This window comes from Peribacillus sp. 05N428 (genome assembly GCF_056397085.1).
Map to the genome: position 1 here is coordinate 1 of NZ_JBFTMS010000019.1, position 57,029 is coordinate 57,029.

Genomic DNA, 57,029 nt, shown 5'->3' on the forward strand with positions numbered 1-57,029 from the left:
GCGCGGTTCCATCAATTTTCCGGCAAAAGGAGTTCCAAATTGCTCTCGCCCCGAACCAAAATTTTAAAAGTAAACTAGATTAATCTTCATAGTTTTTTACAGTATTCCTTAAAGGATGGAAGAAATTTGCGACACTCCTGCCGAATAACTGACTAGCCGAGACCCCACAGGCGCTTGCGTCGAGGAGGCTTGGCAGGCAGTCGGCGGAAAGGGAGCGGATTTCTGAAATCAAATGAAATGATAATACAAAGAAAAAATTGAAGGTGAAAGGCTATTTCTTCGAATTCATCTGCAGTCTAAAGCTGACATCAAAAATGATGTCAGCTTTTTTTATGGAAAATATCAAGTATTTGAAGAAGGGCGGTAAATGTAGTGAAAAAAAGCAAAGGCAATAAAAAGTTAAGCCATAGAGAAGACAGTAGCGGATGCAGCAGTATGCCAAAGAAAATGGAGAACAGAAAAAGGTCGAGAATGATAAACACTTTTAAACTGTAAATATCAAGGACTTCTTCAGCAAGTTCATGTTGCTCATTCAAGATGGCTTTTTTATTATTGGTTTCCATGCGATCACCTTAAACCTTTTACGATTATATATTGTTGATATATGAAAACCGCGGATCAATGGTTCTTCTCAGGATGAATACGCAACCAAAATTACCAAAAAAACATAGAACTTTTACATCCAGGCAATATGTTATACTAATATAATAGTATGAAAGATTTAGAGATTTTAAATAACATATATTTTCTTAACGATACATGAAGAATGAAGAAAGGGGAGAAGAGTGTGAAGAGGAAGAAATGGTGGTTATCCATATTTGCATTGTTTGTCTTTTTACTCTCAATGCTCTCCTATTCATTAGCGAAAGATGATGGGGTAAAATGGCGGAATTTACCCAAAAATAATCTTTTAAGACAGGCTGAACTTTTTAAGGGAAATAAAGAATTGCAAAGAATATTTTTATTTCCAGAAGAGGAGTACGATGAAGGGGAAGCACTGAAAATTGCTGGAACCATTAATAAACTGCCTCATTCACTTTTGGTGAAAACAGCGGAAAGTGGTGTGAGGATCAAACTATTCGATGGCGATATAACAGAAAATCAATCCGCGGCCAAATTAAAGGGGAAAACTCCGCGTGGTTATTTGAATAAAGAAACAACTTGGGATGATGTGCCTGGTATGGGCGGATCACATACGGTATTGGTTAAAATCGGGGCGAGTGACAAAGGCAACGGGCATGGCTCGGTTAATTTGGAACTGCATGAGCTGGGGCACTCCATTGATAATATAGTGTTTAATGGAATCCGTGAAGACATGGATTATTTGAAGATTTGGGGTAAGGAAGTGGATGGGCTGTTTCCTGGGATTACGTATTTTTCCAACTACCCTGAGGAATACTTTGCAGAAACGTTTGCCATGTTTTATGTGAACAATGAACAAAATCAATTGCTTAGACAAAAAGCACCCGAGACTTATAATTTTATTAAACAATTAGATTAAACATTAGGCAATAATACGTTAAAATAAGGAGAATGAAAGTAGAAAAGGTGGTTTATCATGAAGCAATATTTAGATTTATGTAAGCATGTACTCGAAAATGGAACGCAAAAAGGTGATCGTACGGGAACAGGAACGATCAGTACCTTTGGATATCAAATGAGATTCAATTTAAAAGATGGATTCCCTGTACTTACAACGAAAAAGGTTAGTTTAAAAGCGATTATCCATGAACTATTATGGTTTTTGAAGGGTGATACAAACGTTGGGTACCTTCAGGAAAACAGTGTGCGCATCTGGAATGAATGGGCGGATGAAAAGGGGGAATTAGGCCCGATTTATGGTCATCAATGGCGTTCCTGGGGAACGGCTGATGGAAGGCAAATCGATCAAATCAGTGAATTGATCGAACAAATCAAGACCAACCCAAATTCAAGAAGATTGATAGTCAGTGCTTGGAATGTTGGGGAACTGGATGAAATGGCCTTGCCGCCTTGCCATGCTTTCTTTCAATTCTATGTTGCTGATGGCAAGCTTTCATGTCAGCTATACCAACGTTCAGCGGACGTCTTCTTAGGTGTTCCTTTTAATATAGCTTCGTATGCGCTTTTAACGATGATGATCGCCCAGGTGTGTGATTTGGAAGTTGGCGAATTTGTACATACTTTCGGGGATGTCCACATCTACTCTAACCACCTTGAACAAGTGGAACTGCAGTTGACTCGTGACCCGAAACCATTGCCAATCATGAAAATCAATCCAGATGTGAAAAATATCTTTGATTTTAGCTTCGAGGACTTCGTTTTGGAAAATTACGAAGCCCATCCCCATATAAAAGGTGAGGTTAGCATATGATATCGTTGATAGTGGCTATGGATCAAAATCGTGTGATAGGTAAAAACAATAAACTGCCATGGCATTTACCAGCAGATCTGCAGTACTTTAAAAAAGTGACGATGGGCCATCCAATCGTCATGGGGCGAAAAACATTTGAATCGATCGGCAGGGTCCTGCCTGGCCGCGAAAATGTCATCGTCACCCGCAATCAGGAATTTAAAGCGGAAGGCTGCGTAGTATTACATGATATTGCACAAATCAAAATGTTCGCAGATAACCATGAAGAGGAAGTATTCGTAATTGGCGGAGCCGAAATCTTCAAGGAAATCCTACCTTTTACCGACCGCCTGTATATTACGGAAATTCATGAAACTTTCGAAGGGGATACTTTCTTTCCCGAGATTGATGAAAATGAATGGGATGAAATCTCCTCAAAACCAGGTAACATTGATGAAAAAAATCGATTTGCACATGATTTTATTATTCTACAAAAAAAATAAAGTGCTAATCCGATTATGGGAAATGACCATAATCGGATTTTTTTGGTATGGAACAAACAAAAGAAAGAATTTTTAGAAAAATCAATTACATTAATAACAGTAAAGTGCTATAATGATTGAATTCATCAGAAAGGAAATGAGGGATTGTTATGAATCAGACTGCATCTAAGAATAGGGGGATTCAATTGGAAGATATTCTAATTGCCTATAGAGAACTGAAAGAAATCGTTTTACATACTCCTTTACAAAAAAATCAGAGGCTCTCTGAAAAATATGATTGTAATGTTTATTTAAAACGCGAGGACTTACAACACGTACGTTCCTTTAAATTAAGAGGGGCTTACTATAAAATGAAAAGCCTGACCGAGGAAGAGACGAAGAACGGAGTCGTTTGTGCCAGTGCAGGAAACCATGCACAGGGTGTTGCTTTTTCCTGCAGCCAATTGGGCATTCACGGGAAAATTTATATGCCTGCTACAACTCCAAGGCAAAAAGTCGATCAAGTTCAGCTATTCGGCAGGGATAATGTGGAGATCATCCTAATCGGGGATACATTCGACGATGCATTTGCCATGGCGATGGAATGCTGTGAAAAAGAAGAGCGTTCCTTTATCCATCCATTTGACGATGAAAAGGTAATCGCCGGGCAGGGTACAACGGCTGTAGAAATCCTGAACGATTGTGAAGATGGAATTGATTATGTATTTGCCGCTATGGGCGGCGGCGGTTTAATGGCCGGAGTATCGAGTTATTTCAAATCGGTTTCCCCAAATACGAAATGCATTGGAGTTGAGCCGCAAGGTGCTGCTTCGATGGAATACTCCTTCAAGGAAGGAAAAGTTTCTGAACTTGAAAAAATAGATACATTCGTTGACGGAGCAGCTGTCAAGTGTGTGGGACAGTTGACATATCAGCTTTGTAAGGAAAACCTGGAAGATATCGTTGTCGTACCTTCAGGCCAAATCTGTACGACGATTCTCGATTTGTATAATCAGCATGCGATTGTCGCTGAACCTGCAGGGGCTATATCTGTAGCCGCGTTGGATTCATATAAAGAACAAATCAAAGGGAAAACGGTTGTTTGCATGGTCAGCGGAGGGAATAACGACATTGGGCGCATGCAGGAAATTAAAGAGAAATCCTTATTATATGAAGGGCTGCTTTATTATTTTATCGTGAATTTTCCACAACGTGCTGGCGCTTTAAGGGAATTCCTTGATGAGGTGTTGGGACCGAATGATGATATAAGCCGTTTTGAATATACGAAGAAAAATAATAAAGAAAGCGGGCCGGCCCTGGTTGGTATTGAGCTAAAAGATAAAAATGATTATGAAGGGCTCATTCAAAGGATGAACAAGAAAGGATTCTCTTTCGTAGAGGTCAATAAAGACAGTAATTTATTTCACTTGTTGATTTAAACATGGACAAAATGTTAAATTAGGATAGAATAATACCTATGTTTTTACATTTTATTTTGCCGGCCCAGTCGTATATGGGCATACTGTCGATAATTGTTACCATTCTATGACGAATTGCCAGTTCCCTTTCAATTGGTTGGAAATGGTATTATAATCGGAGTAGGTCTAATTACAACACCAAAGGGGATGTATCCATGTCGAACATTGGAGTACCTGGTCTAATTCTCATCTTAATTTTGGCATTAATTATCTTTGGTCCGAAGAAACTTCCAGAAATTGGCCGTGCATTTGGACAAACGCTTCGTGAGTTTAAAAAATCCACAAGTGATTTAACAAAAGGTGATTATGAAGAAGATAAGAAGCTACAACAAAAAAATCATGAATGATTGAATGCTGGGCGTAAGATGGAATCGTCTTGCGCCTTTACGCTGTAACAAAGATACGGATTTTCAGATGAAGGCGTGATCAACTTTGGAAGATAAGGAATTAAATATCATCGATCATCTCGATGAATTGAGAAAACGGCTCATCATTACAGCTGTTGCTTTTGTCATCTTTTTTATCGCCAGCTTTATTTATGTTGAGGAGATTTATAATTGGTTCGTGAAAGATCTCGATTTTGACCTGATGGTATTGGGACCAAGTGATATTATCTGGATTTACTTCATGCTTGCAGGTGTCGTAGCCATTGCGGCAACGATACCGGTAATTGCCCTGCAAATCTGGTTATTCGTTAAACCCGCTTTGATGCCAAATGAAGTGAGGGCGACCCTTGCCTATATTCCAGCACTTTTCCTGCTTTTTATCGGAGGGCTTGCTTTCGGTTATTTTGTCATCTTCCCGACCATTCTTCAATTTTTGATTGAACTGGGTGATGGGATGTTCATAACCAGTTTTACAGCTGATAAGTACTTTTCATTCGTATTTAATATGACGATACCTTTTGCTGTTTTATTCGAGCTTCCTGTCGTTACCATGTTTTTGACCTCCCTTGGCATAATAAATCCTTATGTGCTTCAAAAATTAAGGAAGTATGCATACTTTGTACTGGTTGTCATAGCGATATCGATTACGCCGCCTGACTTTATGTCGGACTTTATGGTGATGGTTCCATTGCTGTTATTATACGAAATCAGTATATCTTTATCTAAAGTCGTCTATAAACGAAGGGTGAGACGTGAAAGCTTGCGGGAAGACACCTACGAGGAAGGTTTATAAGAAGAAGCCCATAATGGCATTTTGCCCTTATGGGTCTTTTTTTTTATGATTATTAATCTGATTTCTCTGTTTTTTTACACATTTGAATATTTATACTTTTGGATTTATTGTGTATAATGTAAGCAATCGGTTAAAAATGAGGATTGATATTTTGATGTTCAAATGCTTGGAATTCAAAGATTGTTTTGGACATAAGGTCACCATTTCAGAAATACCTGTCTTACTGCCTAGTGATCCGAATTTTTTTATGTTGACCGTGCGTTTGGAAGTATTTGTTAAGAAGGTTTTTGCCAATAAAGATCATAAAGAAAATTACTCATTTAAGCATTATTTAGCATCCGTACTCAAATGGCCCGTTTATAACAAGCTTTTTTTTGGAAGTTTACTCAATAATGCTTAATGCGGATTGTTCCATAGCTAACTTCTCCGTTAAAAGAGATGACACGAATGCCAGGCAATATCGAATGTATCGGCATGTGTTTTGGTTGGCTCATGGAACGGTCTTTTTTTGTGTAATCAATTCAAAAGATAAGTATCACTTCAGTCGAAAAAAGAAACCTTTGGTTTGAATGCTTACCTTGAATAGGTATAATACAATAGATATGTTAATTTAGGGATGTGTAATGATGAATAAAGTAAAGATAGTAACAGACTCGACAGTAGATATGACACCAGAAGAACTGGATTTTTATGATGTTACAATGGTCCCTTTATCGATCTTTATAGATGGGGAGACTTTTTTGGATAAGGTTGAAATCGAACAAGAAGAATTCCTGAAAAGGATGAACCAGTCAAAAGAACTGCCAAAAAGCTCACAACCGGCTATAGGTACCTTTGTGGAGGTATATGATGAACTCGGAAAAGACGGCAGCGAGATTATTTCCATACATATGACAGGTGGCATGAGCGGTACAGTTCGCTCAGCGGAAAGCGCAGCTAGCATGTCTGAAACGAAGGTTACCGTTCTTGACTCGAAATTCATTTCAAAAGCGATGTCATTTCAGGTGATCGAGGCAGCGAAGATGGCGAAGGAAGGGAAATCCGTAGCTGAGATAATTGAACGATTGGAACATATTAAAAGGCAGTCAAGTTTAATCATTGTCATAGAAACACTTGATAACCTCGTTAAGGGTGGAAGGATTGGCAAAGTTTCTGCATTTATCGGTTCATTGCTGCACATAAAGCCGATTGCACTTCTTGATGATGGTGTACTGAACCCTGTATCCAAAGCCAGGAGCCAGTCACAGGTCGTGAAGTTCATCATCAAGAAATTCAAAGAAGATACTCAAGGGAAAAAGATTAGAGGCATCGGTTTTGTACATGCGAATGGCCTTGAAATAGCGGATAAGGTCCGCCAGGCCATTGCAGACTTAACAGGATATCAAGACATAAAGATAGAAGCAACGACTGCCGTTGTCAGTACCCATACAGGTGAAGGCGCCATGGCGATCATGTATTATTGGGACTGATAATGATATAGCATATGAAACAGCGTTTGGCGGCGGTTTTGTCACTTTTACAATTGTCTTTAATTCGTAGAAATAGTTGCTGTCCTCATTCCGGATGGTCTGTTAGAATAAATGAAGTAACAGAATATTTTATACATAAAGGACGGGGTAGGGATGAGAAAGCTGCAATTGCTTATGGCAGCTATGGGAGCATCAATTTTATTGCTATTGACAGCATGCGGTTCCAATGGTGTACCTGATGCCAAAAATTGGGACCTTGAAGATTTCAGTTATATCGATCAGGAGGGGAAGCCTTTCTCAAAAAGCGATCTTAAAGGAAAGGTTTGGGTAGCGGATTTTATATTCACGAGCTGTGAGACGGTCTGTCTCCCCATGACTTCGAATATGACGAAGCTGCAGCAGCAATTGAAGGATGAAGGGATTAAGGATGTAGAGTTCGTTTCATTTTCCGTGGATCCGGAAATTGACAAACCTGATGTTTTAAAAAAGTTTGGTGACCAATTTAATGTGGATTACGGCAACTGGCACTTTCTGACCGGTTATGGACAGGAAGAAATCGAGCAGTTCGCATTGGATAACTTTAAAACGATCGTCAAAAAACCAGAAGCAGAAGATCAGGTGATTCATGGGACCAGTTTTTTTCTGATTGATCAAGAAGGAAAGATCATCATGGATTATACAGGTCTGCAGGATATTCCGATTGATGAAATCATTAAGCATATAAAAATATTACAGAATTATTGAACAGGTTAAATGACCTGTTCTTTCTGTTTTCATCCATCTTTATTATCGAGCTTTATCGATGGTGAAAATGAGCAATACGTTTTTTGAAGAAACAGCGGTAGTGAAGAATGATTTTACATGCTAAGTAACATGCTAATTTTTATAGGACTAGCTTTAATTCACAGCATTTTTCATATTGTATAGTAAGGAATGCTCATTTTTGGAAGTACAATGAAGGTATATTGTTTGCAATCTTTCGTTTTCTGCATGATATAATATATGGGTAGGAAGGTGAGGGTCATGAGGAACAAAATCACCTGTCTTTTCATATGCCTAGTTTGGATTTCAGGCTGCAGTCAAAATGAAACAGCCTCAAATCAGCCATCTGTTCAGCAGAAAAGCATAGTTGAGCTGAGTAAAAAGGAAACCATTCCTGCCAGCTTTTTTCCGGACCCTGTGAAAATCGTGTCAATTGGCGACTCCTTGACTCAAGGTGTCGGTGATAGTAAAGATAATGGCGGGTATCTGCCTTATTTACAAAATAAGCTGGAAAAAGAACCATCGATTACTTCCGTTGAGATGATTAATCATGGCATACGTGGAAATAGGACCGACCAACTATTGAAAAGACTGGATAAGACTAGGATTAAAGAAGACATAAAGCAAGCTGACTCGATTGTCGTCACAATCGGTGGAAATGATATCATGAAGGTCTTTAAACAGAATTTCTCCAACCTGGAACTGAATCAGTTTGATTCGGCAAAAATAGGGTATGAAAAAAGATTAAGGCAGATACTTGATAAGGTTCGTTCTGAAAATGATTCTGCGCAAATATATCTTGTAGGCGTCTATAATCCATTTTCCAAATGGTTCGGAGATTTTTATGAACTTGATATGATCATGAATGATTGGAATGAAAGTGGAAAAGAGATCATTGAAGAATATGATTCAGCCTATTTTATTGAAATAGCAGACATTTTCGAGAATTCCGAAGAAGATTTGCTTTATGCCGAGGATTATTTTCACCCAAATGACCGCGGATATGAATTAATCGCGACAAGAATCTATAATGATATGGATATTACTACTATCGGAAAGGACACATTGGAAGCGAGTGCCAAAGGAGATGATGACCAAGAATGACAAATGTCAAATGGAAGACTTTGTTTATTTCCCTATTAGCCTTAAACATCCTGGTCATCCTGTTTGTAACGATTTTAGTTAATCTGCCGACTAAAGATAAAGAGCTGATACCCAAAGTAAGCCACGAAGAAGATATCCAATTTCAAATTCACACGAATCGGGAAGATTTGACAAGGTTAATCAATCAGTATCTGGATAAAGAGGGCTTGACGGGATCCATTCACTATGAAGTGTATTTAACGGATGAGGTGGAGCTATACGGAACAATGCCATTTTTCAACCGTGAAGTGGAAATGAAATTGACTTTTGAACCAATTGCCCAAAAGAATGGGGATTTGATTCTTAAGCAAAAATCAATTGCAGTCGGTAAAATGAACCTTCCTGTTTCATATGTAATGAATTTAATTAATGAGCGATATAATATGCCTGAATGGGTTAGCATAAGTCCCAATGACGAAAGTATTTATGTGTCATTACAGGATATGGAACTGAAAAGCGATATAAGGGTGAAGGCGAATGAATTCGATCTGAAAAATGATGATATTTCATTTTTATTGACCATCCCATCATCATTACAGTGATCGTGAATAAATGGATAAAAAACCAGGATCGATGCATCCTGGTTTTTTATCCATTTATGGGGAGAGCGTTAGGGTTTCTAGTGAGGATGATTCCCGATTCGATCCGATTATATAAATGGTTGAGGAAGTATTTTCTTGAAATGCCTTGTTTGGCAAAGGGAGTGCGATTTCTTTTGTTCCAGCTTTCCTCACTTCGAAGTCAACTATCATGGGATGAATAGTGAGATATTCGCTTGCTTTCCTGAAATGGATTTGATCAAAGACGACATCTCCGCCTTTGACCGCAATGTCCACCGAGAGTAAATCATGTGAAAGCTGGATGAATCGGACCTTTGCTTCATTTGGAGGAACAGATGGGTTATCCTCGAAAGGTAACATTTTCAACGATTCGTTAGCCACGGTAGGTGTTAGAGCAATGGTATAGGAAGCTCCGATTTCGAGAGCCACTTTACAGCTTAATAGAGGTGAGGTGTTTTGCCCGCTGCGGTATATATCCAATTTGTACTTGCCAGGGGGCAGTGATAAATAACCATTGCTCTCTTTATATGAGAAATTTTTGAGGATACGCATTTCATTTACATGAACATCAAATGGGTGAGCTGTTGGGACAGCATGTAAGAAGCGGACTTGTGCAGGCAGTAGGACTGTTATTTGTCCATTTCTGTATGTTGAATTTTCGAGACTTTTCAAATGTTTATGGTAATAATAATCATGCAATTGCGGATCGCTGTTTTTATAAGACGATAGTAAATCATATGTTTTTGATTTTTGTGGATATGATTGTTTATCGCTCATTTCCAACACCTCTCATTTTTCCATCATGTTTTTAACATATGTAATCATGCTTGGGCGTGTGTCTCCTTTCTAAAAAGAAAGGTAACATTTTCGTGAAATGCTCTCGGCATATTATTTTACAGGGGTATATAAAAACGTTAAAATGCATTCAATGGATGGTTTGTAAAAAAGGAGGATTTTCATTTGACAAAGCAATTAGAGAAAGCAACATTCGCAGGTGGATGTTTCTGGTGCATGGTGAAACCGTTCGATGAACAGCCTGGCATCGAATCCGTGATCTCCGGCTATACAGGCGGGACTACGGAAAATCCCACATACAAAGAGGTTTGTTCTGAAACCACGGGACATTATGAAGCTGTTCAGATCACCTTTGATCCAAACGTATATCCATATGAGAAGATAATTGAGTTATTTTGGCAGCAAATTGATCCGACAGATCCTGGCGGGCAATTTTATGACCGGGGAAGTTCTTATCAAACGGCCATTTTTTATCATGACGAAAACCAACGTGAAATTGCAGAAGCATCCAAAGCTAAGCTGCAGGCGAGCGGGAAATTTTCCGGACCGATCGTAACCCCGATTATACCGGCCAAAACGTTTTATCCAGCCGAGACGTACCACCAGCATTACTATAAAAAGCAACCTGAACATTATGAAAGATATTCGATTGGCTCAGGACGCAAAGCATTTATACAACATCACTGGGGGGAAAAAAATGAAAAGTAAAGAAGAATTAAAAAAGAAACTCACTCCGATTCAATATGAAGTCACGCAAAATAATGGAACGGAACCAGCCTTTAATAATGAATATTGGAATTTGAAGGAGGAAGGATTATATGTGGATATCATTTCAGGTAATCCTCTTTTCACTTCAAAGGAAAAGTTCGATTCAGGCTGCGGTTGGCCAAGCTTCACTAAACCGCTTAAAGAAGAGGAAGTGGTGGAAAACCTCGATACGAGTTATGGTATGAGAAGGATTGAGGTCCGCTCAAAAAATGCCGATTCTCATCTGGGACATGTTTTCAATGACGGACCGGGACCGTCAGGATTACGCTATTGCATCAATTCTGCATCATTAAGGTTCATCCCGCTCCAAGATCTTGAAAAAGAGGGTTACGGGGAGTATAAAAAGCTTTTTGATTGATTGGAAAACCCCCTATCAGATTATGATAGGGGGTTTTTTTATTGAGTAATATTCAATCTGTGATGATTGACGCAATCCGGACATATGGAATGTCGGTCAGGTCCATTGCTTTAGTCCTGCCAGTCACCTCAAAACGGACAGTATGTGAACCGGGGCGAAGCCCATTAGTGACAAATAAATATCTTTCACGGGCAAATGGCCACCATGTATTCAAAGTCGTGATTTCATTTCCGTCGATCCAAACATTCACTTCCCCGCCATCAGGACTTCTAAGTAGTTTCACACCAAGCATACTCCCTTTGAAGGTATATTGAATCACACTGCCCTTTTCACTACTAGTGAAATAGCCGCCCATTGGCCGGAAACCGCTCATTTTTTCATAGTGGTCATTTTCCGATAATTCAAAACCGGAACGGGCATGCAGCTTAGTTGGAAGACCAGCTACAGCCTTCTCTTGTTTGATGTTATCCAGGAACCGTTCATAAATGGCATCGGCATATAATTTATACCCCAGCCCATTTGGATGTACCAAATCTTTGGTCAGCTGTTTTTCCGTATATCCTGAATTTTTGAATATTGGTCGCATATCCACATTTGTAGCACCATAATGTTTGGATAAAAGTCCGATGGCTGACGCAAAATCCTCATATTTCAAGGAACTCTCTGTTATTGTGAATAACTCAGCATTAGGGTGGAGCCGTTTTGCCTTTCTCATTAACGCTTCATATGTCATGGTAAAATCATCGACATTCATATATTTACGGTCATTTTCACCAAAAACGAAGAAAATCAGATCTTTATGATCATGCTTCCTTCTTTGGGAAAGCTTGAATAGACCCTCAAAAGCTGTTGATCCGCTTTGGACCACGTAGTCACCATGTAAAGGAATATCATTGGCATCATTCATCTTATTTTCTAGCTGTTTGAACCATGTTAGATTAGGTTTTTCAGCTCCCGATCCTCTTCCGATACTGTCACCAATGACGAGATACTGAATGGGCTGGCCTGATTGGAATTTTTGATAAACATTTATCGAATCATCTGATCCATATGTTTTAGGAACTTTTTGAAGGATATAGCTGATTAGAAGGATCGTGGCGATTGCAGCGAAAGGGATGAAGGATTTTGCGTTCGTTTTCAATTATGTTCCCCCGTATTGCCTTTTATGTATCCATGTAGGTATGAGATAGCTTAAAGAGGCTAAGAATTGTTTTTTCCTTATTATATCCCAATTTTAAAGTAACACAATAAATTTGTGACAATTTTCATGGTTACTCGTGGGATTTCAGCCATTGAATGAATAACGTTTAAGATGGTGTTGATTGAAGTTTTTTCTTAAATCCAGAAAAATAGGCAAATGCACAGACCAAGGCGGGCGTATCGACATATGGTAAGGTGTAAAGAGAAAACAGAATTCTAAAAGGAGTGAAACTTAATGTACGGATATGGTGGAAATGTTGCAGGACCAGGGTACGGATATGGTGGCGGTGGATACGGCGGCGGTAGCTGCGGATTTGGATCAGGCTTCGCTTTAATCGTTGTCTTGTTCATTCTATTGATTATCATCGGTGCTTCATTCTGCTGCTAATTCAATAACCCAAAGACCAGTTGATAAAGCTGGTCTTTTCTTTATGTAAGGAAATTGGTGGTTTGACGGTGAACCTTTCTGATTCCATGGTTGTTGACTGAATCGTCATGGGTAAATCCAGGTGATCATGGGACAGGCGATACACAGCCATTCCTTTTTTAAATCCTGATTTCTGCGCATCGGGAATGACGTAAGAATTCAAATAAACTAGCTCGGTGAATGACATACGATAAGGGACTTAGTTTTCTTTGTAAACCATTTCTGCTAAAATAACGACAGAATGTAATTAATTTAGGGGGATAAAGATATGAAACCTTCCCGTTTACAAGCAGGGGATGAAATTCGCGTAATTGCTCCTTCAAGAAGCTTGGCGATTGTTAAAGGGGAACAACGCAGATTGGCAGAAGAAAGATTGACTGAGCTTGGTTTTAAAGTGACATATGGTAAAACGGTTTTGTTCCATGATGACTTTTTCTCGAATTCGATCGAAGACCGGATCGAAGATTTGCATGATGCGTTCAGGGATCCGAATGTTAAGGGGATTTTTACAAGTATCGGGGGGTATAACGCTAACCAATTGTTACGGTATATCGACTATGATTTGATTAAGGAAAATCCAAAAGTGTTGATGGGGTATAGTGATATAACCGCAATTTTATTGGCCATTTATAATAAAACAGGCTTAACTACATATTCAGGTCCTCATTTCTCGACGTTCGGGATGAAGGCTGGTCTGGAATATACGATGGAATATTTTAAAAAGGCTGTAATTGAAAATGAAGGCTTTTATCTTGAACCAAGTGAAACGTGGAGTGATGATTCTTGGCATTTGGAACAGGATGACCGAACTTTTCACCCGAATGCTGGATACATGGTCATTCAGGAAGGTGAAGCTTCCGGGCCAATCATTGGGGGAAATCTTTGTACACTCAACCTATTACAAGGTACAGAGTACATGCCATCTTTAAAGGACAGTATCCTTTTCATAGAAGATGACGAAGAAAGCCATCCATTCAGTTTTGACCGGGATTTACAATCCTTGCTCCATCAGCCAGGTGCAAGTGGGATTAAAGGAATCGTCATCGGCCGTTTCCAAAAGGATTCAGGAATGACTGAATATGCTTTGCAGGAAATCATCGCCGCCAAAAAGGAGATAAATGGCATACCCGTGATCGCTAATGCCAACTTTGGTCATGTTCATCCTTTTGTAACTGTGCCGGTTGGTTCAAAAGCAGAAATGAAGGTAAAGAACGGAAAAGCGACGATCCAGATCCATCCATGAACAGTTTGAAAACGCCGTTCAAAAAATGGACGGTGTTTTAATCTGTTGGGGGTATGTATGAATATGGTTTGCATTATGGTGTATATTAGGAATCTTTCCTCTTGTCAGCCCTGGAAATTGTCCTATTTTACAAGCATTATTAGGGAATATGAGTCTAATAGTTCAAATTCTTTATTTTTCTGATATAATACTAAGAGATTTAAAATAGAAAAGGTGATTATGTGTTATTAACAATTCCAGCATCCATTCGTTTAGAAGGGGCTTTGGCCGAGTATAATAAAAAAGGCCGTGTGAGCCATACATGTTCCGTTTGTAACGAAGACACTTCTAACGGGGATGCAAGTAACTTGAACTACTATAAGTTAGGAACTAAAAAAGTTTGTCATTCCTGCATGAAAAATGTTTTGCGTCATCCGTCTTTAAAAGAGTATGAATATGTACATACTTCAAATATCGATAAAACGGCTTTTTATAAAAATGTGTTGGCTGTTTTAAAGGATGAAAGTTTTTTGGAATCCATTCGTGAAGAAAAACTAAATAGCGTATTGTAAGAAAAAAGTGTATCTCTCGCGGATACACTTTTTTTGTCGCCATTTTTGGACAATCACCCATGAAACCAACAAATTATCCGTATACATGCTTAGGACAATTTCCTTAGCAAGATTGCCTTCATCTGGACATACACTTTACTATATGGCATTTGTTTTTAAAGAGAAGGAGTGTGTGGGCTTATGGAGCAGTCTTCATTGATCAAACCGGTCCTGGGAGGAGCCTACCCGACTATCAGTCATGGTCAGGGAGTGTTTTTATACGATAAAAATGGAAAGGATTACCTCGATGCTTCTTCCGGTGCTGTTACAGCCAATATTGGCCATGGAGTCCAGGAAATCATTGAGGCTATGGTAAAACAGGCTAAACAGGTTTCATTTGTGTATCGTTCCCAATTTACCAGCGATGCTGCAGAGAAACTCGCCGGAAAAATTGCAGAATTGACCAAAGGGGAACTGACATACAGCTTTTTTGTAAACAGCGGCTCCGAGGCGACTGAAACGGCATTGAAAATTGCCATTCAGCATTGGCAGGAAAAAGGGAAGCCAAAGAAACAGAAAATCATATCGAGATGGATGAGCTACCATGGCATCACGATGGGAGCTCTTTCAATGTCTGGACATCCGATTCGCCGGGAACGCTTTACTCCTTTGCTTGAATCATATCCTTCAGTATCTCCTCCATATTGTTACCGATGTCCACTTCAACTTGACCAACATACTTGCGGAATGGCCTGTGCTTCGGAATTGGAAGCATCAATCCGGCGCATTGGCAGTGAAAATATAGCGGCTTTCATTGCAGAACCTGTTATCGGCGCAGCCGGAGGGGCCATTGTTCCTCCTGACGGTTATTTTCAAAAACTCAAGAAAATCTGCGAAGAGAATGATATTTTATTCATTGCGGATGAAGTAATGACCGGTTTTGGACGTACTGGTAAGATGCTTGCTTCCGAATATTGGGATGTGGAACCTGATATCGTGACATTAGGTAAAGGTATGAGTGGGGGGTATACCCCAATAGCGGCAGCAGTAATGACCAAAAACGTGATGGAACCCATAATGAAAGGCTCGAAGTCAATTATAGGAGGTCATACTTTAAGTGCAAATCCGTTATCGTGCGCGGTATCTTTGGCGGTTTTAGAATATGTCGAAAGGAATGAACTTGTCGAAAAATCAGCCGACAGGGGGAATTACCTGATTAGGGGCCTGAAAAAGTTGGCAGGGAAGTATTCCTTTATCGGTGATATACGCGGGAGAGGTTTATTGATTGGCATTGAATTTGTCCAGGATAAAGCAACGAAGGCCCCATTTCCGAAGGATGCAGATGTGACCAATCAAATCATTGAATTGGGGATGAGGAACGGAATCCTTCTTTATCCCGCAGCTGCAGGCCTTGACGGTGTAACCGGGGCAGCGCTCATCATCTCCCCGCCGCTAACGATATCGGAAGAGGAGTGTGCTGAGTTGTTAATGAGGGTCGATATAACCTTTGGACAATTTAATGATTCGATAGGTAAACGATCATCACAACAAGGAAGTGAGTCATAGTGGTGGAAAATACATTCCAGAAGATTTGTCGTTTGGAAGATGTCCGCCATCACTTTAAAGATAAACAGTCCATCCTATTTGGGGGATTCGGTGGCATAGGGACGCCTCCGGGATTGATCAATATGATTTTGGAATCAGGTATTAAGGATTTAACCTTGATTGGGAACGATACAGGTTTCCCAGATATCGGAATCGGAAAACTGGTCACCCAGCGCCGAGCGAAAAAAGTCATCGTTTCCCATATCGGTTCCAATCCCAATGCAGGCCTATTAATGAACAATGGTGAACTTGAAGTGGAGTTCTGTCCTCAAGGGACACTTGTCGAACGCATCCGGGCCGGAGGGATGGGACTCGGCGGAATATTGACCGATATTGGAATGGAAGCCGATATCGTCCGGGAAGGCAAGCAAACCGTAAAGCTAGGTAAGAAAAATTATCTGGTGGAAACGGCATTAACTGCAGATATCGCCATTGTTTACGCAGAAATGGCAGATCCTTATGGAAATCTTCTATTCGATAAAAGTGCCAGGAATACGAATCCAATCGTTGCTGCGGCCGGACAGATCACTATAGTCGAAGTCAGGCAAATCGTTCCGCTGGGCACTTTGGATCCAGAGAACATCATTGTACCGGGTGCCTTTGTGGATTATATCATTCCATCAAAAGGAGTCGATTGGAAATGGGTTTGGGAACAGGGGAAAGAAACAGAATAGCGAAACGGGCAGCAGCAGAAATAAGCGATGGGATGCTGGTCAATTTGGGAATTGGCATTCCATCACTTGTACCGAATCATCTTTGGGATGATCATAAAGTTATGTTTCATGCAGAAAATGGCCTTGTGGGAATGGGCAGTACTCCTGAAACGGGGAAGGAAGATGCGCATCTTTGCAATGCTGGGGGATTGCCGATCACCATTAGAGCCGGGGCTTCTTACTGCGACAGTACTGTTGCATTTGGAATGATACGCCGCGGCAGGGTGGATATCACGATTCTTGGAGCCCTTCAAGTAAGTCAAGCGGGGGATCTCGCTAATTGGATTGTTCCGGGAAAGCGGGTGCCAGGCATGGGCGGTGCAATGGAACTGGCTGCAAAGGCAAAAAAGGTCATTGTCTTGATGGAACATAACGATAAAGCGGGCATGTCTAAATTAGTCAAAACATGTACGTTGCCGTTAACAGCCCAGAAATGCGTACATATGATCATCACCGAATTAGGCGTGTTTTCCGTTACTTCGGAGAGCCTCCTATTAACTGATGTATTTGATGCGTCCAGCATTGAGGAAATCAGGAATCGGACCGAAGCCTCGTTTACCGTCTCTGAAAACATCCAAAAATTAAAAGAATGAGAGAGGAGAATGGATATGTATGAGGAAAAAATAAGAACATGGCTGAATGAACATCGGATGAATGGGGTTCAGCTTTTGCAAAAACTGGTTCAGGAACCGAGCAAAAGGGGCCAAGAAGGAAGTGCACAAGCAATAGTGGTCGAAAAGTGCAGACAACTTGGTCTGGAAATAGACCTTTGGGAAATCGGGGATGAACAATTAAGAAAACATCCCCATTTTTATTGCGACCGCAGGGATTTTAAAGGAAATCCGAACCTTGTGGCCATTAAAAGAGGAACAGGCAAGGGGAAATCCCTTATTTTAAACGGACATATTGATGTAGTTCCTGAAGGAGATCATGCAGCATGGCACGATGAACCCTATAGCGGCAAGTTAATGGACGGGAAAGTTTTCGGGCGGGGAACGACGGATATGAAAGGCGGCAATGTATCTTTATTGCTGGCCATTGAAGCGATCGTCGAATCTGGAATCCAATTGAAGGGGGATTTGATATTTCAGAGTGTGATTGAAGAGGAAAGCGGTGGTGCCGGCACACTTGCGGCAGTCATACGCGGGTATAAAGCTGATGGTGCAATCATTCCGGAACCTACAAATATGAAACTATTCCCATTACAGCAAGGTTCGATGTGGTTTCGACTGAGAATAAAAGGCAAGTCTGCACATGGAGGCACTAGGTATGAAGGAGTCAGTGCAATTGATAAAGCGGTTGTTGTAATGAAAGAAATCAAGATGCTTGAACAAGAACGGAATGAGTCACTCCGTCATTCACTCTATAAAAATGTCCCTATCCCCATTCCAATCAATATTGGTAGCATTCAAAGCGGGAATTGGCCTTCTTCCGTGCCGGATACAGCCGTCCTGGAAGGAAGATTCGGCATCGCCCCTACAGAAACCATGGAAGAGGCACAAAAATCGCTGAAGGAGCGAATAGATGCTTTAAACGAGAGTGATGGATGGTTCAAAGAAAGACCTATTGAATTAGAATGGTTTGGGGCCAGATGGCTGCCTGGCAATCTCGAAATCAATCACCAGCTCATGAAGACAATTGGCACATACTATGAAAAAGTGGTCGGGGAAGAACCGCTTGTCGAAGCTTCCCCATGGGCGACGGATGGAGGGTATCTTTCATCGGTTGGTTCTACCCCCGTCGTTGTGTTTGGACCAGGAGAAACGAAGATGGCCCATGATTCGAACGAATATATAGAGGTGGATAAAATGATGGAAGTTGCGGAAATCATCGCATTGACCATTATTGAATGGTGTGGGGTGGACCAGGAATAATCATTTTTCCCAAGGTCTGATCCCAGGAAGGGTCAGGCCTTTCGCAACAATTTTCGAAGATGTGAAAGGAGCGGGACAAATGGAGGCTGGAATCATCGAAAAAAGAATTCAAAAGCCAATGTGCACCATACATATTACGATCGATCATTTTAATAAGCGAATCAGGGTTGATGATTATCTAGGGCACTTTCAAGAATGCGTGGAGGAATCTTTGAAGGTGGCTAAAAGCATATCAGCAGAAAAAATCATCTTCAAGTCCCGCAAGGAAAACGTTATGGCATTGCTTGCTCAGGGCTTTCTATATGAAGGAAGCATCGATAAATTCTTTTTGGGAAGCGATTGTTTCTTCCTTGTTAAATATAACAGGAATGAAAGGCGCAACAGTGCTGAATGGGAAAGGGAAGATCATATCCTTACCGATGTTCAGAGGCTGCCGATTAAATCCGGGCTGGATGAACCGCCGTCAGCCTATCAAGGACGTAAAGCTGAAGTGGCAGATGCACTTCAGCTGGCCCAACTGTATGGGAAGGTTTTCGAAGTGTATCCCACACCGATGAATGATCCGTTATATGTGAAAAAGTGCATGGAAATGGGAACGGTTTTTTATATTTATGTCCATGAAGAGAGGATCGTCAGTGCTGCTTCCGCAGAAATTAATTCCTTTTACCATAATGCAGAAATCACTGATTGTGCGACATTGCCGGAACATCGGCAGTACGGCTTGATGAAACACTTGATTTCCGCGCTTGAAGACTATCTTATTTCACACGGCATTTATTGTATCTATTCGATTGCCCGGTCGCTCTCGTTCGGCATGAATGCTGCATTGCATCAGCATGGATACTCGTACCGCGGACGTTTGGCCAATAATTGTTATATCTTTGATAAACTGGAAGATATGAATCTTTGGGTGAAAAACTTTAGTTAGATGCTCATTTTTAGGCGGTTCATGACAAGTTTTTGGCATTTCCTCATATACATCTAGCAAGAAGGTATTGAGGAGGGATAGCTTGCCTAGTGAATTTTTTAATACAAGTGAAGTGTTGGAAGCGATATTAGAAACCATTGATGAAGGCATTCATGTGATAGATCCAAAAGGACAGACCATCTTTTATAACGGAGTGGCCGCCAATCTTGATGGGATGAAAAGAAGTGAAGTGCTCGGGAAACCGTTGCTTGAAGCGTTCCCTTCTTTGAATCACAAATCATCTACGTTACTCCGGGTCATTAAATCTGAAAAACCAATCTATAACTATAGTCAATCGTATGTTAATGCTCATGGGCGTATCATTGAGACGCTAAATACTACCCTACCCATATATGTAGATGGGTTTATGATAGGTGCAATAGAAATCGCAAAGGATTATTCAAGCTTGAAGCAATTATCGGAAAGGTTAGCTGATCTGGAAAGCTCGCTCAAGACAATCAAAAGTCCTCAAAGTAAAACGACTGGGAACGGAGGATTGTATTCTTTCACTGAAATCCTGACAAGTGATAAGGGGTTTAAAGGTTTGATATCCCAAGGTAAAAAGGCTGCCCGCTCCACCTCATCGGTATTGGTTTATGGGGAAAGCGGTGTAGGAAAAGAGCTTTTTGTTCAAAGCATCCACCAGGAATCGAGCCGCAGTAAAGAACCTTTCATCGCGCAAAATTGTGCGGCCCTACCAGAAAGTTTATTGGAATCGCTTCTATTCGGTACGGCAAAAGGAAGCTACACTGGTGCTGTGGAGCGACAGGGATTGTTTGAATTGGCCAACGGCGGTACCTTGTTTTTGGATGAATTGCAATCAATGCCGATTGACTTGCAGGCAAAGCTTCTGCGCGTGCTTGAAGATGGGTTCATCAGGAGGATAGGTGGCACAAAAAGTGTACAGGTGAATGTGAGGATCATGGCAGCGATGAATATTGATCCGAAAAAGGCCGTATCGGAAAACAGGCTAAGGCCGGATTTATTTTACCGATTGAACGTATTGAGCTACGAGCTGCCTCCGCTAAGGGAGCGGATTGATGATATAGAGCTTCTTTCTGAACATTTCATATCAATATTTAACAGTAAATTAGGACTGTCCATAAAAGGCATGGATGAGAAGACAAAGGGTTTTTTTCGGAAATATCACTGGCCTGGAAATGTAAGGGAACTTAAACATACGATAGAATTCATGATGAACCATACGGAAAATGATGTTATGAATCTTGAAGATTTGCCCCAGTTTTTAAAGAAGCGCAACCCATCCGAAAAAATACTTCCGCTTCGTGAGGCCATGATTGAGATGGAAACAAAATTGATTACCGAGGCCCTTCTTCAAACGAACGGTAACGTTTTCCAAGCATCGAAGCTATTGCAAATTCCAAGACAGACCTTGCAATATAAAATAAAAAAACATATTTGATGGAAAAAATCCGGATGCAGCCTGCAGTCCGGTTTTTTTGGGGGGCATTCGAATTTTTGGGTCATTTTGGCACCCTTCTTGCATTTAATACTACTATCATAACTCAGGAGGTATAACCATGTTATTTGACTTATATAAGCCAGATCGCAATTGGAAAGATATAGAGCTATGGAAAGATGTAACCGAAGAACAATGGAACAACTGGCTGTGGCAGCTTACAAATACGATCCGAACAGTTGATGATTTGAAAAAAGTGATAAACCTGACTCCGGATGAAGAGGAAGGTGTGAGAATTTCCACAAAAACCATTCCATTGAATATCACCCCATACTATGCTTCGTTAATGAATAAAGATGACCCAAGGTGTCCAATCAGGATGCAATCGGTCCCAATCTCGGAAGAAATGCATAAAACCAAATATGACATGGAAGACCCCCTGCATGAGGATGAGGACTCCCCTGTACCGGGATTGACCCATAGATATCCGGATCGCGTTCTTTTTTTGGTGACGAATCAATGTTCCATGTACTGCCGTTATTGTACGCGAAGACGTTTTTCAGGCCAAATTGGCATGGGCGTGCCCAAAAAACAATTGGACGCTGCAATCGGTTATATCCGTGACACACCGGCAGTTCGGGATGTCCTTATTTCCGGCGGGGACGGATTATTGATCAATGACACGATCCTTGAATATATCCTCAAAAACTTAAGGGAAATTCCTCATGTTGAAATAATCAGGATAGGTACACGGGCACCGGTTGTTTTTCCTCAAAGAATCACTGAAAATTTATGTGCCATTTTAAAAAAATATCACCCGGTTTGGCTCAATACTCATTTCAATACCTCGATAGAAATTACCGAAGAGTCAAAGAAAGCATGTGAGATGCTTGCCGATGCGGGTGTACCTGTAGGCAACCAGGCAGTTATTTTAGCAGGGATAAATGACAGTGTCGCAATCATGAAAAAGCTGATGCATGATCTTGTTAAGATCCGTGTCCGCCCTTACTACATCTATCAGTGCGACCTCTCGGAAGGGATCGGTCATTTCAGGGCACCCATTTCAAAAGGAATTGAAATCATCGAAGGGCTCCGGGGCCATACATCCGGGTATGCTGTACCTGCCTTCGTCGTCGATGCTCCAGGAGGGGGAGGGAAAATCACCCTGCAGCCGAATTATATCCTTTCACAATCTCCAACAAAAACGGTGCTACGCAATTTTGAAGGTGTGATAACCACATATCCTGAACCTGAGCAATATACACCAGGACTTGCAGATGATTATTTCAAAGGGGTATATCCTGATATGGAAGAAAAACAGTCAGATATAGGTGTATCCGGTTTAATGAACGACCAGCAATTCAATTTAGTGCCTGAAGGGCTGAAGCGAATGAACCGACGGGAAAATTACGTGACCAACCCAGAGCATGCTTCATTGAAAAACAAACGTGAAAAGCGAGATTTGTTAAAAGAAAAGAAATTCCAGGCACAGCAAAAAAAAGAGCACTCCTAAGGGGGATGAATAGCATGGAGATGTGTCCATGGTGTGAGAAAGGGAAGCTTGCATCAGTAAAGGGGACTGTGTATTGGGAACTGCCGGATGGTACGAGGGCGGTTGAAATTACGGAAACCCCTTCATCTCATTGTGAAAGTTGCGATGCCTTTTTTCAAAGTGATGAAATAGTAAAGGAAATTGAAGATCAATTATTTTTAATTGATTCGAAAAAGCTTGAAAAACAAACGAAGTACAGTGAGCTAATGAACATGAAAAGGCTGTTGAAACGTAATTACTTTGACTTTTAGCGGCAGGTGTATTACTTTTCCATAAATGAATTAATCCCCTCATTTTAGACAGAACAGTGTAAACCACTATTTCTATCCTAGGTGAAGGGGATTTTCCATTTCAGAAAATGATGGCCAGCGTTTAAATTGGCTAATGAAGAAATTCCGCCAGCCTTCAAGCAGCATGTCAGGACATGCGCCACGTGTTTTATTATGGGAATGGGGTTTATTGGTTGAAGAGTAGGATAAATAATATTGAAGCACTTCGCTTTCCTCGGATCATATAAAAAAATCTTAAAAGGATGTAATCAATATGGAATGAGTACGATATGTTAGTATAGCTTCGTAATTTAACGTATGCATTTTGTGTTGAAAAATCGCGGTTTTCATAAAATGAGGAAGAAAAAACCAAATTGTTTTTTAAAAAAGTGGACGGAAGCGAAAGTTTCCGATATATTAAAGCAGAAATCATAGTTATTTTAGGGGGGGGCTCGACATCATGAGACCATTTTATTTATATTTAATGAAATTTCGACAACCAAAGGAAATTGATGCAATCACTAAATTTGCCAATTATGCCTATGAGGATCATGGCTTCCCAAAACAATCGACTGATTATAATGAACTGAGCAGTTATTTAGAATTGAATGCAGACTATCTCGAAAGTATGTCAGTATTCGATCAAGCGTGGGAACAGTATGTCCAAATAGAAGAAGGGCTCATATTGGGAGATCAGGAATAGGGAGGATCGGAAGGATGTTAAAAAGCCTTCAAACCCGAATTTTGCTTTATTCTTTACTTATTGCAAGTGTTCCTCTTCTGATTTTGGGAATCATATCCTATGGATCACAACGCTCCCTTCTGGAGAAGGAAGCAAAAAATGCCCTGAATGCAGGTTCACTGAATATTGTAAATGAAACATACAGCTATTTGAACGAACGGATCAGTGATGTGAAGTTAATGAGTGCAAATTCTGCAATCATCAATCCTGGCCACTCAAAAGAAGAGAAGTCAGATGAACTAAAAAAGTTTATTGATGCAAAAGGAAATTATTACGGAGTTTTGCATTTGGATATGGAAGGAAATGTCATTGCAGATACATCCAATAAAATGATCGGGGATAACCTCGCGAAGAGAATATGGTTCAAAGAGGCAATAGAAGGTCATGAATTCCTTTCAGACGTATATAAAACCCGGGCTTTCTCGGAACCGATTATAGCTCTGAGTGCTCCGGTATATGATAATTCAGGGGAAATGATCGGAGTCGTATCCACAGCTTTCCGATTGGAAGGGCTTTGGGAGATGATGGAGAAAAAGGCTAATGAAATTAGCGATAAATACCCAGTCAACTTTTACATGATCAACCAAGAAGGCATCATGATTTCGAAAAAAGACCCACATGGCATGATGCAGGATTCTGCCTTGAGAGAAATGGGATTAACGAAAGATAAGCTTATGGGAGCATCGTTAACGGATGAATTATACAGTGAAGAGAATGGGGAAAAAATATATTCCATCCAGCCTGTCCATACGGTAGCACAAACAGAGAATAAATGGTTTGTTGTTGTGGGTGCTGATAAGAAGCAGGTGTTTCAGCCTTTGAATGACCTATTGACACGGTACCTGACCATCTACAGCATTGTATTTGTTTCTATCATTCTGGCTGTCTATTTACTAACAAAGACCCTCGTTCGGCCAGTTCAAGAACTTGTCGAAGCGACAGAGGATTTCATAGGAGGAAAGGAATTCATCATTTCCGATAAAAGAAGCTTCGAGGAAATGGAAAAATTGAACCTTGCCTTTCTAAGAATGATGGAAACGATAGAAGATCGTGAGAAGGAAATCGTCCGTACGGAAAAATTGAAATATGTAGGCCAGCTAGCTGCCGGTGTCGCCCATGAAATCAGGAACCCATTGACGACAATAAAGGGTTTTTTTCAACTATTGAAGAGCCAGGATCATGATCAATCATTGATAGAAAAATATAGCGATGTCATGCTTCATGAAGTGGATCGGGTCAATGTATTTGTGACACAACTTCTTGATTTGGCAAAACCGCATCAACTGGAATGGGAGAAAATCGATTTAAAGGATTTCCTTGCTGAAATTATAGATACCTATACTTCCTCAATTCCGAGTTCTCATGTAAGAATAATTAATGGTATGACACAATCCGTCATTGTTTATTCAGACAGGAACCGGTTAAGGCAGGTTCTCTTGAATGTCTTGAATAATGCATGTGAAGCCATCGAAGCAAGGGGGCAGATTGAACTGCATCACGATTCCATCTCCCAATATATAAGATTAGTGATCAGCGATGATGGAAAAGGCATCAGTCCCGAGAATTTAAAAAATATCGGTATGCCCTTTTATACCACCAAACCGGATGGAAACGGATTAGGTGTGGCGACATGCATCCAGATAATGGAGGAATTAAAAGGGAAATTCCAAATTGAGAGCGTCCGCGACGAAGGAACGAAAGTGACGCTCACAATCCCCACTACGAACCGTCTCATTAAATGAGGCGGTTTTTTTTGTTGTAGTGCCCTTAAATAAATGGGCCGGTTAATTAGCTAAATGAGCAAAATGCCCGCTTATTTCCATTAACCTCCATGTTTGTTTGTGCATATAATTTACTAATCAAACGATAAGGACCATATTGGGGGATGTCTCTTATGGGCAAAAAAAAACAGCCGAAATTTAAATTAGGCGATACAGTCGTAATAACAATGTATGGGACAGTCGGGAATATAACCGATGTGAAATTTCTCGATGGTGCTTATGTGTATGAAGTGAACTATAGTGAAGGTCTTTATATCGAAAAAACATTGCAATCGATAAATGAATATGAAGGAGAAATCCTTTATCCGAAAGAACAAATCGATATTGAATATAAATTTTTATTAGGTGACTTGGTCCAAGTGGATGGATATGAACAGGATTATTTCAAGATTATCGGCTATCGAACGGAAATTTGGCGCTATAAGGAAAATGCCTGGGAGGATGTAATCTATGAGTTATCAAGAATCTCTGATGGTGAATGGCTTGAAGCGCATGAAGAAGAACTGACTTTGATTGCCGATGCTAAACGTGCAGATGGAATCATTAAAAAGTTGGGTCTGCTCCTTCCTCAAAAGAAAAATGAGCTTGCTATCATTGCTAAACAAAACAACCCTGGTAAAGGTGAGCGAGAAATGACAATGACAAAAGATGAAAAAAAGGAAATGATTGATGGCCTGTTGGATTTATATAATGATTATTGTAAGCTCTACGAACATTTTGGCGATGATGAATATCGTCACATCATGAAGATCGCCCTCGCTAAAATAGAAAAGGCGGCAGAGGAAATTTATCCAGATCATAAAAAGAAGCAAACGAAGTGAAAGGCATCTATAAAGGGCAAATTCCAGATTCCCTATAGAAGTATCCATTCAAATTGAACACGAATGGAACTTGATAACGATAGACCCTTCATATGTTTTTCCATTAAGGGATGCCTTACTGGTATATTTGTCTCTACACATTCATAGACCTTTAAATAAGGGGGCGATGATTTGCGAGAAATTGAGGTTTTTATTGATACAGAAGAGATAGCGGAATTCTTTTTTCAAGAATTGATAAGACGGGGCTATCTTCCAACAGAAGCTGAAGTTGAAGATCTTGCTGACATCACATTCGAATATCTTCTTGAAAAATGCATAATTGATGAAGAAGTCGATGAGTAGCTGTCATAAGACGGTTAGCAGCTTCCTTTCCCTTAATTTTATTAACCATTAAAAAAAAGACGGCGGACCTCCGCCGTTTTGTTTGCGATTTAGGAAGGGTGCCAAAAGTCGTTTCGTGATTTCCATTTTTCAAGTTCCAGATAAGGTTCGATTTTCCTAACTTGTGGTTGATATGGTATAGTAGTTTTTGAATATGATTTCAACCACAAGTTAAGGAGGACATAGTCGTATGAGCGTACATATTGGTGCAAAAGAGAATGAAATTGCGGAAACGGTCTTACTTCCTGGGGACCCGTTGCGTGCAAAATATATTGCTGAAACATTTTTAGAGGATGCTAAACTTTATAATGAAGTTCGTAACATGTTTGGATATACAGGGACATATAAAGGAAAACGAATTTCTGTACAAGGTACAGGCATGGGTGTCCCATCCATTTCGATTTACGTGAATGAATTGATGAATAGCTATAATGTCCAGAAGTTGATTCGTGTGGGAACTGCAGGAGCGATTCAAAAAGATGTAAAAGTCAGGGATGTGATCCTTGCAATGAGTGCTTCCACCGATTCCCAAATGAACCGTATGACTTTCGGCGGGGTGGACTTTGCCCCGACCGCAGATTTCGAATTACTAAGAAAAGCTTATGACGCCGGCACGGCAAAGGGCTTGCAATTGAAGGTCGGTAATGTATTTACGGCCGATCAGTTTTATAATGATAATAGTGAATTGGAAAAATGGGCAAAATACCAAATACTTGCGATAGAAATGGAATCAGCAGCCCTATACACGCTTGCTGCTAAATTTGGCCGCCAAGCTTTATCTGTATTAACCATTTCCGATCACATTTTAACTGGTGAGGAAACGTCGGCGGATGAGCGCCAGTCAACTTTTAACGAAATGGTTGAAGTGGCATTGGAAGCAGCTATCCAGGACTGATAATTGGATGTAAATGACAGGCGGGTGACCAGGAATAAGTGATGCTGTATAATGGCAGGTTGGATACAGGCATTTGTTCCAGGTATCCGCATTTTTGTAATATCAGGAGATGCCTGTTGTCCTTGGAGCATTCTCCATGATTTGAAGTTTATTAAAAAATACATATGGCTATAAGTTGTTATTTTTGATAACTATTATTTTTCGATTGGCATGAAAGCTGATAAAATAGGAATGAAATCGTTTATATCGTCATGAAGAATGAAAGTGGTGAGGCTTCAGTGGAAGAAGAAAATCAAAAACAGCCAAAAGAGGCAGGGAAATTCATTAAAATAAAGAAGTTTACGTTCATTATGGGGATTTTTTTAGTCATATTTCTAACTGCAGGGATTACTACAATAGCCTTGACCTTTGGAGATGAAAAAGTAGAGTCATTAGCACCGGATAAGCATGCGGAATTTGAAAAGCTGTATTCTACATACGATAAGATAAAAGATAACTATTATGAAGAGGTTGATGAAGAAAAGCTGGTTGACGGCGCAATTAATGGAATGATCAAATCATTGGATGATCCATACTCTGCTTATATGGATAAAAAGGAAGCGTCGAGTTTCCGTGAAAGCATCTCTTCATCTTTTGAAGGAATCGGTGCTGAGATTCAGGAGCAGGATGGAAAAATCATGGTCGTCTCACCGATAAAAGGGTCCCCGGCAGAAAAAGCAGGGGTAAAACCAAATGATATCATTTTAAGTGTGGATGGTAAAAGTGTTGAAGGGCTAACCTCGTCTGAAGCTGTCCTGAAAATCAGGGGCGAGAAGGGTACCAAAGTGGATCTTTCCATCTCAAGAGCTGGTGAGTCGGAACCGATCGAGCTCACCATTAAACGGGACACAATTCCGATTGAAACGGTATATGCGGAAATGCTTGATGATGGAGTTGCAAAAATTCAAGTGACCAGTTTTTCCGAACATACAGTCCAAGAGCTGAAAACGGCGCTTGAAGAAATGTCCAAGAAGGATATGAAGGGTCTCGTATTGGATTTACGGGGAAACCCAGGAGGACTTCTTGACCAAGCTGTAGAAATGGCAAGCCTGTTCGTACCTAATGGGAAAGTGGTCCTTCAAGTTGAGGATCGCAGCGGGAAAAAAGAAGTCTTTAAATCGGAGAATGATGGAGAACTGAAAATCCCGGTAGTCGTGTTGATTGATGACGGAAGTGCCAGTGCTTCTGAAATCGTTGCAGCGGCTGTCAGTGAGTCTGCGGACATTCCATTGATTGGTGTCAAGTCATTTGGGAAAGGGACAGTGCAGACTGCCGCAAAACCCTTTAAAGATGGATCTAACTTCAAATATACGGCAGCTAAATGGTTGACTCCTGAAGGCAATTGGATTCATAAAAAAGGGATCAAGCCGGATATTAATGTGAAGCTTCCTGATTATGCCAGCCTTCCGTACATTTCCCCTGAAAAGGAATTGAAAGCATCCGATTCTTCGAGTGAAGTGAAAGCAGCTGAAGAGATGCTGAAGGAAGCAGGCCATGATCCGGGTAAGATAGATGGATTCTTTGATGAAGCAACAACGAATGCGGTCACAGCATTCCAAAGGGAACAAAAAATTAAAGAAACTGGCACCATTAAAGATGATACTACCGTGAAATTGATGCAGGTCATCCAGGAGAAAATCCTTAAGAATGACACACAAGTGAAAAAGGCGGTAGAAGTATTAAAGAAAGAAATCAATAAATGATTTTGACCGAAAAGCCTGTCAGCGAATATCGTTGGCAGGCTTTTTTGTCGTTTCATGCATAGGATTCCAAAATTAGGCAGAGAATAGGGGTAATTTTCCGATGAGGTGAGGTAATGAAAGAAAAGGTATTGTTCATATATCTATTGGTCTTGATTCTGGCAGGCTGCACCTATGTGCCTTTACCCAAACAAAATGGAAATGAAGGTACGGAAAAAAAACTAACAAAAGAAGAGACTAAGGAAAGCGATAAAATATTTCTGTTAATTGGTGTTGACACAAGGGGAGAGCAAAAATCTCGATCAGATGCGATTATCCTGGCAAAATACTTTCCTGAGCAGGAGAAACTGAAGCTGGCTTCCATTATGCGTGATAGTTATGTGAAAATCCCCGGGAATAAATCAGGATATAACAAAATAAATGCTGCTTATTATTATGGTGGGAGGGAATTGCTGAAGAAAACCATACAGGAAAACTTCGATGTCAAGGTCGACCATGTTGCGGTAATCGACTTCCAAGGATTTGTGAAGATGGTGGATTTACTTGCCCCTGAGGGGGTGGCGGTGAATGTGGATCAGGAAATCATAGATGATATGAGTATCCAAGCAAGCGTCGGTAAAAATGTTTTACATGGTGAGGAAATATTGAAATATGTCCGTTTTAGACATGACGATGAAAGTGATTTTGGCAGGGTTGAGCGTCAACAAGAAGTAATGGTTCAATTAAAAACAGCGTTTATAAATCAAATCTCATCCTTCGAAGGGATGGCTGCCCTTCCTAGTATCATAGAACAAGGACTATCGTACTTGGATACAGATATTGGTCTGAAAACAATAATGGAAATGGGACCAAAAGCCGTTTTCCATACACCGGACAAAGTCGAAACCCTAAGGGTTCCAGTGGAAGGAAGCTTTAAAGATGAAATATATCCCCAGTCCGGAGCCGTTTTGGAAATGGACTGCACTGAAAATAAAAAGGCACTTAAGGAGTTCTTTTCAAAATAATAAGAATGTCCAATTATCTTTTATTATCGAAGACATCCTTATATTAACTGAAGATGTTCGAAATTTAATATTGTAGTATAGACCTCGCAAGAATAATCTTAATTCGATCACCTTTAAAAAACGAGAGGGATAAGAAATCCTTCTCGTTTTTTATCACCAATAAAGGAACCTGGATCAATTAACAAAATGCGGAATGTTTTTGAAGAAATCCGGTGTTATGATGCCGTTTTCGGTAATGATGCTTGTAATTAGATGATTCGGTGTAACGTCAAAGGCTGGATTGAAAGTCTTCACGTTTTCCGGAGCGATCCTTACACCTTGAATGAAGGTGATTTCCGCTTCATTCCGTTCTTCGATCGGGATGGATGTGCCGGATTCGATAGACAGGTCGAATGTGCTTGATGGTGCGGCCACATAAAAGGGGATACCAAAGTGCTTGGCTAGTATGGCCAATCCCAATGTCCCGATTTTATTGGCTGTATCTCCATTGGCCGCAATCCTGTCGGCCCCGACGATAATTCCATTTATCCGTTTCTGGTGAATCGTATGAGCAGCCATATTATCAGAAATTAAGGTGACGTCAACTCCCGCTTGCATCAACTCCCAAGCCGTCAAACGAGCCCCTTGCAGGACAGGCCTGGTTTCACATGCGTACACTTTTAGCGGAAAGTCCCTTTCTTTAGCCAGGTGGAAGGGAGCCAAGGCAGTACCATACCGAGCTGTGGCGATTCCCCCAGCGTTGCAATGCGTAAGAATGGAATCACCTCTAGTGAATAGGGATAAACCATGTTCCCCGATTTTCCTGCACATTTCTTCATCTTCAGCAAAGATGGCTTTAGCCTCCGCTACAAGTGCTTCCTTGGCAGTTGAAATGCTTTGCGCAGCCTGCAAGGTGTTCTCCATCCTCTTTAAAGCCCAAAAAAGGTTGACTGCAGTTGGCCGTGAAGAGGCGAGTTTTTCAATATGCCTCGTTACATTTTTCTTGAATTCCCCTATTTCAGCGGTTGTTTCCTGTTTGGCACCAAGTGCAACACCAAATGCTGCCGTCAGTCCAATTGCAGGGGCACCGCGAACCTTTAAAGTCAAAATGCTGTCATATACATCATCAACAGAATGAAGTTCTATAAATTCAGTTATGGAAGGAAGGGCTTGTTGATTTAATAATGTAATATGGGTATCATCCCAATGTACAGAATATGGTAAGGGTGCTATTGTAGTCATGTTCAGGTCTCCTTTTAAATGGTTGAGTAAGATGGCAGTGTCCGTTGCTTCAACGCTTCAATGACGGCTGGAACATCCAATTCCTCCCGTTTTTTAATTAATAAAGTACCGATTTCCAATGTTGCCGTTTTGGCAGCGATCCTTGATACTTTATCTTCAATGACGTTTAAATCGGCAACATGGGAAAGGCCAATGGTTCGCCGAATCAGTTCACAGCCTGCAAAACCGAATGCATCTTTTTTGAATTTTGTCAGCAAATAAGGCAGATACCCTTTCACATGGCGGAATGGGCTTTTATTTTGGGCTTCCCATAATTCGGTATAAGTTTCTTCAAAGGCATTCCAAAATTCATGAAGGTGTGAGAAAATCTCTTCCTTTCCAGCGCCATTTCGTGTAATTGCCTGAAAAAGAAGGTTGGCGGTGTATTGGCCAAGGTCAAAACCAACGGGCCCATAAAAAGCGAATTCAGGATCAATAACCTTTGTTTCAGTTTCACTTGCAAATATACTTCCAGTATGTAAATCTCCATGAAGTAAGGCTTCCTGCTCGGTTTCAAAGCTTTGTTTCAGCTTAGCGACCTCAAGTATCACTTCTTGATCATTCCATATTTTTTGGGCGGCATCTTTCAATTCCACCTCGAAATCTCCCGGGAGTTCCTCAAAAAATGGATCCGTGAAAATAAAGACCTCAGTTATTTTGCAGAGTTCCGGATTCGTGAAATGTCGGGCCACTTCCTTTTTCGCGGATGGTTCTAAATGATAATCGGATGTATAAAATGCCGTCTTCGCAACATACTCACCAATATGCTGTGAAAGCAATGGATATGAATCGCCATCAATCAATCCTGTTCTAACGATTTTCAAGTGCGATAAATCCTCCATGACTGTGATGGCAAGCTGTTCATCCGAATAGTAAACTTGCGGTACGAATTCGGGGCAATAACTTCTGAAATGAATCAGCGCATTCGCTTCAATGGCTGCCCTTTTCAATGTCAGCGGCCAGCTTTCACCAAGTACCTTGGCATAAGGGACCGCTTGTTTGATTATTATACCTTTGTTTGTGACCGTGTCTGTAATATGAAAAACATAATTTAAGTTTCCATCGCCGATTTCATTACATGTCAAACTTGCATCCGCATTGACCAACCCAAGTTTTTTTGCAAGAGTTATAGCTGTTTCGTTTGTCAATCTCTTAAAATTTGAATGGTTTTGAGTCATTCTTTTCCCCTCCAGATTCAAAATAAGAATAAAAAAGCCTCTTTCATATAGAAAGAGGCAGAAGTTTTGGCTTCGGACCTCTTATCTTCCAGAAAATGAATTCTGGTGGAATTAGCACCGTGCTCTGTGGATTTAATAATCCGGCGGAGAATCCGCCCCATTTCACAATGGTATTACAGTCGGTTGCTGGGCTTCATAGGGCCTTTATCCCTCAGCCTGCTCTTGATAAGAGTAAATGTTTTCTGAAATTTTAATCTTCGGGAAAATAATATCAACTTTTTAAATAGTTTGTCAATGGGTAAATTAATAAAAATCAGGACGGCGATCTTCGAATACAGGTATTTTGTTACGTGCTTCCGTAACTTTGTTGAAGTCCAAGGTGCCTGTCAATAGTTCGTTTCCTTCTCCGGCTTCACTTATGATATTCCCCCATGGATCAATAATCAAGGAATGGCCCGCAAATATATTATTGACATCCGAACCTGTACGATTAACGGCTACAACATAGGCTTGGTTCTCGATGGCACGGCTTATCAATAAGGCTCTCCAGTGATCGAGTCTCGGCTTTGGCCATTCAGCCGTAACGAATAGAACTTCCGCGCCTTGAACGGTATGGACTCGCTGCCATTCGGGGAAACGAATGTCATAACAAACGAACCCGGCACATATTTTTTCATCAAGAGTAAATAAACCATCTTTTTCACCTGGCTGCAGGAAATGATGTTCATCCATTAATTGAAATAAGTGAAGCTTATCATATTCTTTAATGAGCTTTCCGTGTTTATCGATGATGATCATGGTGTTATAGATTCCCTTGCTTGTTTTTTTCGCAATGGAACCGCCGATGATGTGAATCTGGTGTTTCTGTGCCTGTGTTTTAAGAAATTCAATCGTTTTTTCTGCCTCTTGATCAGCAATCTCATTCAGCCTGGTCAAGTCGTATCCGGTTGTCCAAAGCTCTGGTAATATGACGATATCGGGTTCGGACCGAGCTGCTTTTTCCATCCATTGTTCTGCAACCTGAAAATTGATATCCGGTTGCCCGAAGGCTATATCCATTTGAATACAAGCTATTTTCCACTTCATCGTTTAAAACCCCCACACGTAAAAAATGCTTTACAAGACTACGATAAACATATATCATTTGTGACTAGAATTTCAAGAAATTTCAGAGAAGGTGTATAAATGGTGCAATTCGAAAAATCCGGACTGCTTCAGGACCTGCCCAAGCAGTTTTTTGCTTCACTGGTCGCAAAAGTCAATGCAATCACGGAGCAAGGACATGATGTCATTAATTTAGGCCAGGGAAACCCTGATCAGCCGACGCCGGAACATATCGTCAAAAGTTTGCAGTCTGCTGCTGAAAAAACGATTAATCATAAATATTCGCCATTCCGGGGACATCAATATTTAAAAGATGCTGCTGCCGTCTTTTATGAACGAGAATACGGTGTCAAGCTGGATCCGAAAAGTGAAGTGGCGATTCTCTTCGGGGGCAAGGCAGGTCTTGTCGAACTTCCGCAGTGTTTATTGAATCCAGGTGATACGATCCTTGTTCCAGATCCCGGCTATCCGGATTATCTTTCCGGTGTTGTTTTAGCCCAGGCAAAGACCGAACTGATGCCCTTGACAGAAGAAAATGATTTTCTTCCGAAATACGATGACATACATAAAGAAGTTCTTGATAAAGCCAAAATGATGTTCTTGAATTATCCGAATAATCCCACAGGCGCTTCTGCAACTGAAAGTTTCTTTGATGAAACCGTCTCCTTTGCAAAAGAACATTCAATATGTGTGGTCCATGATTTCGCCTATGGGGCGATAGGATTCGACGGAAAAAAACCGATAAGTTTTCTCCAGGCGGAGGGAGCGAAGGATGTAGGAGTTGAAATATACACTCTATCGAAAACATACAATATGGCAGGGTGGAGAGTCGGCTTCGCAGTGGGCAATAAGAGTGTAATAGAAGCTCTTGAACTATTACAAGACCATCTTTATGTGAGTCTTTTCCCGGCGATACAAGAAGCTGCGGCAAGCGCTTTGCTTGACTCACAGACCTGTGTAGAGAAGTTAGTGCAGATGTACGAGGGGCGAAGGAATGTTTTCATTGAGGGATTGAGGGCCATCGGCTGGGATGTCAAAGCTCCAGCGGCATCGTTTTTTGCCTGGCTCAAAGTACCTGAAGGTTTTACGTCCGAGAGTTTTGCGGACTATTTATTAACGCATGCCCATGTAGCTGTTGCCGCAGGGAATGGGTTCGGTGAATTTGGCGAAGGTTATGTCAGGGTAGGGCTACTGACTTCGGAAGAACGGCTGCAAGAGGCTGTGGAACGAATACGTACATTAAACTTATTTTAATGCAATATGATTCACCTTTAAATAGTTAAAACTTATTGACAAAGTAGGAATTACCTGTCAGAATACAAAATAAATTCTTAATCTTTCGATACTTGGATGCAACTTATATATCAGCGTTTTCTTATTTTGAGCAGGTGGAGGGACTAGCCCGATGAAGCCCAGCAACCGACCGTAATTCCATTGTAAAATGGGGCGGAATCCTTCCGCCGGATTTTTTTGAAATCCACAAGGCACGGTGCTAATTCTTGCAGCCGATGGCTGGGAGATAAGAAGATGGCTTTTTAAAGCCTCTTCTTTATGAAGGGGCTTTTGCCATTTTGAGACCATCTCAGGCCAATAATGACATCGAGAGTTTACTAACGTGTTATAGGAGTGATCAGATGAGCGAGATAGTCGCTACTTATTTAATTCATGACTTTAATGGAAATCATGAGAAAAAAGCAGAGAGCATTGCCTTGGGTCTGACTGTCGGGACATGGACGGACTTGCCACATTTGGTACAGAAACAACTGGAAAAACATAAGGGACGCGTCGTATCGGTGACACCCCTCTCTGAAGAAGAGAGGGCAAACAGCTACTTTAATCGGAAAGTATACCGTTCGCTGATTAAAATTGCCTATCCGGCAAGGAATTTCTCCAATGATTTACCTGCAATCCTTACGACGGTCTTCGGCAAACTCTCATTGGACGGTGAAATAAAACTTATCGACTTGGATTTTGTCGGTGATATTCAAAAAGCCTTTCCCGGGCCGCAATTTGGCATTGAAGGCATAAGGGAAAAGCTTGGCGTATTTAACCGGCCCTTGGTGATGAGCATTTTTAAAGGTGTATTGGGAAGAGACCTAACATTTCATAATGAGCAACTGAGGCAACAAGCATTGGGAGGTGTCGACCTGGTTAAGGATGATGAGATCCTCTTCGACCAGGAACTGACTCCATTTTTCGATAGAATAAAAACGGGAAAAAGAATATTGAATGAAGTCTATGAAACCACTGGCCACCGTACTTTATATGCTGTCAATCTATCAGGGAAAACTTTTGAATTATTGGATAAGGCAGAGCAAGCGGCTGAAGCAGGGGCAGATGCTTTATTGTTCAACGTTCATACATATGGTTTGGATGTATTGCAGGCCTTGAGTGAACATGATCGTATCAAGCTGCCGATCATGGCGCACCCCGCATATAGCGGGGCATTGGCATCTTCATCATTTTATGGTATCGGCTATCCATTATTGCTTGGTAAATTAGTAAGGTTATCAGGCGCGGATTTATCTTTATTCCCTTCTCCTTATGGAAATGTCGCACTTGAAAAAACGGAGACCTTAGCGATTGCTGAAGCTCTGACAAAAGATGAACTTTCATGGAAAAAAGCCTTCCCTGTTCCTTCTGCAGGCATTCATCCGGGCATGGTTCCGGACCTGATCAAGGATTTCGGGCTTGATAGTGTGATTAATGCCGGAGGCGGAATTCACGGGCACCCTGACGGAGCAGAGGGCGGTGCCAAGGCTTTCCGTTCTGCTGTGGAAGCCGTTCTGGCAGGAAAGGAACTTTCTGAAGCGGCGGCTGAGGAAGAAACCCTAAAAAAAGCTCTTGTGTTGTGGGGAGGCCTATAAGAAATAATGAAACCGATCATCTTTTGTGATTTTGACGGAACGATCACCAACACAGATAATATCATTTCAATTATGAAGAAATTTGCGCCTCCGGAATGGGAAGCGTTGAAAGACGGTGTCCTTCAGCAAAAAATCAGTATATCTTCAGGAGTTGGGGATATGTTTTCCCTGCTTGATAGTGGCTTGAAGGATGACATCATCCAATATGTAAGAAAAACGGCCGGCATTCGTCCGGGGTTTTATGAATTCGTTGAGTATACGAAACAAGCCAATATCCCTTTATATATTGTAAGCGGGGGCATGGATTTTTTCATTGCACCCCTTTTGAATGATATCTTGCCAACAGAGTCCGTGTATTGCAACCATGCATTTTTTGATAAGGAAAAGATTTATATTGAGTGGCCACATGCTTGTGATGATCAATGTAATAATGATTGCGGTTGCTGCAAGCCATCCATTATGAGGAAAATTACGGGCCCGGAAGATTTTAAACTCGTTATTGGAGATTCAGTGACGGATTTTGAAGCGGCAAAACAGGCCGATTTTGTCATAGCCCGTGACATACTGCTTGAAAAATGCGATAGGGAAGGAATTCCACATCAAGGATTCGAAACATTTTTTGATGTAATTGACATTATAAAGCAGCAGGAGGTGGTTAAAGCGTGAACACTCATTCTAAAGAATGGCAGGAGTTGGCAGATATTAAAGCTGAACTGGCCGAAAGGGATTGGTTTATGGGAACTAGCGGGAATTTGTCCATCCGCGAACCCAAAAGCCCTTTCTTTTATATTACCGCAAGCGGTAAGGATAAAAGGAAGCAATCGGATTCGGACTTTTTACTGGTGGATTTAAAAGGAAAACCAGTTGAAGAAACGAACCTAAGACCATCGGCCGAAACTTTACTTCATACAGACATTTACCGAAAAACCAATGCGAACTGTGTACTTCATGTCCATACAGTTGAAAATAATGTGATATCGGAATTGTATGGAGATGAAGGCCAAGTTTCCTTTCGTAATCATGAAATCATTAAAGCGACCGGTCGGTGGGATGAAGATTCGGAGCTTCGGATTCCAATCATATATAATCACGCTGACATTCCGCTGCTATCCGATAAGTTCAAGCCGCATGTCGAAGGAGACTCTGGCGCTGTGCTGATACGCAATCATGGCATTACGGTTTGGGGCAAAAGCGGATTCGAAGCAAAAAGAATACTTGAAGCTTGCGAATTTTTATTTCAATATCAACTGTTGCTTAATCAACAAAAGGCGTTTGCAGGTTCTATAAGATAAATACTCATAGAGGAGGAATGAATGATGGCAACGATCAGATTCCATGAAACAAACGAGGTTATTGAAAACGGTGAACAGGTAAAAGGTTTTTTAGAAACACAAGGGGTTATTTATGAGCAATGGGACATTTCTAAATTACCTGCCCATCTTGTGGAAAAATACGATTTAACAGATGCTGACAAGGAGGAAATCCTTGTAACATTCCAGTCAGAGATAGCGGAAATCTCTGAAAGAAGAGGCTATAAAGCCCATGATATCATCACATTATCCGATGCAAACCCGAACTTGGATCAAATGCTTGAAAACTTTAAGCAGGAACACCATCACGAAGATGATGAAGTGCGTTTCATAGCAGGCGGAACGAGTATCTTTGCCATTGAAGGCAATGATAAACAGTGGTTTGATGTACGGCTTAATCCAGGAGATCTTATTAGTGTACCAGAATCAACAAGACATTATTTCACGCTCGCGGAAGATAGGAAAACTGTTGCTGTCCGGATTTTCGTAACAGCTGCGGGATGGGTGCCGATTTACGAAAAAGACGAAGTTCAAGCATGAATCAATGTTGAAAAACCAGCTTACGGGCTGGTTTTTTTATGTGAATCCGGCAAGTGCTTTAGTAAGCTAATTATGATAAAATTTAACGGAATCGAATTTAACCGGATTTAGGAGCAGATAAGAATGAAAACGACCGAAGTGTACATATTGGGCGGCTTTCTCGGCAGCGGGAAAACGACGCTTCTTCGAAATATTTTAAAACAGGAAAGTGAAGCGGGCAGAAAAGTGGCAGTGCTTTTAAATGAGCTCGGCAGTGTATCGGTTGACAGCGGACTCATTGGTGATGGAGTGCCTCTGAAGGAGTTGTTTGACGGGTGCATTTGCTGCACAATTCAAGATAAACTGGAGGTTCAGCTTCATGAGTTACTAACCGAAAATGAACTGGATGCGGTTTATATTGAAACGACGGGTGCAGCTCATCCAGTTGAAGTATTGGATGGCATCATGTCGCCGATTTTCGCCAAAAAGCTGGAATATAAAGGGATCATCACGGTCGTCGATTTATTAAGGTGGCGCGATCGGGAGGAACTGTCTCCGCAGCTTCGACAGCTGCTTGCAGAGCAAATCCATCATGCCGATTTCATTTTATTGAATAAAGCGGATATGGTAAGTGAGATGAAGGCCGCACAGCTAATATATACGATACAGGCGCTGAATACGGATGCTGTATGTTTATTGACGGAGTATGCAGCCGTTTCCTTGGCATCATTGCAGCAAATGCAAAGAAAAAGGCATAATGGACATCAAAAGCTTGATGTACATGACCATTTGCACTTAACTGCAATCGTTCATACATTTGAAGGTGCTGTGGCACAAACCGACTTTGAAGAGTGGCTTAGGGCTCTGCCGGAAACGGTCTATCGAATGAAAGGATATATTTCCTTTACACATTCACAATACCCGCATTTATTCCAATACTCTTACGGAATGCCGATGTATATGAATGAAATGATGAAAATGCCATTGAATATCGTCATGATCGGGGAAAAGTTGGAAAAGGAAATGTTGATCGGTCAGTTGAAAGCTTTGGAAGCGAAAGCGGCCCGATAAACGTTTACCGCCCATTAAAGAAGGGAAACATGAAAAGAAGACTTTCTTATTAAGGAGGCGGTATTAGTGCCATGGAATAAGAACGATTACCCAAACTCGATGAAGAATCTAGATAAAGATGTTAGGGAAAAGGCTATAGAAATCGCAAATGCATTATTGGATGAAGGATATGAGGATGGAAAAGCCATTCCAATTGCCATAGACCGGGCTAAGATGTCAGTAGGAAATGATTGAGAAAATGGTCAGACCCACATAGGGGTCTGACCATTTTTATTGTTGCATTCCAAAGGCGGCAAATGTCTTTTCGTCTTCTATCAATCCGCAGGCAGCACACTGAACCCGAACTTCAGGACCATTATATGCTAGATGGAATGGCAGAAGGGAGTCGTTCGAATATTGTTCAACAATCTCACCGGATTGGGGATCCTTTTTAATGGGTGTTGCTACTTGCTGAATGAGATTGAAGCGAGATTTATTTGTCCGGCAATTCGGACAGCGGTATACTTGAGACATTGTACTCACTCCTTTTTTGGATTTTAAAAAGCATGATATCTTATTATGAAGATAGTCTTTACAAACTTGAACATTAATATGTATAAATTAGTAATGGATGGAAGGGATACTATGAAAGAAACTGTCAGGCAAGAAGAATTACTGGTGGCTTATTTAAGCATATGGAACAATCGTAAGGTGAACGATGGAGGGGGAAGGGAAGTGTTGCCGGAACTCATCCGACGAGAGCTTTTGGATGAAAATGCCCATCCCCGCGCCCGAAAACCAGTATTGGAGAAATTTTACCTTTCTATTAAACGCGTGATGGAATCTTCGCTTTCGGAAGAAATGAAAAATGCGATTGTAATGGCCTATATCACTGAATTGGAAAGATTATGATTTTTCGAGTGTGATACGGATGCTTGTTAGCAAATATTCTTTTATGCTTCATACTTTTTTCACAAATCATTGTTAAAATTTTTTAAAAATAGATATTTAATGAATAAGGAGCTTAAAATTATGAAGTGGGGCATTGTGCTTTTTCTTGCCATCGTACTGCTTACGGGGTGTAATAGCGGTAATGCATTTACTAAAATCAATAAAAGTCAATCTTTCCTGGCAACTGTCAATATCAAGGATACATCACTGACTTTCATAGACGAAAACTATCATGCTTTTGCAAAATGGGATATTTCAGAACCATTTACCGGAGCCCTGCTCCTGGCAGACAAAGATACTATCCTGCTTTATGGAAAAGAGATGGAGAAAGTCCAAGTGTACTCTTTATCTGCAGGAAAACTGATAAACAGTTGGGAAATTGGGAAAGGGATCGTCAATATGCAGTTGTTACGTGATGGTAAAAGCATCGTGGCGGTCAATCAATCGAATCACTCCATTTATTTTTTAAATGCTGATGGGGAGGAACAGGATATTGTCAAGGTTGGTAAAAGCCCCTTGACCGTTCTTCAAGGAGAGCAAGCGAATCGATTGTATGTTATTAATTTTGGTGATACCAAATGTTCAGTGATAAATCTTGAAACGAAAAAGGTCGATTTCGAATTTCCCGTACATAGTTCCAGCACAGGCACATTATTAAGGGAAGAAAAGGATGAAATATGGATCGGAGGACACGGTGATGGGGATCAAGTGGAAGAAGATCTATATATTTATTCGGCAAAAACTGGAGAGTTGAAGAAAAAGCTTAAGGCGCCAACCATGCCGATAAAGTTCCTGGAAAATGATGAAGGAATATTTGTCCTTAGTCATGGGACTAGCTCCTTATATAAATTGAATGATCAATATGAGGAAGTCAAAAGCAAAGTGGTCGGCGTCAACCCCTTTGAAATGGCGAACTTTAATGAAGATGTGGTCGTGGCGGGATATGATAGTGATGAAGTGTATGTAATGGATGCTGAAACAGTCGATGTTAAAAAAACGATCAAAGTCGGCGAAGGTCCATTCCAATTGATGTTGAGGGAGTAGATGACATGCATGTTTACACCATTTTAGTCGTGGATGATGAAGAAGATATGCGTAATCTAGTTGAAATGTATTTGCTGAACTCAGGTTATCGATGCCTTCAAGCTGCAAATGGAAAAGAAGCTATAAGTATGGTTGAAACAGAGGAAGTGGATTTAATCCTATTGGATATCATGATGCCAGGTATGGATGGTTTCTCCGTTTGTGAAGAAATTCGTGAAATTGGGGAGATCCCTGTGATATTTGTCAGTGCGAAAGGTGAAGAATGGGATAAGGTGAAAGGGCTGAAGCTTGGCGGCGACGATTATATCGTCAAACCGTTCAATCCAGGAGAATTGGTCGCAAGGGTCGAAGCGGTATTGCGAAGGACAGGGAAATTATCATTGAATGAAGAGAATCAAAACCATGTCCGATTCGGTAAAATTAGCTTGAACTTACAATCCAGAACGGTTTTAGTGGAAGGGAAGCCAATCAATTTAACCTTGAAAGAATTCGATTTGCTGTTATTCCTCATGCGTCATAAAAGCCAGGCACTCAGCCGTGAACAACTGCTTGAAAATGTATGGAGCGGTGAGTATGGAGGATCTTTACGTACTGTGGATACCCATATTAAAACGTTACGAATGAAATTAAGAGCGGCCGATTACATTCAAACCGTCTGGGGAATCGGTTATAAGATAGAGGAAAAGAAATGATCTATAAATGGCGAACCCTTTCTTTTAAATTATGGCTCACCATTATCTCCGCCATCATCCTATCCGTGCTGTTCGCTTACTCCCTTTCTCAATATTATTATAAAAATCTATATGTGGAGAAGCTTAAAACGGATTTAGTCAATGAAGCATCATTGCTAGGGGCGGATTATTCCGGCGGTGAAATCAGCGAAGACTTTAAGCAAAAAGTTGAATGGTTTAACAGTAAGAACGACAGCGAAGTCTTTGTCGTCAATAATCCCAGGGAATTGAGTGCTTGTCTGCCTTTTGAAATCAATTACGATACCCTTATTTCTGAAGAAGAACGGCAAATGCTTTTAGATGGGAAAGCCGTTGAAAAAGAAGGATATGAGAAAAGGTTTGAAAAGAACATCGTAGCGGCGATCATACCCCTGATTGACGAAAATCGCCTCGAAGGTATCATCTATACATATATTCCTGTAGATTCCATTACGGTCTTATTTAAGGAATTTGCTGCAAAATGGTTGGCGGCGGTTCTATTATTTTTGATTGTCGCGATTTTGTTTACTACTAAATGGTTGAAAAAGCTAGTCAGTCCGATTAAGGAAATCGAGACTGCGGCCCATCGTGTCTCAGAGGGGGATTATGACATACAGGTCGAGGTAAGGAGTCATGATGAGATAGGTAAACTAGCAATAGCCTTTAATGATATGGCCAATTCCATCCATTTGGAAGAAGAAAGAAAAAAAGAATTTCTAGAAAATGTTGCACATGAGCTCAGAACCCCCCTTAGTTACGTAAAGGGATATACGCAGGCCATATTGGATGGTGTCGTGAAAAATGATGAAGAGCAACGGAAATACCTTCAACTCATTTCAAGGGAGGCTCTTAGGCTGCAGCGGCTTGTGGGAGATCTTATGGACTTATCAAAAATGGAAAGTGCTCCATTCCTGTTAAATAAAACCCCGATTGCCTATGCGCAATTCATTGAAGACGTACTTGTGAAATATGAACCGATAATAAAGGAAAAACAATTGGGCTTGAAGCTAGACCTGGATCCAGACCCGATTATTTTTGGGGATGAAGGAAGGATGGAACAGATCCTGCATAACATTTTTGATAACGCCATTCAGTATACGGATTCCGGAGGGGCGATTCATATTACCCTAATTCAGCATAAAGATGATTGCGAACTGCTGGTAACTGACACGGGCAACGGGATTCCGGAAGCGGATCTGCCGTATATCATGAATCGTTTTTACCGTGTGAACAAAGCACGCAGCCGTTTTGATGGCGGTTCAGGGCTTGGACTGTCCATTGTCAAAAAATTGGTGGAATTACAAAATGGTAAAATCGAAATAGAAAGCAAGGAAAAAAGGGGAACAACAGTCAGGGTCATCCTGCCGAATATAAAAGAAGAATGGAATTCATAAAAAGGGGATACGTTCAAAAATGAAAAAAATCATGTTATTTTGCATGGCGTTAATTTTTTTGGCTGGATGCGGCAAGAAAGAGGAAATTCCAAAAATGTTAAATGTCGATTTAGCTGTTGATCCAACTCAGGGTAAAGTGAATGAGCCTGTGAAATTTCAGGCAAAAGTAACATATGGGGACGAAGTCGTGACAGATGCGGATGATGTCAGTTTTGAAATTTGGCTTGCGAATAGCGATGACCATGACAAGATAGCAGTAAAACATAAAGGGAACGGTATATATGAACTGGAAAAGGCTTTTGATGAAGAAGGAACCTATTATGTATATGCCCACGTAACGGCAAGGGACATGCACAACATGCCAAAGAAAGAATTCGTCATAGGTAAACCAAGCACTCCCGAACAAAATGGCGGAAAAAAAGAAATGGATGAGATGAATGATGAAGAAATGAAATGATGAATGGACCATCAAAATCAAAACAATTCGGGCCTAAATCCGGATTGTTTTTTTTATTTGGAAAAATGTTCAGGACGATAGGGGGAAAATGACGAAATGTCGAAGTGAAACCGAAAAATTTGTAACATAAAAGTAAAGAAAGTCATAATAATTCGGTTAGTAACGATATGTCAACTAAAAGTTATTAGTATTCCATGGAAATGGTTCTATGTAACTACCATTGACAAATAATTACTGGAAAAATATGAGTATTTATACTGATGGTAGAAACATAGATAGTTAAAGCATTTATGCTTGTTTTCTCTGAAACTTGGATCATAAATATATTTTCATTCGCATCCTTTGAATTTGATGGAAATTGATGGTGCCTTTATTACAAAAAGTGCATGTTATGATAATTCCAGAAGCAAAGCACAACAAAAAATGAACATCACAGGAGGAAATACGAATGAAAAAGAAAATGATTATGTCAGCAGCTGCGGCTGCAGCTATTATATTCACAGGAGTAGGAGCTAACCAAGCTGAAGCAGCCAACTGTGATACAGTGAAACAAGTAACTTATAAAACTACGAATAAAGAGGATATGCAAAAAGTCCTTAACCAATACCTAGCTAAATACAATATCACTATACCTGCAGCGCAGGCACAACAAAAACCAGTTCAAAAACCAGCTCAAAAACCAGCTCAACAACCAGCTCAACAAGAAGCTGGAACAACGAACCAATCAAAACCAGCAGCAAAACCTGCAGCACCAGAAGTAACACCTGATAAATCAACTGATAAAAAACCAGAGACAAGCTCTGAATTAAGTGCTTTTGAACAAGAAGTTGTTAAATTAACGAATGCAGAACGTGAAAAACAAGGTTTGGCAGCTCTTAAAATCGACACTGAGTTGAGCAAAGTTGCACGTATCAAGTCTCAAGACATGAAAGATAAAAACTACTTTGACCACAATAGCCCGACTTACGGCTCACCTTTCGATATGATGAAACAATTCGGAATCAGCTATAAAACAGCTGGCGAAAACATCGCACAAGGTCAACAAACACCTGAAGAAGTGGTACAAGCTTGGATGAATAGCCAAGGACACCGTGAAAACATCATGAATTCTAGCTTTACTCATATTGGAGTAGGTTACGTAGAATCTGGTAACTACTGGACTCAACAATTCATCGGAAAATAATAGATTAATAGAATAGTGCATCCCATTAAATTGGGGTGCGCTTTTTTTTTTTGCGAGAATGAATCATTCCATTCCATGAAAAAAATCAATTGTGACATCGATTGGTTCTCTATAATGTACCCAAATCTAAAAAAAATTGAACCAAGAAATAACTGGAACCGCACCTTAACATCAGTGAGGTCCCGGTGAAGCCACTTAAAATTCCGATACATCGATTTCTGAATACTGTGTATTGAAACTTTTTTGAAGCCGTATTTCCAATGTTGATTCTTTATATTGGGCTGATGCCCCTTTTTTCTTTACAGGTGCGGGGAGTGTTATGACATGCCGATCTGACTCTTCAGGAATCCCCTCGATGATGGATTGGTTAGATGTATGGTAAAGTTTCATTTTCTTTAGCCAAGATTCATCTTGTATTGGAATTCTTACGAAGACATATAAGTGGGTTTCAAATACTTCGGCATGTAAAGGATGTTCAGATCTGGCATTTACTTTTTGTGAGCCGCCATCATTTTGGTTCATCATACCTTGCATATTGTCAGGGATCACTTGTGAAAATACCTTTTCAATGAACGATTGAACATCACTTTGCTGCATATTTTTCATGAATTCCTTTTGGTTCGGGTTATTCTTAAAAGAAAAAAGTGAATTCCAGGGAAACATATTGAATTCCTCTCTCCTGCTTATGGTCTGACAGGTTTATTTGTTATATTTTATGCAGCTAAAGCCCAGAGGTTCTTTTTTATAATTACTAAATTATAGAAAATGGAATAAACTTATGTATAATTAAGTAAAATCCATTAGATAAAGAGGGTAAGCCTGTGGATGAAAAAGTAGCTTTTATTACTGGTGGAGCAACGGGTATCGGCAAAAGGATGGCATTTTCACTCGCGGATAATGGAATGTCCATTATCATTACTTATCGAAAAAGTAAAAAGGCAGCTTTAGCATTAGTGGATGAATTACAGGAAATGTACCATGTTAAGGCAATTGCGATTCAAGGTGACTCGTCAAGTGAGGAAGATTGCCGGAATATATTGCAAAAGATTTCGGAGACATTTGGCCATGTTGATATCTTCATTCATAACGCAGGGCCATATATGCATGATCGTAAACCGATGACTGCTTATCGCAGCGATGAATGGAAGTACATCATGGACGGGAATTTAAATGGTTTTTTCTATTTTGCGAAGGAACTTATTCCACAAATGCGCAGCAGAAACTGGGGCAGAGTCATTACCTTAGGGTTTGAACGGTGTGAAACTGCACCAGGTTGGATTTATCGTTCTGCTTTTGCCGCTGCAAAGAGCGGCTTGACCTCCTTGACAAGAACTTTGGCTGCGGAAGAAGCTACTCATGGAATCACCGTGAATATGGTTTGTCCTGGTGATATCATAGGGGATTGGAAAGAGAAGGAAATAAGGGTTGCGAGAGCCGAAAAGGATGATACGGTTCCAGTCGGCAGACCGGGTACGGGGGAAGATATAGCGAGGGTGATCACGTTCCTTTGTGATGAAAAATCAGATTTCATTACCGGGAGCATCATACCGGTAACAGGCGGTAAGGATGTTCTTGGGAAAATATATAAAGCCTAGTGCTTTAGAATTTGAATTCGGTATGAAAAAAGTGAGGCCGGTTAATCCAGCCCCACTTTTTTTATGCCATTTTTTTATATTTTACTTGCTGAATGTACCGTAAGCGAGCAGCCAAGCCTATAGCCCCAAGAGCCAAGCCGGAAATTAAGCCGATCCAATACCCAAAGGCTCCCATATCCGTAAACTTTGCAAAGAAATAGCCAATTGGAAGCCCGAGAATCCAGTAGGAGACCAGTGACATGGCAAATGTGACATTTACATCCTTATATCCACGCAAAATGCCCTGAATAGGTGCCTGCAGGGCGTCCGATATCTGAAAGAAGATGGCATATATTAAAAAATGTGATGTCAGCATCATTACTTCGTGATCTTTAGTGTATAAAGAGGCCACAGGTTCACGGAAGAGGAAGAGGATGGTCGACAAAACGAGTGACATCGTCAAGGCCATCGAAATGCCAATCCAGCTATACTCTTTGGCATCTTTATAACGGGCTGCCCCAATTTCAAATCCAATGACGATCGTCAATGCCATGGATATACTTAGCGGTATCATATAAAGCAGTGACGCAAAATTCATGGCAATCTGATGTGACGCAATCGTCACGGTATCATACTTACTCATCAAAAGGGTGACAGCTGAAAAAATGCTTGTTTCAAAGAAAATAGCAAGACCGATGGGTACCCCAATCAACAATAAGGCCTTCCATTCTTTCCAGGAAACACGGAAAAATTCAGTGAAAACCTGATATGTCGAAAATGGGTTTATTTTTATCACGATCAATATGGCCACCAGGGCAATTAACCAATAGGTAATGGCAGTGGCGTACCCGGAACCGACACCGCCAAGTTCAGGGAATCCAAACTTCCCGTATATTAACAAGTAATTAAAAAGGACGTTTACCGGGAGCGCACATAAGGTGATGATCATGGAAATCCTAGTTTGGCCCAGAGCATCGATGAAAGCCCTCAACGCATTATAAATGAATAAAGGAATGATACCGAGTGAAAGGGCGATCAAATAATCATGAGCCACCATGTGGACACTATCTTCAAGATCCATGGCATTTAATACGGGGTTCAGAGAAAAAGCTCCAATGATTAAAATGATCAAGGCTAAAGCCACAGCTAAATAAATGGCCTGCATCACGGAATAGGAAACGGATTTGGACTGCCTGGAACCCACCAGCTGTGAAACCACCGGTGTTAAGGCAATCAATATCCCGCTCAGCCCCGTGTACACGGGTGTCCATAGCGAACTGCCGATGGAGACGCCAGCAACGTCCTGAGTGCTGTATTGCCCTGACATCATCACATCAAAAAAAGTCATGGCATACATGCTGATTTGGGTGATCAGGATAGGTATCAATATATAAAATAACAGGCGGATCTTTTGTGATTTAGTAAAAGTCTGATTCATCAAAGTACCTCAATATCAATATTTGGAATTTTCAACACAATGAAAGAATTATATCACATAAGCATGTGATGTTTTAAGAGTTTTTATTTGAAACAAAAAAGACTTGCCGTTTGGGGCAAGTCTCAGTTTGTAGACAAAAGGGTTTCGGAATTAAAATTTTCAGAACCTCTTTTGAATTTTCCCTTATTTAAGTTAATAAGTGCAGAGCAAGTATAGGTGGATTCCCACACATGTGAAAGAGTGCGATATGGTTTCCATGATAAAGTGAGTTATATCTCAATGTTCGGGGAAAATTAAACGACACTTTAAAGATACAGACTTGTTTGAACAGATTTTTATCGTATCTTAATGACAACTGCTGAGCCAAAGAACCAACTGTAAGCCATATTAGTTTCAACCTTCTTTCAATTCTATTGTTTTACGCATGAACGAATACTGAAGGTATATTGAATGAAGGTCAGATTAACTTATTTAGCTGGAACAAAACTTGGGCGTCCTACCTCTAAATACATATCTTTCACCAAATCTAAATGAAAGAGAAGACAATGGCACCTTCAATTTTACGAACCAAATGGTTTGCTGGCACCAGTTGATCTAAAGTAACCATTTCAAGTCGATCTCGCTGAATAGAACTATGTTTAGAAAGCATCCTCATCACCTCAAGTTTTAATTATTTTAAAACAATAAAGACTTTAGGCAAAAGGGTTCTATCTAAAAGTTAAAACAAAGTTTATTGGGCGGGTGTGCGAGACTCCTTCGGGAAAAGCGCGTCCAGGGGAGACCCCACAGGCGCAAGGGCGCCGAGGGCGGACCGCGGAAAGCGAGTGCCTTACGTTATAATCAACGTCAAAGTTTGTGCAAGCCAAAAAAAATGTAGACAACATCAATTTTCATCGAAGTTGTCTACAGTCTGAGACTTGCCGTTTAGGGCAAGTCTTTTTTGTCAGTCGCGCATGGATTCAAAATCATTCATGGCTTCCATATCTGAGTCTTTTTGAAGAATGAATGCCTGTGAAGGAATGGCAATTTGTACACCTTCCTGTTCCAATATCTCCATTATATTAAAGTTCACATCTTCTTTGATTGATAAATATCCTCCAAAGTCGGTGGCTTTCGTGAAGAAATATAGGTAAAGGTTGAAGCCGGAATGACTGAACTCATCAAATTTAACCAAAATCGTTTCCGGATGTACTTCAGGATGATCAATAAGCATTCTTTCAATGTCTTTAATGACATTTTCCAATTTTTCTTTTGGTGTCGTGACATTAACACCTAAATGGAAGGCGATCTGTCTTTTGCCCATCTTGGACCAGTTGATGATCGGTTCATTCGAAAGGGTCGCATTTGGGACTGTAACTAAAGCTTGGGCAAAAGTCCGAACTTTAGTGCTTCGGAATGTGATGTCTTCAATGGTTCCCTCCACACTTGGAGTTTTGACCCAATCTCCTATGGTAAAAGGTTTTTCGGTGACGATGACGATACCCCCGAAGAAATTGCTGACGGTATCTTTAGCGGCAAGTGCGAAAGCCAATCCACCCAAACCAAGCCCTGCAACAAATCCATCGACATTAAATCCCCATTCTTCCGCGATGATGGATGCACCAAAAGCAATGATGATTATGTTTATGATTTTCGTAAAGAACGGCATGACGATTTGATCGACTTCTAGTCCGAATTTACTTACTAATTTCGGAAATAAAATGGTTAAGATCGAACTGATGTTGAAAATCGTCCAAAAGAATAAGAAGACAAAAAACGATCTGTATATCTTCGATCTGAGTTCAACCGAAGGTGAGTCGATCGGAAAATAGTGCAGTGAAATGATAACCCCAATCAAAACGATAAGCCATCTTACTGGCTGTTCTATTGCGAGCATTAAATTGGCGGCAAATTCAACTTTGCGTTTTTCTGCAATCCGTAGAAAGAACTTGAATATATATGTAGTAAATACTTTCCGAAGCAAAAGGAAGATTAGAAAAATGCCTATGGAAATTCCTAATTTGGTCCAGGCTTCGATTCCATCAAATTGATTGAGTGATTCAGAAACTTCTTGCAATGTATTACTCCTCCATTGTATCTTGTAGTATTGTAGAATACTAAGATTATAATATATTCATGCTGAAAAAGGAAAAATAATCGATAATTACATACATAATGGGGGATTTCGGTTCACTGAATACTTTTTCAAGTTATTAATGGCAAGGATATATGGTAATATGGATGCAAAGTGATTTTTTAAGTTTGGAAGGTGGAAATATTGACTAAGAAAATAGTATTTACCGGAGGCGGTTCTGCCGGTCATGTATCTGTTAATGCAGCAATCATCCCCGAATTTTTAAAGAATGATTGGGATGTTACTTATATTGGTTCAAAAAAAGGCATTGAAAAAAATATCATCGAAACGGAATTTCCCGAGGTCCGTTATGAAACGATTTCCGTTGGGAAATTCCGACGTTACCTATCTGTTGAAAATATGAAAGACCCTTTCCGGGTCATAAAAGGGATTTTTGATGCACGAAAAATATTAAAAAAGACCAAGCCTGATTTCATTTTTTCTAAAGGGGGTTTCGTTTCGGTTCCAGTCGTTTTGGCAGGCAGGATGCTGAGGATTCCGATTGCGATACATGAATCGGATTATACGCCTGGTCTGGCTAATAAGATCGCGATGCCACTTGCATCGAAAATTTTCACAACCTTCCAAGAAACGGAAAAAGACCTTCCGAAAGAGAAGGCCATGTATCTTGGCGCTGTATTGCGCGATGGAATCTTTACGGGAAAAGCTTCTGCTGGTAAAGCATTTTGTGGATTCACGAATAACAAACCGGTGCTACTCGTTATGGGCGGAAGCCTTGGGGCCGTTAAAATCAATAATTTAATTACAGAAAACCTTGATGCCTTATTAAAGGATTATCAGATTATTCACATTTGCGGGAAGGGAAATGTGAAAAGCGAATTGAAACAAAGGGGATATGCTCCTTTCGAATTCGTGCACGAAGAATTATTCGATCTTTTGGCGGCTGCTGATGTCGTTGTGTCAAGGGCTGGTTCAAATTCCATCTTTGAATTCCTTGGTTTGCAAAAGCCGATGCTGCTTATCCCTCTAAGTGCCAATGCATCCCGTGGAGATCAAATCCTGAATGCGTCAAGTTTTGAAAAACAGGGTTTTTGTAAAGTCATCCAGGAAGAAGAGCTGAATGATCGGATTTTTAATGCTACATTAGCGGATTTATTGAAAAAATCGGATGAATATCAAGAGAAAATGCGTCAAAAACGCCCATTCAAAACGGCAGCTGAAATGTATGAATTACTGCTTAAAGTAATGGCCGCAAAAAAATAAGTATCATTCCCCCCTATTCAGCATATCTATTTCGAACAGAGGAGGGGGTAGAATGGCTTATGAATATTCAAAAGGATGGTTCATTCAGCAGCTAAAAGCCGCAGGGATTAGCTACCATCCAATTGAAAAAAGAAAGCTGGAGCTGTATAAAACTTATATTCTAAGGCGTTTATACGAGGATCTGCAAAAAAGATAATCATAAAAATAACCGCAACGTCGTTGACGTTGCGGTTATTTTTATAGGAATTTACTTATAAAAGGAAAGAAACAGGATATAAGGATACCTGCGATAGCCATTGCCGCACCTGCGACAGCCCCGGTAAACTCACTTTCCTGGGCAGCTTGAGCCGTTCCGAGACCATGAGCGATCGTACCATAGGCGATACCACGTGCGAAGGGCATCGTAATGTTTAATTTATCCATCATTTTTGGAGCGATCATTGTACCCAGCACCCCTGTCAAAATGACGAAGGCAGCTGATATATTGGAATTTCCCCCATAAAGTTCCGTGATTTCCACCGCGATGGGCACTGTAATGGATTTAACTGCCAATCCTTGGAATATGAATGGCGGAAGTGAAAATGCTTTAGCGATGGCGAAGGCAATGATCAATGTGACAAGGAGACCAAAAATCATGCCGCTAATTGCCGGCATTGCATATTTAACGATTATTTTTCTATTTTTATAAAGTGGTACGGCCAAAGCAACGGTAGCTGGTCCCAGGAAATAGGTGATGATGTCTTTTCCTGGTGAATAATCCTCGAAGTCCAAACCGCTGATCAGCAGTACGAGAATAATTGTAACCGTACTGAAAAATACGGGCGTCGTAAAAGGTGATGGATGTTTAGCATATATTTTCCTTCCAATGAAATAGGCAAGAATGGTTATCAAGATGCTATATATTGTGATGAGCGCTGTCATGCTGTTTAATCTCTCCTCTATGGGATAGCTTCTGAACGGTCCATGCTGAAACGATGAATCCAAATATCAGGCTGACTCCCAATGTAAGTGCCAAAGGCAAACCAAATTCAATGAAAAGCCATCCCATGGTCATTAAACTGATTGAAATGGGAATGAAGAAAAAGGCTAGGTGCTTTACCAAAAATCCTGAAGTAAGTTCAATCCATTCGACTTTTATGACCTTCGTCTGTAATAAACCGAATAACAGAATCATGCCGATGACGTTGCCTGGTATAGGTAAGTGAAGTAAACTGGCTAAATAATAGCCAAGCTTGCAAATGATGAGCAGGAAGATAAGCTGCACGATAAAAGCAAATGTTTTTTTCATGATTAAGTCCTTTCCATGACGCTTTGAATATATTGTTGAATTGGTCAATTGTATTCATTATAAAAAAATATCCCTAAAAAGAATAGGGATTTGCAGCAATCTATGTTTAACATCCTGTGAAACTGGAAAAAAGAGCTTTCCAGGTATGGAAGCTCCGGCCATTTTATGAAAGGATAAACAAAGCCATATTGAAATGTTCTTCGCTCTATGCTTCAAGTAACTGCTGTTCGTCATCATCATGCTGTCTAAGGATATGAAAGTTGTATAAATCTTTAGGGATTTCATACAAATCGTAGATATCAGCTTCATGATTGATCTGATCATAAAGGGATTTTCTTGTTTCGTTGGCATTGACGGCATAGGGAAGCTTTTCTGCGGCTTTTATGGAGCGGATATTTTTTTTGCGAATTCGCATGAAGACCGTTTCCAAACCGAGCTCGAAAAAAAGCTCTTTGAAGAAAGCGTCTTTTGCGATGGCATTATACCCTTTTCCATGATAAGGCTTGCCAAGCCATGTGCCTAAGAAACCTGCACCATTTTCAATATCGTATAAAGAAATACAACCGATGGGATTTTCCCATTCATCCAAGATTGTTCGTGAAATGAGTTGCCCAGCATCTTCGGCTTCGATCGTTTGCTTAGTAATGAAAACATATTCTTCATATGAATCTACCTTATGGCGCACGAAAGGGAAGACATCTGGATGCGTCATTTGTTCATAAAGAGAAAAACAATCTGTGAAATCTCTCTTTTTTAACATTTCCGTCCCTCCGTTTGAGGGCAGTTCTTATGCGTAGTCGCTGCCCACCCTCGAAATTTTTTAAGTCGTTCATCAAAAAATTTCGGGGTGGGAATCGAACCCACTAGAACCGGAAACCGGTGGCGCACCATTTGCCTTCCCTATTTTTATTGTCAGAAAGTATGCAAATCTAAAGAACCTTACGAAGGTATAATACTAAAAAAAAAACGGTTTGGGAATAGGTTTTTTGCCTTTTTTTTTCGTCAAATTTCAACTTTTTCTCGAAGGGTGAAATCTTTAGGCAACCGTCTGCATTGTTCCATGAAAAACTGCTTTTTTCGCCCGCTTTTTTCTTTAAAATTTACCTGTGAATTGCATGAATAAAATGATTGCGCCAAGGGCCCATACATATATGGAGAATATTTTGAGTGAACGCTTTTTTAAGAAATCGATCATCCATACCACGGCTATATATCCAAAGATTGCTGCTGACAGGGTTCCAACGAAAAGCGCAGTGAGTGGAAGCCGTTCAACTTCTCCTGTAAAAATCGGTTTCATCTGAAATACGATGCCACCCGTAATGGCAGGAATGGAAAGCAAAAAGGAAAAATAGGCTGCAGTGGCCCTATCCAGTTTGCAGAAGAGGCCAGCCGCTATCGTTAAGCCGGAGCGCGAAAGAGCTGGCATGATGGCAGCAGCTTGGAAAGTACCGATGATCAGCGCATCTTTAATCGAAATTTCATGAAGGGATTTGCCCCCTTTTCTTACTCCGTCGGCTACCCATAAAATCAGTCCGGTCGCTATAAATTCCCAGCCTATGGTCACGCCTGTTTTTGAAAGATCATCAAACCAATCACCGAGTAAAATGCCGGCAATCACGGCAGGAATCGTCCCAGCAATGAGAAGCAGAGTCATTTTGGAGAAAGGATTTTTCAAAATGGCAATTATGTCATTCTTATAGACGACCAATAACGCCAGCAAGGTTCCGATGTGGAGCATGGTATCCAGAAAAATGCCGGCCTCGTCAAGGTGGAAAATATGCCGTCCTAAATATAAATGTCCAGTGCTTGAAATAGGTAAAAACTCAGTCAAGCCTTGAATGATCCCAAGGATGAAGGCTTGAAATTCATTCAGCAAAAAAACATCACTCCATTCTAGAAGGTATAGGACAATCCATTATTAAAACTGTATGCACAAGACGGATGAACATGTCCGGATTTTATTGTTCATATCAAGAAAAGGCAGTCCAGATTTACCTTCTTTCGAATATAATGAGAGGAAAAATGAAACTATTTTTCATTTGATTCGTAATTATTTATATGAGAAAGGAGGAGAAGACACTATGCCTACTAAAGATGAAAGAGTGTTTGCTGCCCTTATTTATGTGATCAGCTTTTTTACAGCATTTATCGGTCCTTTGGTGATTTGGTTATTGAAGAAGGACTCGTCACAATTTGTGGATTATCACGGAAGGGAATACTTGAATTTTTTCATTTCCTATACCGTTTATTCAATAGTCGCAGGGATACTCACTATAGTATTGGTTGGATTCTTGCTATTGCCGGTAATCGGGATAGCTTTAGTCGTATTCACCATCATTGCTGCTGTTAGGGCTTATGAAGGAACGGATTATCGATTCCCGTTGATCTTCAGGATATTATAGAATGATGTAAAAGGATTCCATTCATTTGGAGTCCTTTGAGACTGCAGGCAAATTCGAGGAAAAGCGAGTTTGCCTGCAGTTTTATATTTAAAAAAACGTTCCAGTGGATTTCAGAAATCCGCTCCCTTTCCGCCGACTGCCTGCCAAGCCTCCTGCCTAGCGGCTGCGGTGTCCCGGCTAGCCAGTAAATCGGCAGGAGTGTCGCAAATTTCTTCAATCCAATAAGGAATATAGTAACATTAAGAAAAATCTAGTCTTGTTTTAAAATTGGGTAGGACCCCATTCTGTCTACAATAGGATTCCATTCAATTCGGAGTCCTTTTTTATTTGGTCCGTGTGGGGAATTCCCTTACATTAAAGAGGGAATAGATCACACTAAAGCGAATAAAGTATTATGATAACTGCTTCTATGCACGTTTAGGAAGCGGATGCCGGGCGGGTTGTGGTACTGCTAATCAATGGCCGCCTAAAGGCGGTAATCTTTCTTGTAAGGAGTGAGGAGTAAAGCGGGATATGAATATACGTGAATATTATCAGAAAACGAGCAATTCAAATTTTCATGCATCTTGGGTATCTCTTCTATTGGCCGTTGTTTTTTTCATTTGCCATATTTTTGCGATGATTCCGGGCAATATATTATTGATAACTTCTCCTTTTATTTTCTTTAGCATTGCTCAATTTGTCAGTCATCGTATATATGAAAATAGAATGAAGGAATTGCCTGAAGAACATATCGGGACGAATGCCGGGTTATTAAAAAATGAACATGTTTTATTGACTTTTATGCCAGCACCGACTTTGCGACTGCTTCTCTTTGCGCCCGATGGGTCACTAATGGGCGAGGTACGTGATTTGAATATGAAGTGGTTCATGTGGATGATTCCCAATTTCTTGTCGATGCTAATGGCCAAGCGATATGAACTGGTGGACCATGAGGGACGTTTGCTGGCTAAGTACCATATCAAAAGGGGGCTTTTCAATAAAATGACGATCCTGGATGATCAGGGCGGCATTATTGGATCGTATCAAGAAAATCGGTCATTCGTGAAGGTAAATGGAATGATCTATAAGGAAGATGGTACGGAATGGATGCCAATTGAAACTCCGGGAAGTGTAAATTCTTTCGAGATTGCCACAAAAGACGGGGAAAAGATCGCTTCATACCAAGAAGGCTGGATGCCTTTGGAGTGGGGGAAACGATTCAAGACTAATACACCCATACTTTCTTTTTCATCAAATGTTGCTGAAAGTCCTAAAATCATTGTCTTTGGGTTCTGTGCAGCCACGCTGAATCATCGTTCAAATTGACTACGGTTCCCCTTTAGCAAATCTTTTAAATACCTGATATAATAATAGGAGATACATAGATTAAATACACAATAAAAAGGTGGTAAATATGAGTTTACTTAATGAGATTCTGGATTATAATGAACAGTTTGTAGAAAAAGGTGAATATGTTAAGTATAGGACGGAT

At 40.5% G+C, this 57,029-nt stretch carries 63 protein-coding genes, 1 pseudogene and 2 riboswitches (1 of these 66 running past the window's edge); of the genes and pseudogenes, 50 read left to right on the forward strand and 14 right to left on the reverse strand.

Going from position 1 to position 57,029, the window contains the following annotated elements; genetic code table 11:
- Positions 1-320: 320 nt before the first annotated feature.
- On the reverse strand, positions 321-563 hold the full coding sequence (locus AC1DIV_RS17340; RefSeq protein ID WP_048686776.1) for a hypothetical protein: 243 nt from the start codon (positions 561-563) through the stop codon (positions 321-323).
- 224 nt (positions 564-787) lie between these two features.
- Here AC1DIV_RS17340 and AC1DIV_RS17345 point away from each other — a divergent pair, with 224 nt between their 5' ends.
- From AC1DIV_RS17345 to AC1DIV_RS17395, 11 genes are all read left to right on the forward strand, one after another.
- Positions 788-1,501, forward strand: coding sequence for an anthrax toxin lethal factor-related metalloendopeptidase (locus tag AC1DIV_RS17345; RefSeq protein ID WP_477576972.1), 714 nt, complete (start codon positions 788-790; stop codon positions 1,499-1,501).
- A gap of 57 nt (positions 1,502-1,558) precedes the next feature.
- Entirely contained in the window at positions 1,559-2,353 is a 795-nt protein-coding gene (locus tag AC1DIV_RS17350; RefSeq protein ID WP_048686772.1) for a thymidylate synthase, read from the forward strand.
- A complete protein-coding gene (locus tag AC1DIV_RS17355; RefSeq protein WP_477576973.1) occupies positions 2,350-2,835 on the forward strand; it encodes a dihydrofolate reductase in 486 nt (161 codons plus the stop codon). The genes AC1DIV_RS17350 and AC1DIV_RS17355 overlap by 4 nt, the downstream gene beginning before the upstream one ends.
- 149 nt (positions 2,836-2,984) lie before the next feature.
- The gene (gene ilvA, locus AC1DIV_RS17360; protein WP_034307560.1) at positions 2,985-4,253 is read left to right on the forward strand and encodes a threonine ammonia-lyase IlvA; all 1,269 of its coding nucleotides are present in this window, start codon (positions 2,985-2,987) and stop codon (positions 4,251-4,253) included.
- 194 nt (positions 4,254-4,447) lie between these two features.
- Positions 4,448-4,639 (forward strand): twin-arginine translocase TatA/TatE family subunit, encoded by a 192-nt coding sequence (gene tatA / locus AC1DIV_RS17365; protein ID WP_034307557.1) that lies wholly within the window; start codon positions 4,448-4,450, stop codon positions 4,637-4,639.
- 85 nt (positions 4,640-4,724) lie between these two features.
- Positions 4,725-5,471 (forward strand): twin-arginine translocase subunit TatC, encoded by a 747-nt coding sequence (gene tatC, locus AC1DIV_RS17370; protein ID WP_034307555.1) that lies wholly within the window; start codon positions 4,725-4,727, stop codon positions 5,469-5,471.
- Positions 5,472-5,625: 154 nt separating this feature from the next.
- Positions 5,626-5,871 (forward strand): DUF2535 family protein, encoded by a 246-nt coding sequence (locus AC1DIV_RS17375; protein WP_223255914.1) that lies wholly within the window; start codon positions 5,626-5,628, stop codon positions 5,869-5,871.
- Between the two features lie 226 nt (positions 5,872-6,097).
- The gene (locus AC1DIV_RS17380; protein WP_340876703.1) at positions 6,098-6,940 is read left to right on the forward strand and encodes a DegV family protein; all 843 of its coding nucleotides are present in this window, start codon (positions 6,098-6,100) and stop codon (positions 6,938-6,940) included.
- 153 nt (positions 6,941-7,093) lie between these two features.
- The gene (locus tag AC1DIV_RS17385) at positions 7,094-7,684 is read left to right on the forward strand and encodes an SCO family protein (protein ID WP_063593888.1); all 591 of its coding nucleotides are present in this window, start codon (positions 7,094-7,096) and stop codon (positions 7,682-7,684) included.
- 279 nt (positions 7,685-7,963) lie between these two features.
- Positions 7,964-8,806 carry an SGNH/GDSL hydrolase family protein gene (locus tag AC1DIV_RS17390; RefSeq protein ID WP_318291319.1) on the forward strand — a complete coding sequence of 281 codons (843 nt, stop codon included), beginning with the start codon at positions 7,964-7,966 and terminating at the stop codon, positions 8,804-8,806.
- Complete coding sequence (locus tag AC1DIV_RS17395; protein WP_063593886.1) at positions 8,803-9,387, forward strand: YpmS family protein; 585 nt, start codon at positions 8,803-8,805, stop codon at positions 9,385-9,387. Before AC1DIV_RS17390 ends, AC1DIV_RS17395 begins: the two co-directional genes overlap by 4 nt.
- Positions 9,388-9,441: 54 nt before the next feature.
- Here the strand turns inward: AC1DIV_RS17395 and AC1DIV_RS17400 are convergent, their stop codons facing one another.
- On the reverse strand, positions 9,442-10,182 hold the full coding sequence (locus tag AC1DIV_RS17400; protein WP_477576975.1) for a DUF4397 domain-containing protein: 741 nt from the start codon (positions 10,180-10,182) through the stop codon (positions 9,442-9,444).
- Between the two features lie 183 nt (positions 10,183-10,365).
- Between AC1DIV_RS17400 and msrA the strand changes: the two genes are divergently transcribed.
- Together msrA and msrB are read left to right on the forward strand one after the other, a co-directional pair.
- Positions 10,366-10,908, forward strand: coding sequence for a peptide-methionine (S)-S-oxide reductase MsrA (msrA, locus tag AC1DIV_RS17405; RefSeq protein ID WP_053535379.1), 543 nt, complete (start codon positions 10,366-10,368; stop codon positions 10,906-10,908).
- On the forward strand, positions 10,898-11,326 hold the full coding sequence (gene msrB, locus AC1DIV_RS17410; RefSeq protein ID WP_477576977.1) for a peptide-methionine (R)-S-oxide reductase MsrB: 429 nt from the start codon (positions 10,898-10,900) through the stop codon (positions 11,324-11,326). The genes msrA and msrB overlap by 11 nt, the downstream gene beginning before the upstream one ends.
- Positions 11,327-11,378: 52 nt before the next feature.
- Here msrB and AC1DIV_RS17415 read toward each other — a convergent pair whose 3' ends face one another.
- Positions 11,379-12,467, reverse strand: coding sequence for an SGNH/GDSL hydrolase family protein (locus tag AC1DIV_RS17415; protein WP_477576978.1), 1,089 nt, complete (start codon positions 12,465-12,467; stop codon positions 11,379-11,381).
- A 294-nt stretch (positions 12,468-12,761) separates the two neighbouring features.
- Between AC1DIV_RS17415 and AC1DIV_RS17420 the strand changes: the two genes are divergently transcribed.
- The 18 genes from AC1DIV_RS17420 (at position 12,762) to AC1DIV_RS17505 (ending at position 30,489) form a co-directional block, all read left to right on the forward strand.
- Positions 12,762-12,914: a YjcZ family sporulation protein gene (locus tag AC1DIV_RS17420; protein WP_072273171.1), complete on the forward strand. Its 153-nt coding sequence runs from the start codon at positions 12,762-12,764 to the stop codon at positions 12,912-12,914.
- 307 nt (positions 12,915-13,221) lie between these two features.
- Positions 13,222-14,196 carry a S66 peptidase family protein gene (locus AC1DIV_RS17425; RefSeq protein WP_323597550.1) on the forward strand — a complete coding sequence of 325 codons (975 nt, stop codon included), beginning with the start codon at positions 13,222-13,224 and terminating at the stop codon, positions 14,194-14,196.
- 221 nt (positions 14,197-14,417) lie between these two features.
- Positions 14,418-14,747 carry a hypothetical protein gene (locus AC1DIV_RS17430; protein WP_034307530.1) on the forward strand — a complete coding sequence of 110 codons (330 nt, stop codon included), beginning with the start codon at positions 14,418-14,420 and terminating at the stop codon, positions 14,745-14,747.
- 180 nt (positions 14,748-14,927) lie between these two features.
- Complete coding sequence (locus tag AC1DIV_RS17435) at positions 14,928-16,292, forward strand: aspartate aminotransferase family protein (RefSeq protein ID WP_477576980.1); 1,365 nt, start codon at positions 14,928-14,930, stop codon at positions 16,290-16,292.
- Between the two features lie 2 nt (positions 16,293-16,294).
- Entirely contained in the window at positions 16,295-17,005 is a 711-nt protein-coding gene (locus AC1DIV_RS17440) for a CoA transferase subunit A (protein WP_477577002.1), read from the forward strand.
- Entirely contained in the window at positions 16,972-17,637 is a 666-nt protein-coding gene (locus tag AC1DIV_RS17445) for a 3-oxoacid CoA-transferase subunit B (RefSeq protein WP_477576982.1), read from the forward strand. Before AC1DIV_RS17440 ends, AC1DIV_RS17445 begins: the two co-directional genes overlap by 34 nt.
- Before the next feature lie 9 nt (positions 17,638-17,646).
- Positions 17,647-18,918: a peptidase gene (locus AC1DIV_RS17450; RefSeq protein ID WP_340876697.1), complete on the forward strand. Its 1,272-nt coding sequence runs from the start codon at positions 17,647-17,649 to the stop codon at positions 18,916-18,918.
- A gap of 79 nt (positions 18,919-18,997) precedes the next feature.
- Complete coding sequence (gene ablB, locus AC1DIV_RS17455; protein WP_340876696.1) at positions 18,998-19,846, forward strand: putative beta-lysine N-acetyltransferase; 849 nt, start codon at positions 18,998-19,000, stop codon at positions 19,844-19,846.
- Positions 19,847-19,928: 82 nt separating this feature from the next.
- Positions 19,929-21,308, forward strand: a complete 1,380-nt coding sequence (locus AC1DIV_RS17460; protein ID WP_340876695.1) for a sigma-54 interaction domain-containing protein — start codon at positions 19,929-19,931, stop codon at positions 21,306-21,308.
- A 118-nt stretch (positions 21,309-21,426) separates the two neighbouring features.
- The gene (gene kamA / locus AC1DIV_RS17465; RefSeq protein ID WP_477576983.1) at positions 21,427-22,818 is read left to right on the forward strand and encodes a lysine 2,3-aminomutase; all 1,392 of its coding nucleotides are present in this window, start codon (positions 21,427-21,429) and stop codon (positions 22,816-22,818) included.
- Between the two features lie 14 nt (positions 22,819-22,832).
- Positions 22,833-23,108: a YokU family protein gene (locus AC1DIV_RS17470; RefSeq protein WP_053535370.1), complete on the forward strand. Its 276-nt coding sequence runs from the start codon at positions 22,833-22,835 to the stop codon at positions 23,106-23,108.
- A gap of 478 nt (positions 23,109-23,586) precedes the next feature.
- Complete coding sequence (locus tag AC1DIV_RS17475; RefSeq protein ID WP_034307512.1) at positions 23,587-23,829, forward strand: YozE family protein; 243 nt, start codon at positions 23,587-23,589, stop codon at positions 23,827-23,829.
- Positions 23,830-23,843: 14 nt separating this feature from the next.
- Positions 23,844-25,610 (forward strand): ATP-binding protein, encoded by a 1,767-nt coding sequence (locus tag AC1DIV_RS17480; RefSeq protein ID WP_340876692.1) that lies wholly within the window; start codon positions 23,844-23,846, stop codon positions 25,608-25,610.
- A 152-nt stretch (positions 25,611-25,762) separates the two neighbouring features.
- On the forward strand, positions 25,763-26,470 hold the full coding sequence (locus tag AC1DIV_RS17485; RefSeq protein ID WP_034307510.1) for a hypothetical protein: 708 nt from the start codon (positions 25,763-25,765) through the stop codon (positions 26,468-26,470).
- A 171-nt stretch (positions 26,471-26,641) separates the two neighbouring features.
- Positions 26,642-26,812 (forward strand): YozD family protein, encoded by a 171-nt coding sequence (locus AC1DIV_RS17490; RefSeq protein WP_064505166.1) that lies wholly within the window; start codon positions 26,642-26,644, stop codon positions 26,810-26,812.
- A 229-nt stretch (positions 26,813-27,041) separates the two neighbouring features.
- The gene (gene deoD, locus AC1DIV_RS17495; protein ID WP_034307509.1) at positions 27,042-27,746 is read left to right on the forward strand and encodes a purine-nucleoside phosphorylase; all 705 of its coding nucleotides are present in this window, start codon (positions 27,042-27,044) and stop codon (positions 27,744-27,746) included.
- Positions 27,747-28,024: 278 nt separating this feature from the next.
- Positions 28,025-29,488: a lmo1851 family serine protease gene (locus AC1DIV_RS17500; protein WP_340876691.1), complete on the forward strand. Its 1,464-nt coding sequence runs from the start codon at positions 28,025-28,027 to the stop codon at positions 29,486-29,488.
- Between the two features lie 113 nt (positions 29,489-29,601).
- On the forward strand, positions 29,602-30,489 hold the full coding sequence (locus AC1DIV_RS17505; RefSeq protein ID WP_340876690.1) for an LCP family protein: 888 nt from the start codon (positions 29,602-29,604) through the stop codon (positions 30,487-30,489).
- A 174-nt stretch (positions 30,490-30,663) separates the two neighbouring features.
- On the opposite strand, the gene mtnA is transcribed toward AC1DIV_RS17505, so the two are convergent.
- The 3 genes from mtnA to AC1DIV_RS17520 form a co-directional block, all read right to left on the reverse strand.
- Positions 30,664-31,710, reverse strand: coding sequence for an S-methyl-5-thioribose-1-phosphate isomerase (gene mtnA / locus AC1DIV_RS17510; RefSeq protein WP_289350241.1), 1,047 nt, complete (start codon positions 31,708-31,710; stop codon positions 30,664-30,666).
- A 14-nt stretch (positions 31,711-31,724) separates the two neighbouring features.
- Complete coding sequence (gene mtnK / locus AC1DIV_RS17515) at positions 31,725-32,927, reverse strand: S-methyl-5-thioribose kinase (RefSeq protein WP_340876689.1); 1,203 nt, start codon at positions 32,925-32,927, stop codon at positions 31,725-31,727.
- A 78-nt stretch (positions 32,928-33,005) separates the two neighbouring features.
- A riboswitch (SAM riboswitch) is annotated at positions 33,006-33,159 on the reverse strand.
- Positions 33,160-33,230: 71 nt separating this feature from the next.
- Entirely contained in the window at positions 33,231-34,013 is a 783-nt protein-coding gene (locus AC1DIV_RS17520; protein ID WP_340876688.1) for a carbon-nitrogen family hydrolase, read from the reverse strand.
- 99 nt (positions 34,014-34,112) lie between these two features.
- Between AC1DIV_RS17520 and AC1DIV_RS17525 the strand changes: the two genes are divergently transcribed.
- The 7 genes and pseudogenes from AC1DIV_RS17525 to AC1DIV_RS17555 form a co-directional block, all read left to right on the forward strand.
- Positions 34,113-35,285 carry an aminotransferase class I/II-fold pyridoxal phosphate-dependent enzyme gene (locus AC1DIV_RS17525; protein WP_477576985.1) on the forward strand — a complete coding sequence of 391 codons (1,173 nt, stop codon included), beginning with the start codon at positions 34,113-34,115 and terminating at the stop codon, positions 35,283-35,285.
- Between the two features lie 118 nt (positions 35,286-35,403).
- A riboswitch (SAM riboswitch) is annotated at positions 35,404-35,557 on the forward strand.
- 108 nt (positions 35,558-35,665) lie between these two features.
- Positions 35,666-36,898, forward strand: a complete 1,233-nt coding sequence (gene mtnW / locus AC1DIV_RS17530; protein WP_477576987.1) for a 2,3-diketo-5-methylthiopentyl-1-phosphate enolase — start codon at positions 35,666-35,668, stop codon at positions 36,896-36,898.
- Between the two features lie 6 nt (positions 36,899-36,904).
- On the forward strand, positions 36,905-37,564 hold the full coding sequence (locus tag AC1DIV_RS17535) for a 2-hydroxy-3-keto-5-methylthiopentenyl-1-phosphate phosphatase (protein ID WP_340876684.1): 660 nt from the start codon (positions 36,905-36,907) through the stop codon (positions 37,562-37,564).
- Positions 37,561-38,190, forward strand: coding sequence for a methylthioribulose 1-phosphate dehydratase (locus AC1DIV_RS17540; protein WP_048686715.1), 630 nt, complete (start codon positions 37,561-37,563; stop codon positions 38,188-38,190). The genes AC1DIV_RS17535 and AC1DIV_RS17540 overlap by 4 nt, the downstream gene beginning before the upstream one ends.
- A gap of 24 nt (positions 38,191-38,214) precedes the next feature.
- Positions 38,215-38,748, forward strand: a complete 534-nt coding sequence (locus tag AC1DIV_RS17545; RefSeq protein ID WP_048686713.1) for a cupin domain-containing protein — start codon at positions 38,215-38,217, stop codon at positions 38,746-38,748.
- A 123-nt stretch (positions 38,749-38,871) separates the two neighbouring features.
- Entirely contained in the window at positions 38,872-39,798 is a 927-nt protein-coding gene (locus tag AC1DIV_RS17550) for a CobW family GTP-binding protein (RefSeq protein ID WP_340876683.1), read from the forward strand.
- Positions 39,799-39,864: 66 nt separating this feature from the next.
- Positions 39,865-40,011: pseudogene (locus AC1DIV_RS17555) on the forward strand (DUF2188 domain-containing protein); the annotation flags it as partial.
- 57 nt (positions 40,012-40,068) lie between these two features.
- Here the strand turns inward: AC1DIV_RS17555 and AC1DIV_RS17560 are convergent.
- Complete coding sequence (locus AC1DIV_RS17560) at positions 40,069-40,311, reverse strand: hypothetical protein (RefSeq protein WP_034307479.1); 243 nt, start codon at positions 40,309-40,311, stop codon at positions 40,069-40,071.
- Positions 40,312-40,422: 111 nt separating this feature from the next.
- On the opposite strand from AC1DIV_RS17560, the gene AC1DIV_RS17565 reads away from it, so the two are divergent.
- The 6 genes from AC1DIV_RS17565 (at position 40,423) to AC1DIV_RS17590 (ending at position 45,516) form a co-directional block, all read left to right on the forward strand.
- Positions 40,423-40,689, forward strand: a complete 267-nt coding sequence (locus AC1DIV_RS17565; protein ID WP_340876682.1) for a hypothetical protein — start codon at positions 40,423-40,425, stop codon at positions 40,687-40,689.
- 120 nt (positions 40,690-40,809) lie between these two features.
- On the forward strand, positions 40,810-41,772 hold the full coding sequence (locus AC1DIV_RS17570) for a YncE family protein (protein WP_477576989.1): 963 nt from the start codon (positions 40,810-40,812) through the stop codon (positions 41,770-41,772).
- Between the two features lie 5 nt (positions 41,773-41,777).
- On the forward strand, positions 41,778-42,464 hold the full coding sequence (locus tag AC1DIV_RS17575; RefSeq protein WP_340876681.1) for a response regulator transcription factor: 687 nt from the start codon (positions 41,778-41,780) through the stop codon (positions 42,462-42,464).
- Positions 42,461-43,876, forward strand: coding sequence for a sensor histidine kinase (locus tag AC1DIV_RS17580; protein ID WP_054400403.1), 1,416 nt, complete (start codon positions 42,461-42,463; stop codon positions 43,874-43,876). The genes AC1DIV_RS17575 and AC1DIV_RS17580 overlap by 4 nt, the downstream gene beginning before the upstream one ends.
- Positions 43,877-43,895: 19 nt before the next feature.
- Positions 43,896-44,333, forward strand: a complete 438-nt coding sequence (locus tag AC1DIV_RS17585; RefSeq protein ID WP_063575895.1) for a FixH family protein — start codon at positions 43,896-43,898, stop codon at positions 44,331-44,333.
- Positions 44,334-44,781: 448 nt separating this feature from the next.
- A complete protein-coding gene (locus AC1DIV_RS17590; RefSeq protein ID WP_340876680.1) occupies positions 44,782-45,516 on the forward strand; it encodes a CAP domain-containing protein in 735 nt (244 codons plus the stop codon).
- A gap of 195 nt (positions 45,517-45,711) precedes the next feature.
- On the opposite strand, the gene AC1DIV_RS17595 is transcribed toward AC1DIV_RS17590, so the two are convergent.
- A complete protein-coding gene (locus AC1DIV_RS17595; RefSeq protein WP_289350236.1) occupies positions 45,712-46,179 on the reverse strand; it encodes an Hsp20/alpha crystallin family protein in 468 nt (155 codons plus the stop codon).
- A gap of 158 nt (positions 46,180-46,337) precedes the next feature.
- Between AC1DIV_RS17595 and AC1DIV_RS17600 the strand changes: the two genes are divergently transcribed.
- On the forward strand, positions 46,338-47,111 hold the full coding sequence (locus AC1DIV_RS17600; protein WP_340876679.1) for an SDR family oxidoreductase: 774 nt from the start codon (positions 46,338-46,340) through the stop codon (positions 47,109-47,111).
- Positions 47,112-47,172: 61 nt separating this feature from the next.
- Here AC1DIV_RS17600 and AC1DIV_RS17605 read toward each other — a convergent pair whose 3' ends face one another.
- Both AC1DIV_RS17605 and AC1DIV_RS17610 read right to left on the reverse strand, forming a co-directional pair.
- Positions 47,173-48,528, reverse strand: coding sequence for an MATE family efflux transporter (locus tag AC1DIV_RS17605; protein ID WP_477576991.1), 1,356 nt, complete (start codon positions 48,526-48,528; stop codon positions 47,173-47,175).
- A gap of 943 nt (positions 48,529-49,471) precedes the next feature.
- Positions 49,472-50,584 carry a mechanosensitive ion channel family protein gene (locus AC1DIV_RS17610; RefSeq protein ID WP_323597493.1) on the reverse strand — a complete coding sequence of 371 codons (1,113 nt, stop codon included), beginning with the start codon at positions 50,582-50,584 and terminating at the stop codon, positions 49,472-49,474.
- A gap of 192 nt (positions 50,585-50,776) precedes the next feature.
- Here AC1DIV_RS17610 and AC1DIV_RS17615 point away from each other — a divergent pair, with 192 nt between their 5' ends.
- Positions 50,777-51,865 carry an undecaprenyldiphospho-muramoylpentapeptide beta-N-acetylglucosaminyltransferase gene (locus AC1DIV_RS17615; protein WP_323597491.1) on the forward strand — a complete coding sequence of 363 codons (1,089 nt, stop codon included), beginning with the start codon at positions 50,777-50,779 and terminating at the stop codon, positions 51,863-51,865.
- A 52-nt stretch (positions 51,866-51,917) separates the two neighbouring features.
- Positions 51,918-52,061, forward strand: a complete 144-nt coding sequence (locus AC1DIV_RS17620; RefSeq protein WP_072273150.1) for a DUF2639 domain-containing protein — start codon at positions 51,918-51,920, stop codon at positions 52,059-52,061.
- A 41-nt stretch (positions 52,062-52,102) separates the two neighbouring features.
- On the opposite strand, the gene AC1DIV_RS17625 is transcribed toward AC1DIV_RS17620, so the two are convergent.
- The 4 genes from AC1DIV_RS17625 to AC1DIV_RS17640 form a co-directional block, all read right to left on the reverse strand.
- A complete protein-coding gene (locus AC1DIV_RS17625; RefSeq protein WP_202316758.1) occupies positions 52,103-52,786 on the reverse strand; it encodes an LrgB family protein in 684 nt (227 codons plus the stop codon).
- Entirely contained in the window at positions 52,761-53,153 is a 393-nt protein-coding gene (locus AC1DIV_RS17630; protein ID WP_323597486.1) for a CidA/LrgA family protein, read from the reverse strand. Before AC1DIV_RS17630 ends, AC1DIV_RS17625 begins: the two co-directional genes overlap by 26 nt.
- Positions 53,154-53,358: 205 nt before the next feature.
- Positions 53,359-53,913, reverse strand: a complete 555-nt coding sequence (locus AC1DIV_RS17635) for a GNAT family N-acetyltransferase (protein ID WP_048688640.1) — start codon at positions 53,911-53,913, stop codon at positions 53,359-53,361.
- Between the two features lie 333 nt (positions 53,914-54,246).
- Complete coding sequence (locus AC1DIV_RS17640) at positions 54,247-55,026, reverse strand: undecaprenyl-diphosphate phosphatase (protein ID WP_340878540.1); 780 nt, start codon at positions 55,024-55,026, stop codon at positions 54,247-54,249.
- Between the two features lie 208 nt (positions 55,027-55,234).
- On the opposite strand from AC1DIV_RS17640, the gene AC1DIV_RS17645 reads away from it, so the two are divergent.
- From AC1DIV_RS17645 to AC1DIV_RS17655, 3 genes are all read left to right on the forward strand, one after another.
- Positions 55,235-55,555 (forward strand): DUF4870 domain-containing protein, encoded by a 321-nt coding sequence (locus tag AC1DIV_RS17645; RefSeq protein WP_034311189.1) that lies wholly within the window; start codon positions 55,235-55,237, stop codon positions 55,553-55,555.
- Positions 55,556-56,068: 513 nt separating this feature from the next.
- Positions 56,069-56,863, forward strand: a complete 795-nt coding sequence (locus AC1DIV_RS17650) for a hypothetical protein (protein WP_328118911.1) — start codon at positions 56,069-56,071, stop codon at positions 56,861-56,863.
- Positions 56,864-56,951: 88 nt separating this feature from the next.
- A protein-coding gene (locus AC1DIV_RS17655; protein ID WP_048688633.1) for a beta-class carbonic anhydrase crosses the window boundary here: on the forward strand, positions 56,952-57,029 show its 5' end (the start). The gene runs 495 nt beyond the window's last position; only the first 78 of its 573 coding nucleotides appear in the window; the start codon lies at positions 56,952-56,954; its stop codon lies beyond the right edge, outside the window.

Excerpts from the sequence above, each read along its gene's own strand:
- AC1DIV_RS17340 (WP_048686776.1), bottom strand. The coding sequence starts at position 563 with ATGGAAACCAATAATAAAAAAGCCATCTTGAATGAGCAACATGAACTT.
- AC1DIV_RS17350 (WP_048686772.1), top strand. The coding sequence starts at position 1,559 with ATGAAGCAATATTTAGATTTATGTAAGCATGTACTCGAAAATGGAACG.
- AC1DIV_RS17355 (WP_477576973.1), top strand. The coding sequence starts at position 2,350 with ATGATATCGTTGATAGTGGCTATGGATCAAAATCGTGTGATAGGTAAA.
- ilvA (WP_034307560.1), top strand. The coding sequence starts at position 2,985 with ATGAATCAGACTGCATCTAAGAATAGGGGGATTCAATTGGAAGATATT.
- tatA (WP_034307557.1), top strand. The coding sequence starts at position 4,448 with ATGTCGAACATTGGAGTACCTGGTCTAATTCTCATCTTAATTTTGGCA.
- AC1DIV_RS17375 (WP_223255914.1), top strand. The coding sequence starts at position 5,626 with ATGTTCAAATGCTTGGAATTCAAAGATTGTTTTGGACATAAGGTCACC.
- AC1DIV_RS17380 (WP_340876703.1), top strand. The coding sequence starts at position 6,098 with ATGAATAAAGTAAAGATAGTAACAGACTCGACAGTAGATATGACACCA.
- AC1DIV_RS17385 (WP_063593888.1), top strand. The coding sequence starts at position 7,094 with ATGAGAAAGCTGCAATTGCTTATGGCAGCTATGGGAGCATCAATTTTA.
- AC1DIV_RS17390 (WP_318291319.1), top strand. The coding sequence starts at position 7,964 with ATGAGGAACAAAATCACCTGTCTTTTCATATGCCTAGTTTGGATTTCA.
- AC1DIV_RS17395 (WP_063593886.1), top strand. The coding sequence starts at position 8,803 with ATGACAAATGTCAAATGGAAGACTTTGTTTATTTCCCTATTAGCCTTA.
- AC1DIV_RS17400 (WP_477576975.1), bottom strand. The coding sequence starts at position 10,182 with ATGAGCGATAAACAATCATATCCACAAAAATCAAAAACATATGATTTA.
- msrB (WP_477576977.1), top strand. The coding sequence starts at position 10,898 with ATGAAAAGTAAAGAAGAATTAAAAAAGAAACTCACTCCGATTCAATAT.
- AC1DIV_RS17420 (WP_072273171.1), top strand. The coding sequence starts at position 12,762 with ATGTACGGATATGGTGGAAATGTTGCAGGACCAGGGTACGGATATGGT.
- AC1DIV_RS17425 (WP_323597550.1), top strand. The coding sequence starts at position 13,222 with ATGAAACCTTCCCGTTTACAAGCAGGGGATGAAATTCGCGTAATTGCT.
- AC1DIV_RS17435 (WP_477576980.1), top strand. The coding sequence starts at position 14,928 with ATGGAGCAGTCTTCATTGATCAAACCGGTCCTGGGAGGAGCCTACCCG.
- AC1DIV_RS17445 (WP_477576982.1), top strand. The coding sequence starts at position 16,972 with ATGGGTTTGGGAACAGGGGAAAGAAACAGAATAGCGAAACGGGCAGCA.
- AC1DIV_RS17450 (WP_340876697.1), top strand. The coding sequence starts at position 17,647 with ATGGATATGTATGAGGAAAAAATAAGAACATGGCTGAATGAACATCGG.
- ablB (WP_340876696.1), top strand. The coding sequence starts at position 18,998 with ATGGAGGCTGGAATCATCGAAAAAAGAATTCAAAAGCCAATGTGCACC.
- kamA (WP_477576983.1), top strand. The coding sequence starts at position 21,427 with ATGTTATTTGACTTATATAAGCCAGATCGCAATTGGAAAGATATAGAG.
- AC1DIV_RS17470 (WP_053535370.1), top strand. The coding sequence starts at position 22,833 with ATGGAGATGTGTCCATGGTGTGAGAAAGGGAAGCTTGCATCAGTAAAG.
- AC1DIV_RS17475 (WP_034307512.1), top strand. The coding sequence starts at position 23,587 with ATGAGACCATTTTATTTATATTTAATGAAATTTCGACAACCAAAGGAA.
- AC1DIV_RS17480 (WP_340876692.1), top strand. The coding sequence starts at position 23,844 with ATGTTAAAAAGCCTTCAAACCCGAATTTTGCTTTATTCTTTACTTATT.
- AC1DIV_RS17485 (WP_034307510.1), top strand. The coding sequence starts at position 25,763 with ATGGGCAAAAAAAAACAGCCGAAATTTAAATTAGGCGATACAGTCGTA.
- deoD (WP_034307509.1), top strand. The coding sequence starts at position 27,042 with ATGAGCGTACATATTGGTGCAAAAGAGAATGAAATTGCGGAAACGGTC.
- AC1DIV_RS17505 (WP_340876690.1), top strand. The coding sequence starts at position 29,602 with ATGAAAGAAAAGGTATTGTTCATATATCTATTGGTCTTGATTCTGGCA.
- mtnA (WP_289350241.1), bottom strand. The coding sequence starts at position 31,710 with ATGACTACAATAGCACCCTTACCATATTCTGTACATTGGGATGATACC.
- mtnK (WP_340876689.1), bottom strand. The coding sequence starts at position 32,927 with ATGACTCAAAACCATTCAAATTTTAAGAGATTGACAAACGAAACAGCT.
- AC1DIV_RS17520 (WP_340876688.1), bottom strand. The coding sequence starts at position 34,013 with ATGAAGTGGAAAATAGCTTGTATTCAAATGGATATAGCCTTCGGGCAA.
- AC1DIV_RS17525 (WP_477576985.1), top strand. The coding sequence starts at position 34,113 with ATGGTGCAATTCGAAAAATCCGGACTGCTTCAGGACCTGCCCAAGCAG.
- mtnW (WP_477576987.1), top strand. The coding sequence starts at position 35,666 with ATGAGCGAGATAGTCGCTACTTATTTAATTCATGACTTTAATGGAAAT.
- AC1DIV_RS17535 (WP_340876684.1), top strand. The coding sequence starts at position 36,905 with ATGAAACCGATCATCTTTTGTGATTTTGACGGAACGATCACCAACACA.
- AC1DIV_RS17545 (WP_048686713.1), top strand. The coding sequence starts at position 38,215 with ATGGCAACGATCAGATTCCATGAAACAAACGAGGTTATTGAAAACGGT.
- AC1DIV_RS17550 (WP_340876683.1), top strand. The coding sequence starts at position 38,872 with ATGAAAACGACCGAAGTGTACATATTGGGCGGCTTTCTCGGCAGCGGG.
- AC1DIV_RS17560 (WP_034307479.1), bottom strand. The coding sequence starts at position 40,311 with ATGTCTCAAGTATACCGCTGTCCGAATTGCCGGACAAATAAATCTCGC.
- AC1DIV_RS17565 (WP_340876682.1), top strand. The coding sequence starts at position 40,423 with ATGAAAGAAACTGTCAGGCAAGAAGAATTACTGGTGGCTTATTTAAGC.
- AC1DIV_RS17570 (WP_477576989.1), top strand. The coding sequence starts at position 40,810 with ATGAAGTGGGGCATTGTGCTTTTTCTTGCCATCGTACTGCTTACGGGG.
- AC1DIV_RS17575 (WP_340876681.1), top strand. The coding sequence starts at position 41,778 with ATGCATGTTTACACCATTTTAGTCGTGGATGATGAAGAAGATATGCGT.
- AC1DIV_RS17580 (WP_054400403.1), top strand. The coding sequence starts at position 42,461 with ATGATCTATAAATGGCGAACCCTTTCTTTTAAATTATGGCTCACCATT.
- AC1DIV_RS17585 (WP_063575895.1), top strand. The coding sequence starts at position 43,896 with ATGAAAAAAATCATGTTATTTTGCATGGCGTTAATTTTTTTGGCTGGA.
- AC1DIV_RS17590 (WP_340876680.1), top strand. The coding sequence starts at position 44,782 with ATGAAAAAGAAAATGATTATGTCAGCAGCTGCGGCTGCAGCTATTATA.
- AC1DIV_RS17595 (WP_289350236.1), bottom strand. The coding sequence starts at position 46,179 with ATGTTTCCCTGGAATTCACTTTTTTCTTTTAAGAATAACCCGAACCAA.
- AC1DIV_RS17605 (WP_477576991.1), bottom strand. The coding sequence starts at position 48,528 with ATGAATCAGACTTTTACTAAATCACAAAAGATCCGCCTGTTATTTTAT.
- AC1DIV_RS17620 (WP_072273150.1), top strand. The coding sequence starts at position 51,918 with ATGGCTTATGAATATTCAAAAGGATGGTTCATTCAGCAGCTAAAAGCC.
- AC1DIV_RS17625 (WP_202316758.1), bottom strand. The coding sequence starts at position 52,786 with ATGACAGCGCTCATCACAATATATAGCATCTTGATAACCATTCTTGCC.
- AC1DIV_RS17630 (WP_323597486.1), bottom strand. The coding sequence starts at position 53,153 with ATGAAAAAAACATTTGCTTTTATCGTGCAGCTTATCTTCCTGCTCATC.
- AC1DIV_RS17635 (WP_048688640.1), bottom strand. The coding sequence starts at position 53,913 with ATGTTAAAAAAGAGAGATTTCACAGATTGTTTTTCTCTTTATGAACAA.
- AC1DIV_RS17645 (WP_034311189.1), top strand. The coding sequence starts at position 55,235 with ATGCCTACTAAAGATGAAAGAGTGTTTGCTGCCCTTATTTATGTGATC.
- AC1DIV_RS17650 (WP_328118911.1), top strand. The coding sequence starts at position 56,069 with ATGAATATACGTGAATATTATCAGAAAACGAGCAATTCAAATTTTCAT.